Source organism: Notoacmeibacter sp. MSK16QG-6, assembly GCF_024158145.1.
Taxonomy (GTDB): Bacteria; Pseudomonadota; Alphaproteobacteria; order Rhizobiales; family Rhizobiaceae; genus Notoacmeibacter.
The window spans coordinates 115,344-171,004 of sequence record NZ_JAMYXM010000002.1 but is presented as its reverse complement, the minus strand read 5'-3'; the positions used below and the strand labels follow the sequence as shown (position 1 = coordinate 171,004).

Annotated in this window: 57 protein-coding genes, 1 tRNA gene and 1 pseudogene (2 of these 59 cut by a window edge); 24 read left to right on the top strand and 35 right to left on the bottom strand. The window is 59.1% G+C overall.

Features of this window, described 5'->3' with window-relative positions; translation table 11 throughout:
• Nucleotides 1–160: the 3' portion of a 30S ribosomal protein S4 gene (rpsD, locus tag NIM86_RS08560; RefSeq protein ID WP_253381095.1), read on the top strand. The gene continues 458 nt to the left of window position 1, outside the view; the window shows 160 of its 618 coding nt (coding positions 459–618); its start codon lies off the left edge, out of view; it ends in the stop codon at nt 158–160.
• A 98-nt stretch (nt 161–258) separates the two neighbouring features.
• Nucleotides 259–1,125, top strand: coding sequence for a tRNA 2-thiocytidine(32) synthetase TtcA (gene ttcA / locus NIM86_RS08555; protein ID WP_253381093.1), 867 nt, complete (start codon nt 259–261; stop codon nt 1,123–1,125).
• Nucleotides 1,126–1,128: 3 nt separating this feature from the next.
• On the opposite strand, the gene NIM86_RS08550 is transcribed toward ttcA, so the two are convergent.
• The 5 genes from NIM86_RS08550 to NIM86_RS08530 all read right to left on the bottom strand — a co-directional run bounded on the left by NIM86_RS08550 (nt 1,129) and on the right by NIM86_RS08530 (nt 7,045).
• The gene (locus tag NIM86_RS08550; RefSeq protein WP_253381091.1) at nt 1,129–2,412 is read right to left on the bottom strand and encodes a multidrug effflux MFS transporter; all 1,284 of its coding nucleotides are present in this window, start codon (nt 2,410–2,412) and stop codon (nt 1,129–1,131) included.
• A 114-nt stretch (nt 2,413–2,526) separates the two neighbouring features.
• Entirely contained in the window at nt 2,527–2,862 is a 336-nt protein-coding gene (gene grxD / locus NIM86_RS08545; protein ID WP_253381088.1) for a Grx4 family monothiol glutaredoxin, read from the bottom strand.
• Between the two features lie 97 nt (nt 2,863–2,959).
• On the bottom strand, nt 2,960–3,202 hold the full coding sequence (locus NIM86_RS08540; RefSeq protein WP_253381086.1) for a BolA family protein: 243 nt from the start codon (nt 3,200–3,202) through the stop codon (nt 2,960–2,962).
• Nucleotides 3,203–3,274: 72 nt separating this feature from the next.
• A complete protein-coding gene (purL, locus tag NIM86_RS08535; RefSeq protein WP_253381084.1) occupies nt 3,275–5,515 on the bottom strand; it encodes a phosphoribosylformylglycinamidine synthase subunit PurL in 2,241 nt (746 codons plus the stop codon).
• Between the two features lie 99 nt (nt 5,516–5,614).
• The gene (locus NIM86_RS08530) at nt 5,615–7,045 is read right to left on the bottom strand and encodes a PLP-dependent aminotransferase family protein (protein ID WP_253381082.1); all 1,431 of its coding nucleotides are present in this window, start codon (nt 7,043–7,045) and stop codon (nt 5,615–5,617) included.
• Between the two features lie 129 nt (nt 7,046–7,174).
• Between NIM86_RS08530 and NIM86_RS08525 the strand changes: the two genes are divergently transcribed.
• Nucleotides 7,175–7,432: a DUF1127 domain-containing protein gene (locus tag NIM86_RS08525; protein ID WP_253381080.1), complete on the top strand. Its 258-nt coding sequence runs from the start codon at nt 7,175–7,177 to the stop codon at nt 7,430–7,432.
• A gap of 38 nt (nt 7,433–7,470) precedes the next feature.
• Here NIM86_RS08525 and NIM86_RS08520 read toward each other — a convergent pair whose 3' ends face one another.
• From NIM86_RS08520 to purC, 4 genes are read right to left on the bottom strand one after another with little or no spacing between them, the layout of a single operon-like run.
• On the bottom strand, nt 7,471–7,845 hold the full coding sequence (locus NIM86_RS08520) for a hypothetical protein (protein ID WP_253381078.1): 375 nt from the start codon (nt 7,843–7,845) through the stop codon (nt 7,471–7,473).
• 29 nt (nt 7,846–7,874) lie between these two features.
• On the bottom strand, nt 7,875–8,549 hold the full coding sequence (gene purQ, locus NIM86_RS08515; protein ID WP_253381076.1) for a phosphoribosylformylglycinamidine synthase subunit PurQ: 675 nt from the start codon (nt 8,547–8,549) through the stop codon (nt 7,875–7,877).
• 6 nt (nt 8,550–8,555) lie between these two features.
• Nucleotides 8,556–8,795: a phosphoribosylformylglycinamidine synthase subunit PurS gene (purS, locus tag NIM86_RS08510; protein WP_253381074.1), complete on the bottom strand. Its 240-nt coding sequence runs from the start codon at nt 8,793–8,795 to the stop codon at nt 8,556–8,558.
• Nucleotides 8,796–8,855: 60 nt separating this feature from the next.
• A complete protein-coding gene (gene purC / locus NIM86_RS08505) occupies nt 8,856–9,653 on the bottom strand; it encodes a phosphoribosylaminoimidazolesuccinocarboxamide synthase (RefSeq protein ID WP_253381072.1) in 798 nt (265 codons plus the stop codon).
• A gap of 244 nt (nt 9,654–9,897) precedes the next feature.
• On the opposite strand from purC, the gene NIM86_RS08500 reads away from it, so the two are divergent.
• Both NIM86_RS08500 and NIM86_RS17215 read left to right on the top strand, forming a co-directional pair.
• On the top strand, nt 9,898–10,209 hold the full coding sequence (locus tag NIM86_RS08500; protein WP_253381969.1) for a DUF1476 domain-containing protein: 312 nt from the start codon (nt 9,898–9,900) through the stop codon (nt 10,207–10,209).
• An 88-nt stretch (nt 10,210–10,297) separates the two neighbouring features.
• Nucleotides 10,298–11,191, top strand: a complete 894-nt coding sequence (locus NIM86_RS17215) for an intradiol ring-cleavage dioxygenase (protein WP_305884456.1) — start codon at nt 10,298–10,300, stop codon at nt 11,189–11,191.
• A gap of 64 nt (nt 11,192–11,255) precedes the next feature.
• Here NIM86_RS17215 and NIM86_RS08490 read toward each other — a convergent pair whose 3' ends face one another.
• Nucleotides 11,256–11,801, bottom strand: coding sequence for an alpha/beta hydrolase (locus tag NIM86_RS08490; RefSeq protein ID WP_253381070.1), 546 nt, complete (start codon nt 11,799–11,801; stop codon nt 11,256–11,258).
• Nucleotides 11,802–11,955: 154 nt separating this feature from the next.
• On the opposite strand from NIM86_RS08490, the gene NIM86_RS08485 reads away from it, so the two are divergent.
• The gene (locus NIM86_RS08485; RefSeq protein ID WP_253381068.1) at nt 11,956–12,846 is read left to right on the top strand and encodes an EamA family transporter; all 891 of its coding nucleotides are present in this window, start codon (nt 11,956–11,958) and stop codon (nt 12,844–12,846) included.
• A gap of 4 nt (nt 12,847–12,850) precedes the next feature.
• Here NIM86_RS08485 and purB read toward each other — a convergent pair whose 3' ends face one another.
• From purB to NIM86_RS08460, 5 genes are all read right to left on the bottom strand, one after another.
• The gene (gene purB / locus NIM86_RS08480) at nt 12,851–14,179 is read right to left on the bottom strand and encodes an adenylosuccinate lyase (RefSeq protein WP_253381066.1); all 1,329 of its coding nucleotides are present in this window, start codon (nt 14,177–14,179) and stop codon (nt 12,851–12,853) included.
• Nucleotides 14,180–14,227: 48 nt separating this feature from the next.
• A complete protein-coding gene (locus tag NIM86_RS08475; protein WP_253381065.1) occupies nt 14,228–14,731 on the bottom strand; it encodes a hypothetical protein in 504 nt (167 codons plus the stop codon).
• Entirely contained in the window at nt 14,728–15,411 is a 684-nt protein-coding gene (rpe, locus tag NIM86_RS08470; protein WP_253381063.1) for a ribulose-phosphate 3-epimerase, read from the bottom strand. Before rpe ends, NIM86_RS08475 begins: the two co-directional genes overlap by 4 nt.
• Before the next feature lie 72 nt (nt 15,412–15,483).
• Nucleotides 15,484–15,834 (bottom strand): VOC family protein, encoded by a 351-nt coding sequence (locus NIM86_RS08465; protein WP_253381060.1) that lies wholly within the window; start codon nt 15,832–15,834, stop codon nt 15,484–15,486.
• A gap of 10 nt (nt 15,835–15,844) precedes the next feature.
• Nucleotides 15,845–16,840 carry a P1 family peptidase gene (locus tag NIM86_RS08460; RefSeq protein ID WP_253381967.1) on the bottom strand — a complete coding sequence of 332 codons (996 nt, stop codon included), beginning with the start codon at nt 16,838–16,840 and terminating at the stop codon, nt 15,845–15,847.
• Nucleotides 16,841–17,019: 179 nt separating this feature from the next.
• On the opposite strand from NIM86_RS08460, the gene NIM86_RS08455 reads away from it, so the two are divergent.
• From NIM86_RS08455 to NIM86_RS08420, 8 genes are all read left to right on the top strand, one after another.
• Complete coding sequence (locus tag NIM86_RS08455) at nt 17,020–17,562, top strand: flavin reductase (protein WP_253381058.1); 543 nt, start codon at nt 17,020–17,022, stop codon at nt 17,560–17,562.
• A complete protein-coding gene (locus tag NIM86_RS08450; protein ID WP_253381056.1) occupies nt 17,559–18,473 on the top strand; it encodes a MoxR family ATPase in 915 nt (304 codons plus the stop codon). The genes NIM86_RS08455 and NIM86_RS08450 overlap by 4 nt, the downstream gene beginning before the upstream one ends.
• A gap of 94 nt (nt 18,474–18,567) precedes the next feature.
• Entirely contained in the window at nt 18,568–19,893 is a 1,326-nt protein-coding gene (locus tag NIM86_RS08445; RefSeq protein ID WP_253381965.1) for a VWA domain-containing protein, read from the top strand.
• On the top strand, nt 19,874–20,197 hold the full coding sequence (locus NIM86_RS08440; protein WP_253381054.1) for an XdhC family protein: 324 nt from the start codon (nt 19,874–19,876) through the stop codon (nt 20,195–20,197). Before NIM86_RS08445 ends, NIM86_RS08440 begins: the two co-directional genes overlap by 20 nt.
• Before the next feature lie 5 nt (nt 20,198–20,202).
• Nucleotides 20,203–20,898: an XdhC family protein gene (locus NIM86_RS08435; protein ID WP_253381053.1), complete on the top strand. Its 696-nt coding sequence runs from the start codon at nt 20,203–20,205 to the stop codon at nt 20,896–20,898.
• On the top strand, nt 20,898–22,502 hold the full coding sequence (locus tag NIM86_RS08430; RefSeq protein ID WP_253381051.1) for an NTP transferase domain-containing protein: 1,605 nt from the start codon (nt 20,898–20,900) through the stop codon (nt 22,500–22,502). The genes NIM86_RS08435 and NIM86_RS08430 overlap by 1 nt, the downstream gene beginning before the upstream one ends.
• 224 nt (nt 22,503–22,726) lie before the next feature.
• Nucleotides 22,727–23,437: an alpha/beta hydrolase gene (locus tag NIM86_RS08425; RefSeq protein WP_253381049.1), complete on the top strand. Its 711-nt coding sequence runs from the start codon at nt 22,727–22,729 to the stop codon at nt 23,435–23,437.
• Between the two features lie 13 nt (nt 23,438–23,450).
• On the top strand, nt 23,451–23,870 hold the full coding sequence (locus NIM86_RS08420; RefSeq protein ID WP_253381047.1) for a DUF1330 domain-containing protein: 420 nt from the start codon (nt 23,451–23,453) through the stop codon (nt 23,868–23,870).
• A gap of 57 nt (nt 23,871–23,927) precedes the next feature.
• On the opposite strand, the gene NIM86_RS08415 is transcribed toward NIM86_RS08420, so the two are convergent.
• The 5 genes from NIM86_RS08415 to NIM86_RS08395 form a co-directional block, all read right to left on the bottom strand.
• Nucleotides 23,928–24,065, bottom strand: coding sequence for a DUF3563 family protein (locus tag NIM86_RS08415; protein WP_253381045.1), 138 nt, complete (start codon nt 24,063–24,065; stop codon nt 23,928–23,930).
• A 128-nt stretch (nt 24,066–24,193) separates the two neighbouring features.
• Nucleotides 24,194–25,291 (bottom strand): histidine kinase dimerization/phosphoacceptor domain -containing protein, encoded by a 1,098-nt coding sequence (locus tag NIM86_RS08410; protein WP_253381043.1) that lies wholly within the window; start codon nt 25,289–25,291, stop codon nt 24,194–24,196.
• 86 nt (nt 25,292–25,377) lie between these two features.
• A complete protein-coding gene (locus tag NIM86_RS08405) occupies nt 25,378–26,340 on the bottom strand; it encodes a pirin family protein (protein ID WP_253381041.1) in 963 nt (320 codons plus the stop codon).
• A gap of 36 nt (nt 26,341–26,376) precedes the next feature.
• Nucleotides 26,377–26,670: a GNAT family N-acetyltransferase gene (locus NIM86_RS08400; protein ID WP_253381039.1), complete on the bottom strand. Its 294-nt coding sequence runs from the start codon at nt 26,668–26,670 to the stop codon at nt 26,377–26,379.
• A 52-nt stretch (nt 26,671–26,722) separates the two neighbouring features.
• Nucleotides 26,723–27,169, bottom strand: a complete 447-nt coding sequence (locus NIM86_RS08395; RefSeq protein WP_253381037.1) for a CAP domain-containing protein — start codon at nt 27,167–27,169, stop codon at nt 26,723–26,725.
• A 136-nt stretch (nt 27,170–27,305) separates the two neighbouring features.
• On the opposite strand from NIM86_RS08395, the gene NIM86_RS08390 reads away from it, so the two are divergent.
• Nucleotides 27,306–27,662 (top strand): copper resistance CopC family protein, encoded by a 357-nt coding sequence (locus NIM86_RS08390; RefSeq protein ID WP_253381035.1) that lies wholly within the window; start codon nt 27,306–27,308, stop codon nt 27,660–27,662.
• 2 nt (nt 27,663–27,664) lie between these two features.
• Nucleotides 27,665–28,579, top strand: a complete 915-nt coding sequence (locus tag NIM86_RS08385; RefSeq protein ID WP_253381034.1) for a copper resistance D family protein — start codon at nt 27,665–27,667, stop codon at nt 28,577–28,579.
• 491 nt (nt 28,580–29,070) lie between these two features.
• On the opposite strand, the gene NIM86_RS08380 is transcribed toward NIM86_RS08385, so the two are convergent.
• The 7 genes from NIM86_RS08380 to NIM86_RS08350 form a co-directional block, all read right to left on the bottom strand.
• Nucleotides 29,071–29,745, bottom strand: coding sequence for a hypothetical protein (locus NIM86_RS08380; RefSeq protein ID WP_253381031.1), 675 nt, complete (start codon nt 29,743–29,745; stop codon nt 29,071–29,073).
• Between the two features lie 451 nt (nt 29,746–30,196).
• Entirely contained in the window at nt 30,197–34,048 is a 3,852-nt protein-coding gene (locus NIM86_RS08375; RefSeq protein ID WP_253381029.1) for a vitamin B12-dependent ribonucleotide reductase, read from the bottom strand.
• A 513-nt stretch (nt 34,049–34,561) separates the two neighbouring features.
• Complete coding sequence (locus NIM86_RS08370; RefSeq protein ID WP_253381027.1) at nt 34,562–36,094, bottom strand: inorganic phosphate transporter; 1,533 nt, start codon at nt 36,092–36,094, stop codon at nt 34,562–34,564.
• An 83-nt stretch (nt 36,095–36,177) separates the two neighbouring features.
• Complete coding sequence (locus tag NIM86_RS08365) at nt 36,178–36,657, bottom strand: NUDIX hydrolase (RefSeq protein ID WP_253381025.1); 480 nt, start codon at nt 36,655–36,657, stop codon at nt 36,178–36,180.
• A gap of 4 nt (nt 36,658–36,661) precedes the next feature.
• A complete protein-coding gene (gene gpt / locus NIM86_RS08360; protein WP_253381023.1) occupies nt 36,662–37,165 on the bottom strand; it encodes a xanthine phosphoribosyltransferase in 504 nt (167 codons plus the stop codon).
• A 103-nt stretch (nt 37,166–37,268) separates the two neighbouring features.
• Nucleotides 37,269–38,018 carry a molybdopterin-binding protein gene (locus NIM86_RS08355; RefSeq protein ID WP_253381021.1) on the bottom strand — a complete coding sequence of 250 codons (750 nt, stop codon included), beginning with the start codon at nt 38,016–38,018 and terminating at the stop codon, nt 37,269–37,271.
• A gap of 59 nt (nt 38,019–38,077) precedes the next feature.
• A tRNA-Leu gene (locus tag NIM86_RS08350) sits at nt 38,078–38,162 on the bottom strand.
• A gap of 138 nt (nt 38,163–38,300) precedes the next feature.
• Between NIM86_RS08350 and NIM86_RS08345 the strand changes: the two genes are divergently transcribed.
• Complete coding sequence (locus tag NIM86_RS08345; protein ID WP_253381019.1) at nt 38,301–39,275, top strand: YihY/virulence factor BrkB family protein; 975 nt, start codon at nt 38,301–38,303, stop codon at nt 39,273–39,275.
• A 13-nt stretch (nt 39,276–39,288) separates the two neighbouring features.
• Here the strand turns inward: NIM86_RS08345 and NIM86_RS08340 are convergent, their stop codons facing one another.
• Entirely contained in the window at nt 39,289–40,743 is a 1,455-nt protein-coding gene (locus NIM86_RS08340) for a TrkH family potassium uptake protein (RefSeq protein WP_253381017.1), read from the bottom strand.
• Nucleotides 40,744–40,898: 155 nt separating this feature from the next.
• Nucleotides 40,899–42,356, bottom strand: coding sequence for a TrkH family potassium uptake protein (locus tag NIM86_RS08335; RefSeq protein WP_253381016.1), 1,458 nt, complete (start codon nt 42,354–42,356; stop codon nt 40,899–40,901).
• Between the two features lie 172 nt (nt 42,357–42,528).
• On the opposite strand from NIM86_RS08335, the gene ilvA reads away from it, so the two are divergent.
• Together ilvA and NIM86_RS08325 are read left to right on the top strand one after the other, a co-directional pair.
• Entirely contained in the window at nt 42,529–43,776 is a 1,248-nt protein-coding gene (gene ilvA / locus NIM86_RS08330) for a threonine ammonia-lyase IlvA (protein ID WP_253381963.1), read from the top strand.
• Between the two features lie 70 nt (nt 43,777–43,846).
• Nucleotides 43,847–45,025, top strand: coding sequence for an MFS transporter (locus NIM86_RS08325; RefSeq protein ID WP_253381014.1), 1,179 nt, complete (start codon nt 43,847–43,849; stop codon nt 45,023–45,025).
• 120 nt (nt 45,026–45,145) lie between these two features.
• Here the strand turns inward: NIM86_RS08325 and NIM86_RS08320 are convergent, their stop codons facing one another.
• Nucleotides 45,146–45,970 carry an SDR family NAD(P)-dependent oxidoreductase gene (locus NIM86_RS08320; RefSeq protein ID WP_253381012.1) on the bottom strand — a complete coding sequence of 275 codons (825 nt, stop codon included), beginning with the start codon at nt 45,968–45,970 and terminating at the stop codon, nt 45,146–45,148.
• A 236-nt stretch (nt 45,971–46,206) separates the two neighbouring features.
• On the opposite strand from NIM86_RS08320, the gene NIM86_RS08315 reads away from it, so the two are divergent.
• From NIM86_RS08315 to NIM86_RS08295, 5 genes and pseudogenes are all read left to right on the top strand, one after another.
• Nucleotides 46,207–47,244 (top strand): cysteine synthase A, encoded by a 1,038-nt coding sequence (locus NIM86_RS08315; RefSeq protein ID WP_253381961.1) that lies wholly within the window; start codon nt 46,207–46,209, stop codon nt 47,242–47,244.
• Nucleotides 47,245–47,302: 58 nt separating this feature from the next.
• A pseudogene (locus NIM86_RS08310) lies at nt 47,303–47,452 on the top strand (alanyl-tRNA editing protein); the annotation flags it as partial.
• 23 nt (nt 47,453–47,475) lie between these two features.
• Complete coding sequence (locus NIM86_RS08305) at nt 47,476–47,949, top strand: GFA family protein (protein ID WP_253381010.1); 474 nt, start codon at nt 47,476–47,478, stop codon at nt 47,947–47,949.
• Nucleotides 47,949–48,818 (top strand): 3-mercaptopyruvate sulfurtransferase, encoded by an 870-nt coding sequence (gene sseA, locus NIM86_RS08300; protein WP_253381008.1) that lies wholly within the window; start codon nt 47,949–47,951, stop codon nt 48,816–48,818. The genes NIM86_RS08305 and sseA overlap by 1 nt, the downstream gene beginning before the upstream one ends.
• 113 nt (nt 48,819–48,931) lie before the next feature.
• The gene (locus NIM86_RS08295) at nt 48,932–49,405 is read left to right on the top strand and encodes a GNAT family N-acetyltransferase (RefSeq protein WP_253381006.1); all 474 of its coding nucleotides are present in this window, start codon (nt 48,932–48,934) and stop codon (nt 49,403–49,405) included.
• On the opposite strand, the gene NIM86_RS08290 is transcribed toward NIM86_RS08295, so the two are convergent.
• The 5 genes from NIM86_RS08290 to NIM86_RS08270 all read right to left on the bottom strand — a co-directional run.
• Nucleotides 49,402–50,646: a cyclopropane-fatty-acyl-phospholipid synthase family protein gene (locus tag NIM86_RS08290; RefSeq protein ID WP_253381004.1), complete on the bottom strand. Its 1,245-nt coding sequence runs from the start codon at nt 50,644–50,646 to the stop codon at nt 49,402–49,404. The two genes, NIM86_RS08295 and NIM86_RS08290, sit on opposite strands and share 4 nt — an antisense overlap.
• Nucleotides 50,643–51,527 (bottom strand): DUF1365 family protein, encoded by an 885-nt coding sequence (locus NIM86_RS08285; RefSeq protein WP_253381002.1) that lies wholly within the window; start codon nt 51,525–51,527, stop codon nt 50,643–50,645. The genes NIM86_RS08290 and NIM86_RS08285 overlap by 4 nt, the downstream gene beginning before the upstream one ends.
• Nucleotides 51,524–52,927, bottom strand: coding sequence for an NAD(P)/FAD-dependent oxidoreductase (locus NIM86_RS08280; protein ID WP_253381000.1), 1,404 nt, complete (start codon nt 52,925–52,927; stop codon nt 51,524–51,526). Before NIM86_RS08280 ends, NIM86_RS08285 begins: the two co-directional genes overlap by 4 nt.
• Entirely contained in the window at nt 52,927–54,384 is a 1,458-nt protein-coding gene (locus NIM86_RS08275) for an FAD-binding domain-containing protein (protein ID WP_253380998.1), read from the bottom strand. Before NIM86_RS08275 ends, NIM86_RS08280 begins: the two co-directional genes overlap by 1 nt.
• Nucleotides 54,385–54,515: 131 nt before the next feature.
• Nucleotides 54,516–55,661, bottom strand: the 3' portion of a protein-coding gene (locus NIM86_RS08270) for a mannitol dehydrogenase family protein (RefSeq protein WP_253380996.1). The gene runs 321 nt beyond the window's last position; only the last 1,146 of its 1,467 coding nucleotides appear in the window; the start codon falls outside the window, past its right edge; its stop codon occupies nt 54,516–54,518.

Genomic DNA, 55,661 nt, shown 5'->3' with positions numbered 1-55,661 from the left:
TCTGGAGGCTATTCAACTCGCCGAGCGCGATGTGCCGGACTATGTCGAGGCCGATCACAACAAGATGACCGCGACCTTCGTGCGCGTGCCAAGCCTGAACGACGTGCCCTACGCCGTCGTGATGGAACCGAATCTGGTCGTCGAGTTCTATTCGCGCTAAGCGCGGAACCCCTACTGAATTTTGGTGAAGGGCTGCCATTTGGCGGCCCTTTTCGCTATGGGCAGATCGTAGTCAGTTCGGTGATCGGCAGGAGAAGAATGGCAAGTGACAGGGAAATGGAAGGCGACGGCGTCCATCCGATGTTTCGTCAAGCGCCGAAATCCGTCGAGTTCAACAAGCTCCGCAAGCGACTGATCCGGCAGGTCCGCCAGGCTCTCGACGATTACGGTATGGTGCGGCCGGGCGAACGCTGGCTGGTGGCCTTGTCGGGTGGCAAGGATTCGTACGGTCTCCTGGCGATCCTTCTGGATCTGAAGTGGCGTGGTCTTCTGCCTGTCGAACTCCTCGCCTGCAATCTGGATCAGGGTCAGCCGAACTTTCCCAAGCACATTTTGCCCGAATGGCTGGAGGCCAACGGCATCGCGCACCGGATCGAATATCAGGACACCTATTCCATCGTCACGGACAAACTGCCGGACAATGCTACCTATTGTTCGCTCTGTTCGCGGTTGCGGCGCGGCCATCTTTATCGCGTTGCCAGGGAAGAGGGATGCTCGGCGCTTGTCCTCGGCCATCACCGGGAAGACATCCTTGAAACATTCTTGATGAATCTTTTTCATGGCGGACGACTCGCGGCCATGCCGCCGAAATTGCTGAACGACGAGGGAGACGTGGAAGTGCTTCGTCCGCTAGCGTTCTGCGCGGAGGCCGATATGGCGAAGCTGGCGTCGGCGCTCTCGTTTCCGATCATACCCTGCGATCTTTGCGGATCTCAGGATGGGCTGCAACGCAATGCCATGAAGGCGATGCTGGACGATATCGAGCAACGTATGCCGGGTCGCAAAGGCACCATGATCCGGGCGCTTGCCAATATCCGCCCCAGCCAGATGCTGGATCGAACCCTCTTCGATTTTGCGGGTCTGATGGCTGCTGCGCCACTCGCAGCGGCCGATGCAGCGGAGTAGGTTTTAGCGCCCGCTACTATCGAACAGCCGCCCTCTTTCGCCGATCATGACGATTACGAGCGTCGAAATAGAAACAGCGGCAAAACCCGCTGCGACCGGCAGCAGATCGCCATTCCACAACTGACCGACAATCGTCCCGACGATGCCGCCGACGACCGTCTGGCTGAAGCCAAGAATGGATGATGCCGAACCGGCGACCTGTCCAACCTCTTCCATAGCCAGAGAATTGAAGTTTGCGCCCATGAGGCTGAAGCTGACCATGATCAGCGTCGAGAGTATCATGAAGAGCCAGAGCGGGACGGAAGCGATTGCAGCGAAGAGGACAAAAGCGAGCGCGGCGGCGATCTGCAGGCAAAGAGCCGAATGCGAGATCACTTTCTGTCCGAGCTTCTGCACCAGTCGCGAATTCGCGTAGGCCGTGGCCGCCATGAAACTGGCGACGATGGCGAAAGCAATCGGGAACCAACTGCCGAGGCCGTAATATTCGTCAAGAATGGGTTGGGCGACATTGATATATGCAAACAGAACCGAAAACGCTCCGGCGGCGGCAAACGCATACCAGAAAGCCGAATGAGTCGTCAGCACGATGCGGAAAGCATCCAAAACGCCTTTGGCTGTAAGAGGGCGGCGATTGTCGATTGGCAATGTCTCGGGCATCCGAAACCATGTCCACAGGCCGGATACGAGCGCAATCAGAGCCATTGCCGCGAAAATCCATTCCCAATCGGCGAAAATGACGATGATTTCGCCTGCCATCGGGGCGATAACCGGAACGATCATGAAAACCATAAGAACGAGGCTCATGGTTGAGGCCATTGCACGGCCGGAATGGGTGTCACGAATGACTGAAAGGGCGATGATGCGTGTCGCGGCCGCGCCTATACCCTGAACCACACGAGCGGCCAGTAGCCACTCATAAGTCGGCGCGAGAGCGCCTGCGGCGGCGCATAGAATATAGGCGACGATGCCGACAACCATTGGCATCTTTCGCCCGAACCGATCCGATATCGGCCCGAAGATGGGCTGGGCTGCGCCAAAGCCGATCAGATAAGCCAGGATGGTGAACTGCGTATCAGTCGCGTTCTGCAACTGGAAACTGTCGGCAATCGGCCGAAAGGCCGGCAAAATAATATCGATCGCCAAGGCATTCAGGGCCATGAGCAACGCAAGAATGGAGACAAATTCCGGTCGGCCAATGCCGCTCGGCAGAGTCGATAAATCGCTTTGCTTTGGCGGCTTCGGCAATTCGCCTGGCTCGTCATCGAGATTGCCGAACGGTTGATCCATCAGAGAATCCTGGCCATCAATGCCATTGAGTGCGATGCCGGTGGGAAACGGCAAAAGGCGCCGGATCGCCGACGCCTGATCGCAGGTTCACATCAATTTCGTTTTAGGGCCGTGTCAGGCTGCGCCTTTTACGGAAATATTCTTCTCGGCCAAGTGGCTTTGCAGTTCGCCAGCCTGAAACATGTCACGGATGATATCGCATCCACCGACGAACTCGCCCTTCACATAAAGCTGCGGGATGGTCGGCCAAGACGAAAAGTCCTTGATGCCCTGGCGCAGTTCGTCCGAGGACAATACGTTGATGCCTTTATATTCAACGCCGAGATAGTCGAGTATCTGGACGACCTGGCCGGAAAATCCGCATTGCGGAAAGCCTGGCGTGCCCTTCATGAACAGCACGACGTCGTTGTTTTTGACTTCACTGTCGATCCAGTCGTTGATCTCGGCCATTATCGGCTCCTTTTTTAGCAGCATCGCCGCTTGAAAACATTGCTGTTGAGATAGTCCTTCGCGCCGCCCGACTCAAGCCATGGCCGACGTCTGAGCGTCAGCCATCGGTCTGGGGAACGCTGGTTTGCAAGGCAAGGGCGTGCAACTCTCCGCCCATCTTTCCCTTGAGAGCCTGATAGACCATCTGATGCTGGGCCACGCGAGACTTGCCGCGAAAGGCCTCGGAAACGACCTCCGCCGCATAGTGATCGCCATCGCCCGCAAGATCCCTAATCGTAACCTCGGCGTCCGGCAAAGCTTCCTCGATCAGGCGTTGTATGTCCCCAGCGTTCATTGGCATCGGATTCGTCTTTCCTCTCGTCAGGGGCCAAGCAGATCATGCCGGCGGGTCGTTTGCAAATCGGCTTGCTCGTCACTCGGCTGCGGCCGGGCGGTCCATGGCAGCGGGGCCAGCCATATAATCCGGAAACCAGTTTTCGTGGGCCGCTTTCATATGCTCGACATCGAGATCGATCAGCTCGGTCACGCGGAATGCCGCGCCGCCTGCGCTTCCAAGCCGCCGTACCGGTACGCTGGCTGCAGATGCCGTTCCCGCAAAATCGTCAGCATTGTCAGCCGATACAGCGACAACATAGCGCGCCTGGTCCTCGCCAAACAGCCGTGCGTGAGGCAGGTCTTCACCAATATCTTCGATCGTCAGCCCGCAAGATGCTCCCATAGCCATTTCTGCAAGGGCAACCACAAGACCGCCAGAAGAAATATCGTGGCAGGCGGAGAGCGTGCCGGATCGGATCGCTTCGCGGACGAACAGACCGTGCTTCTTTTCTTTATCCAGATCGACGGGCGGCGGGGGACCGTCCACCTTACCGCCCACATCGCGCAGAAAGGCCGATTGGCCGAGATGGCTGCCGTCTTCGCCAATCAGAAAGAGAACGTTGCCATCCTTCATCGTGTCGATGCGGGCCATGACATTCCAGTCTGGCAAAAGGCCAACACCAGCTATGGTTGGCGTCGGCAGGATCGCGACACCATTGGTCTCGTTGTAGAGGCTCACATTGCCGGAGACGATAGGGAAACTCAAAGCTTTGCAGGCTTCGCCGATGCCTTTGATTGCGCCGACAAGCTGGCCCATGATCTCCGGCTTTTCGGGATTGCCGAAATTGAGATTGTCGGTCGAGGCGAGGGGCTCAGCCCCGGTCGCATTGATGTTTCGCCAGCATTCCGCCACCGCCTGCTTGCCGCCTTCGTAAGGATTGGCCTCGACATAGCGGGGCGTCACGTCGGACGAGAATGCGAGGGCCTTGGTGTCGTGACCTTCAACGCGGACCACGCCGGCATCGCCCCCGGGGCGCACCAGTGTATTGCCCTGGATCATGGTGTCGTACTGTTCCCACACCCAGCGACGCGAGCAGCCATTGGCGCTGCCGATCAATGTCATCAGGGCTTTGCCGTAATCCTGCGGCGGAGCGATCTGCCTGGCATCGAGCGGCGGAATGTCTGGCGTCGCGACATGGGGACGGTCATATTCAGGGGCTTCGTCGCCCAGTTCCTTGATCGGCAAATTTGCAACTTCGGAGCCGGCCATGAGGATACGGAATCGCAGATCGTCGGTCGTCTTGCCGACAATTGCGAAGTCGAGACCCCATTTTTTGAAAATCGCAGCCGCCTCGTCCTCTTTTTCGGGACGCAGCACCATAAGCATCCGCTCCTGGCTTTCCGACAGCATCATTTCGTAGGCGCTCATTGCGTCTTCGCGTACGGGTACGTCGTCCAGATTAAGTTCGATGCCGAGATTGCCCTTGGCGCCCATTTCGACCGCAGAACAGGTGAGGCCGGCCGCTCCCATATCCTGAATAGCGATGACCGCGCCGGTCTGCATCAGTTCCAAACATGCTTCAAGCAGGCATTTCTCCGTAAAGGGATCGCCGACTTGAACGGTCGGCCGCTTCTCCTCAATCGATTCATCGAATTCCGCCGAAGCCATGGTCGCGCCGCCAACACCATCACGGCCTGTCTTCGCGCCGAGATAAACGACTGGCAGACCGACCCCCTTTGCTTCGGACAGGAAAATTGCATCGGCTTTCGCCAGACCCGCGGCAAATGCGTTGACGAGAATGTTCCCATTGTAGCGGGCGTCGAATTCCACCTCGCCGCCGACAGTCGGTACGCCGAAGGAATTGCCGTAGCCGCCAACACCCGCCACAACGCCAGAGATCAGGTGTCGGGTTTTTGGATGATCGTGAGCGCCGAAGCGTAGCGCGTTCATCGCCGCGATCGGACGTGCGCCCATGGTAAAAACGTCGCGTAAAATACCGCCCACGCCCGTCGCAGCGCCCTGGTAGGGCTCGATGTATGAAGGGTGGTTGTGGCTCTCCATCTTGAAGACCACGACATCGCCATCGCCAATATCGACGACACCGGCATTTTCTCCTGGCCCCTGAATGACGCGCGGGCCGGTGGTCGGCAGCGTGCGCAGCCACTTCTTCGACGATTTATAGGAACAATGCTCGTTCCACATGGCCGAGAAGATGCCGAGTTCGGTCAGGGTCGGTTCGCGGCCGATCAGATCCAGAATACGCTGGTATTCGTCGGTCTTCAGCCCATGGGATGCAACAAGTGCGGGCGTGATCGACGTTTCGTTCGAGGTCGTCATAAACGGGTTTCTCCGGCGGGCCAGATGAGAGGCCTCTGCTACATCGCCAGACGCGGAGGAACAAGCCGCTAGAGCGCAAAGAGGTGACGCCAGCTTCGTCTATGCAAAGGTTTCGTAGGCCGCCGCTCCGTGCAGGAGCAGCCCGGCGAGCAATGACAGACCATGTTCCACATTCTCGCGCGTCGGAACGGCTGACGTTCCAATCCTGACCCGATGCAACTGCGTTTCGGAGCGGACGGGTTTGTATTCGTCTTCGCCGTCGATCCTCAATCCATGCGCTTCGGCTGCTCGCACAAAGCTGGCCGAACTCCATTGTTCCGGCAATTTCAGCCAGACAAACGGCAGATGAGGATTCGAGGCGAATTCGAACCCATCGAAATACTTGCAGATCAGTTGATGTCGCGCTGCCAGTTCGTGGCGCACCTGTTCCCGTATTTCGTCGGCGGCCCCCGATAAAACCAATTCAGCGCTCAATTGCGCGAGCAGAAACGATTTGGGGCCAGCCAAAACCTTGTGAGCCGAGGCAGCACGAGGCGCCTGTCCCGGCGGACAGGTCATCCAGCCGCCGCGCAGACCAGCGCCAACGCTCTTCGACAGGCTCGATAGATGAAAGGTACGCTCCGGGGCGAGGGCAGCCAGCGGCGTCAAGTGGTCCGTCAAAAGCGAACCGTACACATTGTCTTCGATAATCCAGACATTGTGCCGGCGGGCAATATCGACAATGTCGCGTCGGCGGTCTTCGCTCATTCTCGCGTGCGTCGGATTTTGCGCCGCCGGCATCAGGAACACTGCGCGTGGGTGCTGGCGTGCGCAGAGACGCTCGAATTCGTCCGGCCGCAGACCCTCCTCGTCGCACTCCCCGACAATCGGAATCCGTCCGATCAGCCCGATAGCCTGGGCCGCGCATTTGTAAGTCGGTGTCTCCATGACGATCCGCTCACCAGGCGCGGCAACAGTCGCCATAGCAGCAAGAATTGCGGGGTCCGCGCCGTGTGTGGCGAAGGTCGAGAAGGGGTCAGGCTCCCAGTCGCCAACGGCCAGCCACTTTGCTCCTGCTTCGGACCAGGAGCGAGGCAATCGTCGAACATAGTCGATCGAGCGGTGCTCATCCTTGGCCATGACACGTTCCAGGACCGGCCTGATAAGACCCATCTGTCCGACGTTGGGCGCCGAGGTCGACGAAAAGATCAATGGGCCTTTTTGCGAAGCCTCATCGGTGAAACCACGTCCGAGCATCGAGAAGATCGGCTCATGGTTGGACTTCAGGTCGTTGTCGTCCCCTCCGTTTCCATTTCTGACGAAGGTTCCGCGTCCGACCTCTCCTGTCAGCAGACCGCGCTCCCGCGCGGTCTGATAGGCGCGAGTTACCGTGCCGAGGGTGACGCCGAGATCGAAGGCCAGATTGCGCTGAGGTGGGAGCTTGGAGCCGGGTGGCAGTTCATCGGAGACGATCGCTTCTTCAATCGCGTCGGCAAGACGCAGATAAATGGGTTGACGACTATCTTTCAGTTCCGGAACCCAGTCTGTCATCGATACAATCCAGCCATTTATCAATGCAATTATCGTGTTTCAGGGACAATTCCAAATATTGTAACCCAAGTCAATCACTGTATTGTCTGCATCGTGATACATGACACGAACGAGGTAAGGAATTGAACGATGGCAATCATGACAATCTTGAGGGGTTCATCTGATCAGGGCGCAATGCCGGTCCAACGGGCGACGTCGCGTTTCGACCCGCGCTGGCTCCATCCATATGCGCTCATTGCCATCTACACGACATATGCCGCGAAACGCCGTAGCCGCCGGGCGCTCAGCCGCCTCAGCAACGACCAGCTGTTGGACATCGGCGTGACCCGCGATCAGGCCATGCGAGAGGCCGAAAGGGTACTCTGGCGAGGCGACTGGTATCAGTGATCGAAACGGGCGAGCAGCTCCAGGCTCGTCCGCGTTCTTCAGCAGGACGCGTCGCCATTGCCCCAGCGTACGATATCTCGATTGATCCTGCCGGCGAGGGCCGTGTTTTGAATCGGGCCATAGGCGTCGATCTGAGAGCCGGACAGTTCGATCACTAGTTCGGGGAGGCCTGCGGTTCTTCCGGCGCGTAGCATGAGGATGCGTGGCTTGCCGGTGCGCGTGTCCAGTTCTGGCACAATACGGTATGGCCTAAACGCCTCATCGCCGCTTTTCATCCAGCAACGCTGGGCCGTATCGTTTATGCGCTGAAGTGTCGGTATGGATGAGCCGGACACAGACGGCGCATTCGTGGCCGTACAGCCGGAAATAAGCGCCGTCAGAATGGTTGTGGTAAAGGTCGCCGGCCGATTCATAGATAGAGACCTACCATCTCTCTTATGATTCAGGCGAGCGCGATATTGAGGGCGCTTTCGAATATGCCACGGCCGTGATCGCCGCCATGAGCGGGTTCGATAAGGTTTTCCGGGTGCGGCATCATGCCAAGAATATTGCCTGTCGAGTTGACGATGCCGGCGATATTGTCGACCGAGCCGTTGGGGTTGGTGCCGTTGGCATAGCGGAACACCACGCGATCCTCACCCTTCAGCCTCGCCAGCGTCTCTTCATCCGCGAAATAATTGCCATCATGGTGAGCGACCGGGCAACGGATGACTTGGCCCTGCTCATAGCCGCTTGAGAAGGCCGTTTTTGCGTTGGCGACTTCGAGTTCGACTTCCCTGCAGACGAAATTGAGATTGGCGTTGCGCATCAGCGCGCCGGGTAGCAGGCCTGTCTCCAGAAGAATTTGAAAGCCGTTGCAGACACCCATGATACGCGTGCCGGTTTTCGCACGCTCGGCAACGGCCTGCATGACGGGCATCCGCGCGGCAATTGCACCGCAGCGCAGATAGTCGCCATAGGAAAAACCACCAGGAATAACGATCAGCTCAATATCGGACGGGATATTCGTCTCAGTCTGCCAGATCGTCGTCGGCGCGCGGCCCGACACCTTGGTCAACGCCGCGATCATATCGCGGTCGCGGTTCAGGCCCGGCAGAAGAATGACAGCGGTTTTCATCGGCTCTCAACGAATCTCGATCGCGTAATTCTCGATAACCGTGTTGGCCAGCAGCGCCTCGCACATCGCCTGAAGGTCCGTCTCGGCCTTTGCCTTATCGTCATGAGCCAGCTCGACATCAAAGATCTTGCCTTGGCGCACGCCACCGACATTCTCGAAGCCGAGCGTGCCAAGCGCGCCTTCTATGGCCTTTCCCTGCGGGTCCAGAACCCCGTTTTTCAGGGTGACGGTGATACGGGCCTTCATATTTCAACGATCTCCATCGATGCCGAGAGGCAAGATATTACGGCGCCAGTCCAGCGCCGATCAGTGAAGCGATCCGTCCGGATTGCCGTCATTAGACGACACCAGAACCGGACCTTTGCCGCGATTGCCGTTTTCCTCGGTCAGAATGCCGAGGCGCTTGGCGACCTCGCGATAGGCTTCCAACAGGCCACCCATATCGCGGCGGAAGCGATCCTTGTCCATCTTCTCCTGAGTCGTGACATCCCATAGGCGGCAGCTATCGGGCGATATCTCGTCGGCAAGGACAATCCGCATCATGTCGTTTTCCCAAAGCCGGCCCATTTCGATCTTGAAGTCGACGAGTTGGATGCCGACTCCCAGAAACATGCCGGAGAGAAAGTCGTTGATGCGGATGGCAAGCGCCATGATGTCATCGAGTTCCTGCGGGCTGGCCCAGCCAAAGGCCGTAATGTGTTCTTCGGAGACCAGCGGATCGTCCAGCGCGTCGCTTTTGTAGTAGAACTCGATGATCGAGCGGGGCAGCATAGTGCCTTCATCGATGCCGAGCCTTTTGGCCAGCGAACCGGCGGCGACGTTCCGCACAACCACTTCGAGCGGCACGATTTCGACCTCGCGAATCAACTGTTCGCGCATGTTAAGCCGCTTGATGAAGTGAGTCGGCACGCCGATGCGGTTTAGGTGCGTGAAGATATACTCGCTGATGCGGTTGTTCAGCACGCCCTTGCCGTCGATCACCTCATGCTTCTTTGCATTGAAGGCCGTTGCGTCGTCCTTGAAGAACTGGACAAGCGTGCCCGGCTCCGGGCCTTCATAAAGGATCTTGGCCTTGCCCTCGTAGATACGCCGGCGACGGTTCATGAAATCTGGCCTTTGTCACGTGACCCGCTTTTTTTTGCGTTCTCGGCACTGCGCGGGGTTTTCGCGCTCCCTGTAGCGCAATCTTCGAGGCGGCTCAATCTATCTTGCACCATTGGCCGGGACTTCACTTGGGGAAAGACGACCATCTTTTGTGCCGGCAAGCCTTTTCTGCGATTATCGGCACGGCTATCTAGACAGGATGAAGGCCGAATTTGGCGGCCGCTACGATATGAAGGATGTGCAGATGGTCAGCATGAACGACCGCGAAAAGGGTTACGAAGCCAAGTTCGCTCACGACGAGGAGTTGCGGTTCAAGGCGACTGTCCGCCGCAACAGGCTGCTCGGTTACTGGGTTGCAGATCAAACTGGTAAAGAAGGCGACGAACGTGAAGCCTATGCCAAGGAAGTCATCGCGTCCGATTTTGAGGAAGCTGGCGATGAGGACGTTTTCCGCAAGCTTCGGGCCGATTTGCCGGACAGTGTTTCCGACATGGAAATTCGCGCCAAAATGCAGGAATTGATCGCGCAGGCCGTGATGGATGTCGAGAAGAGCTGAAGCGAGCCTTGCCGACCTATCCACATTGTAACAGGACTATTGGCGGGTGCGCTCCTATCTGTGCTGACGATCACAATGGAGCGAACATATGGATAAATCAGAAAACTCGCCTTCCAACCTGTCGAGGCGCGACGCATTGCGTCTTGTTGCGATTACGGCTGGCGGCGCTGTGGCGGGATCGTCGCTGACCACCGCTGCTGCTGCCGCGGAAAATGGAAGCGCGGTCTCGCTGCTCGAAGGCGCTTCGGTCTGTCAACTGACGCCGGAAGTTACCGAGGGACCATTTTACGTCGACCCTGAGTTGGTCCGTAGCGATATTACTGAAGATCAGCATGGTGTGCCGCTCGATCTCAAGATGCAGGTCGTCGATGCGACCTGTAAGCCGATTGCCAATGCGCGCGTCGATGTGTGGCATGCCTCGGCGGAGGGCATCTATTCAGGCATCTCCGGTGGAGGCCAGTCTGTCGATACGAGCGGGCAGACGTTCTGCCGCGGCACGCAGATGGCCGATGAAAATGGTATCGTCCATTTCACCACCGTCTATCCCGGCTGGTATCGCGGCCGTACGACCCATATCCACTTCAAGGTTTATCTTGATGAGGCGAACGTACTGACCGGACAAATATTCTTTCCGGACGCCTTGTCGCAATTCATCTATGACAATGTCGCGCCGTACGATCAGCGCGACACCGAGCGCGATACATACAATAGCGCCGACTCCATCGCGCAGCAGGCCACGCGGGCGTCTCACGCCCTGCTGAAAGAGATGGACGAATCCTATCTGGCGCTGCTGGTCGTCGGTGTCGATCCTAACGCTGAGTCATCCGATCCGGGCATGAGCGGCCAGCCTGGAGGACCGCCTCCCGGCGCCAACGGCGAACGCCCCGCTGGTCCGCCTCCGGGCGGTGATGGGCAGCCAGGCGCAGGCGGCCAGAGCGAACCGGTTGAGAAGTCGACAATCGTGCCTGGCGCAGGCAACTGAAGCCTTGGCCAATTTTTCAATCACCGGCGGCTGACCGATAGGCCAGCCGCCGGGCGTTTTCGGACTAGTCGGGCAGGCGTGACAGGAAACGTGCGAAAGTCAGCAGCCCTTCCGGCCACGGACCATGCCCGCTTTCCTCATTGATACGGCCGATATCGCCGCCATCGATCAGCAGCGAGCCCCAGGCGCCTGCCAGATCTTCAATCGTCTCGAAGGGGCAATTCGGGTCCGTGCGGCTAGCGACTACGATTGAAGGAAACGGAAAGGGATCACGCCGATAGGGGCCGAAGGATTCGGTATCGTCTTTGCGTGCTTCATCCAACGCCGGAGGGGCGACCAGAAACGCGCCCTTGACGCGATCTGTCAATTTCGGCGCTGAAAGAGCGGCGGTCGCTGCACCCAGCCCATGTCCCACAAGTACAATAGGCCCGTCATGGGCTTCGACCGCGCTCTCCAATTTGCCAAACCAATCATCGGCTTTCGGAGCGTCCGGGTCGACATCGACAATGTGCCCCGTCGACAGTTTCGCTTGCCAGCGGCTTAGCCAATGACCGTCGTCGGTCCTGCCTTGATCGGGTAGAAAAAGAATGGTCGCGTTCTTTGCTTTCATGTGGGCCAGATAGGCCTCGAAATTTCACGGCGCAACCGCGCCGCAGGATCGAGACGACTGCAATTTGCGTCACGGTGACGTTTGTCGGGGTTGCGGGTGCGACATTCGGCGGCGAAGAGACGGGTACCTGAAACGCCAATCGGGCCATTCACCCATGCCTATCGGCCACATCCTGCTGGCGATCAGCGTCGCTGCAATTTACGGCTTCGCTTTCGTCGCCATCCGCATTGGCGTTGATGAGATACCGCCCTTGCTGCTCACCGGTTATCGTTATCTCTTCGCCGCCGTGCCACTGATCTTTTTCGTACCGATTCCCAAGATCGCATGGCGCTGGCCGATTGCCTTCGGGTTGGCGCAAGGCGCTGTCATGTTCGGCTTGCTATTCATGTCCATCGCTTTTGGCCTGCCGCCGGGATTGGCGTCGGTGGTTGTTCAAATGCAGGTTTTCTTCACAATCGTCTTTGCCGCCATCTTCATGAAAGAGCGCGTTCTGCCTTCGCAGGCGCTGGGGGCGGTAATAGCGCTTTTCGGCATTGTCGCCATCGGGGTAGGGCGAGCAAATGTCGCGCCCATTTTGCCCTTTGTCCTTTGTCTTGCCTCGGCTGCCGCCTGGGGCGTTGCCAATATGATCGCCAAGATTATGCCCAAGACCGAGCCACTGCCTTTCGTGGCCTGGTCGTCACTGGCTGCACCGCTTCCGCTCTTTGCCGCATCCATGTTGTTGGAGGGTACGTGGTTCGGAATCGCCGATCAGATGCCGAGCCTGCCCGTTAGCGGTTCGATCGCCTTTCTCGCCTGGCCGACCACGGTTTATGCCTTTACGGCCTGGGTCTTCCTTCTGCGCGCCCACTCCGCCGCCAGGGTCACGCCTTTCGCGTTGCTTATTCCCGTTTTCGGCCTGTCGGGCGCTGCAATCGCCTTCGGCGAAGAGCTGCAGCCGCTTTCAGTCATCGGCATCGCACTGATCTTCGCAGGGCTGGCGGTGAATGTGTTCGGCGAGATAACGGGACGGCGGCTTCGAATGATTTGGGGCCGTCCCGGCTGACCTATCAGCTTTCGCCGAACACCCGCTGGAAGATCGTATCGGCATGTTTCGTGTGGTAGCCGAGGTCGAAACGCGAGCGGATCGCGGTCTCCGACAAATGATCGCGCACCTCTTCATCGCCCAGCAACTGGTCGAGAAAGTCGACGCTGGCGGCGCCGGATTGCTGATAGCTGTCCCACACCTTCATCGCGTTGCGCTGAACAAGACGATAGGCATCCTCGCGCGATACGCCCGCTTGCGTCAGCGCCAGCAGAATGCGCTGGCTGTGCACCAGGCCGCCCAACCGGTTCATATTGCCTTCCATCCGCTCCGGATAGACGACGAGATTCTGCACCACATTGGTCAGCCGGGCGAGCGCGAAATCCAGGGTAATCGTGGCGTCTGGCCCGATCATGCGTTCTACCGAAGAGTGGGAGATGTCCCGCTCGTGCCATAGCGCCACGTTCTCCATGGCTGGCATAGCGTAGGCTCGCACCATGCGGGCCAATCCGGTCAGATTTTCCGTCAGGACCGGATTGCGCTTGTGCGGCATGGCCGACGAACCTTTCTGGCCCTTGGAGAAGAATTCTTCCGCTTCCAACACCTCGGTGCGCTGCAAGTGACGAATTTCCGTCGCAAGCCTCTCGATAGACGATGCAACGACGCCGAGCGTCGCGAAATACATGGCATGACGGTCGCGTGGGATAACCTGGGTCGACACAGGTTCTGGCTTCAAACCCATCTTGTCAGCAACGTGTTCTTCGACCTGCGGGTCGATATTGGCAAAGGTTCCGACGGCGCCTGAAATCGCAACCGTAGCAACCTCCTCGCGCGCATTGACGAGCCGCGTCCGGCAACGGTCGAACTCCGCATAGGCTTGGGCGAGTTTGACGCCGAAGGTTGTCGGTTCGGCGTGAATTCCGTGAGACCGGCCGATGGTGACGGTCTCCTTGTGCTCGAATGCACGCTTCTTCAGGGCGGCCAGCAGGGCGTCCATGCCGGTCAACAGCAAGTCCGTCGCTCGAACGAGTTGAACGTTGAAGCAGGTGTCGAGAACGTCGGACGAGGTCATGCCTTGGTGAACGAAGCGGGAGTTCTCGCCGACGAACTCGGCAAGATGGGTCAGAAAGGCAATAACATCGTGTTTGGTTTCGCGTTCGATCTCGTCGATGCGCTCCACATCGAAGGTCGCCGCGCCACCCTTTTCCCAGATCGTCCTGGCAGCGTCCTTTGGAATGACGCCGATTTCCGCCAGTGCGTCGCAGGCGTGCGCCTCGATCTCGAACCAGATGCGAAACTTCGTTTCCTGAGACCAGATGGCAACCATGTCGGGTCGCGAATAGCGCGGAATCATCGGGAAAACCTTTTCTGACACTGTCGGATTGGAATGCTGTCGTGGTCGTTATCGTATCGGCTCACGCGCTTCAATGTGTGGATGACGCGCAGCGATGCTCGCAAAGAGCGCTGCAGCCGGCAGCGCGAGGACTATCAGATGGCGTGCGCCCAGAACGGCATACTGGTAAATCGCGGATGCGGAGGTGAAAATCGCCTGATAGAGGCCGATGCGGCTGGTCAGTGGTTCATGCCATTGACTGAAATAGACCCAGAACTGGATCGCGAAAAGGCCGGCGCTGACGCCCACGGTGAGGCCTATGAGCAGAGTAAAGGACAGAACGAAGCGAGCCGAAAGACGTTCGAATCGTCTGATTAAAAGCCGGTCCAGCGAAAACCAGATCAACGCCGCAATCCAACCGGCGGCGGCATGGAGAAGAATGACGTCGTTCGCCGTCGATAGCGCTTCGGCCTCTCTCAGAAATACCGTCAGGGCCGAACTTGTTGCGCAGATCAGGGGCCAGGTCGTCAGAACCAGCAGAAAACGCCGTATCGGGAAACGAAGCCTTGTCACGCGCCCGATCTGGCGCGGGCCGCGCTTTGTATGGCCGAAATGTTCGCGGCGTAATCGTCTTTGCCGTTGCCCTTGAAGATTGCCGAACCCGCGACGAAGGCATTTGCGCCGGCATCGGCAAGTGCGCCGACCGTTTCGGGCGAGACGCCGCCATCCACTTCGATGTCAATCGGACGATCGCCAATCATCGCCTTGATTCGGCGGACCTTCTCGATCTGGCTTTCGATAAATTTCTGTCCGCCGAAGCCCGGGTTGACGCTCATGACAAGGATGAGATCGATCATGTCCAGGCAATATTCGATGACGTTTTCCGGTGTGCCGGGATTGAGCGAAACTCCGGCTTTCTTGCCGAGATTGCGAACGGTCTGCAACGAACGGTGCAGGTGCGGGCCGGCTTCGGCGTGAACGGTGATGATGTCGCAGCCGGCGTCGGCGAAGGCTGCCAGATAAGGATCGGCAGGCGCGATCATCAGATGGCAATCGAAGGTGGCGTCGGTCCAGCGGCGTAGCGACTTCACGACCGGCGGGCCAAAAGTGATGTTGGGTACGAAATGGCCATCCATCACATCGAGATGCACCCAGTCCGCGCCTGCTGCGACAGCGTCTCTCACCTCCTCGCCGATCCGCGAGAAATCCGCGGACAGTATGGAAGGCGCGATGATGAGGGGGCGGTTTGTCATGATGCGCAAGCTCGATTTCAGACGGGTTGCGTCTCGCTAGCAGAGGCATTCCGCCGTCACAAGCAATGCGGTTCAGTGTTGGAGAATATTCACCAGCGTTCCAAACGGATCGCGGACGTAGAAGCGACGTACGCCCCACGGCTCCTTCACCGGCCCGTACTCGATCTGGATGCCGTTGGCGCGAACGCGCTCCAGCACCTCGCCCAGATCGTCGACCTCGATCGAGATTGCCGGAACGGGTGTTCCGCTGCCGCCTTCAGTCATTACGCTTATCTGTGGTTGCGCTGTCTCGCGTTCAGATCGGAAGGTGCGGATAAAGCCCATATCCATAGGCAGCTCAAGACCCAGTACGTCACCGTAGAAGCGATCCGCTTCAGCAGGATCGCCGGCGAAAATATTGGGGACGATACGCAGGACTGTCACCCCAGGCCTCCTAAAGGTTACGCCAGGCGGGTTTCGGATCGCCTGGAAGCGGTTTCGCTTCATAAATGCCTCTGGCGATGGCGCGCGCCATGGTGGACGCCGCCGACGCGCAGAGATCGATCATCGTTTCAATGCCGACTGGCGTCGAGCCGGGCTCGGCGGTTGAAAGCGCAAAAACGAGGTCGCCATCCATGGGAAGATGCGCAGGCCAGAGCGCCCGCGTAAAGCCGTCGTGAGCGGCCATGGCAAGACGTTTGCACTGTGCCTTTGTGAGGGCGGCGTCGGTGGCGATCACCGCGATTGTCGTATTGGTGTTTGGAAGAACAGGCCGATGCTTCAGGCGCAACGTCATTGCATCTTCCGGCATCAGGGCCGGCCAGCCGAGATAGCCGAGTTCACCACGTTGCTCGAACGGAGCGGCCCAAAAATGGCGTGTCGAGCCGATCAATGGGTTGCCTAGCGCGTTGACCGCGACGAGAGCGCCGATTGTGCCGATACCGTCGAGGACGCTGGAGGCCGAGCCGATCCCGCCGCGGACAGTCGCAGTCATTGCGCCAGTTCCGGCCCCGAGGGAGCCGAGCCTAATGTCGGTGGATGCTTGTCTCAGCGCCTGGCGACCAAGTGCGCGATAGTCGGGCCGGGAATCATTACCTCCCGCCATCAGATCAAAAAGGATAGCCGAGGGCACGATCGGTATGTGGTGCGGGCCAACCGCAAAACCTTCGCCAGCTTCTGCGAGCGCGGCCATCACGCCGTCGGCTGCGGCCAGACCAAAGGCGGAGCCGCCTGACAACGCCAGTGCGTGAACGCGTTCGACTGTGTTTTCAGGGGCAAGAAGATCGGTCTCGCGCGTGCCTGGCGCGCCGCCCGCGACATGGACGGCCGCGGTCGCGGGGTGCACCGGCCAGATAACGCTGACACCGCTTTTCGCCGCTTCATCGGTGGCGTGACCCACGCGAATGGACGAGACGTCGGCGATTGTATTGCGAGCCCCGGCTTTCATCAGTGCCTCCAATTTTCAGTATCCGTCGCCCCACATAGAAACCGTGTTCGCATTCAATGTGTCGGCAGACAAGAACGGCATTAGCGGCATTGCGTGTTGGATGCCTACACCTATATGCCGTTGCAGGCCTCCAGAGCCGAAGCCGCAGACGGCAATGTCCAGTTCCAGCAAAAAGGTGCCAATTGCTCGTAAGCCGCGATGTCGATCCGCAATCCTATCGCGATGCAATGGCGCGTTTTGCCGGAGCCGTCCATATCGTCACCACGGATGGCGATGCTGGCCGGCGCGGGGTGACCATCATAGCGGGATGTTCGGTCTCGGATGATCCGCCCACCGTTCTGGTCTGTTTAAACAGACATAATCCCAGCAATGAGCTTTTCGTCCAGAACGGTCGCTTTGCGCTTAACACGCTGCCGGACGGCAAAACGGATATTGCCGACGCTTTTGCGGGTTTCACGGGTGAAGAGCAGGAGGATCGATTCGCGCGTGCCGAATGGACGGTGTTGCAGAGCGGGTCGCCTGTACTGACAGAGGCTGCCTCCGTCTTCGACTGTGAAATCGAACATGTTCACGACCATGCGACCCATCGGGTACTTTTTGGCAGAGTGACAGCTCTGGCAATCGGTCCTAGCCTTACCCCCTTGATCTATTACGATCGTAATTACCGCCAGCTTGCACCGGAGGAAGAGCAGAGCATGGCGGTGCCGGGGAGAGAAACCGCATGAGCGAACTTCCATGTTCGATTGACGAAACGCAGGCTCTGCTGTCCAGTCAGGATTATGTGGCCGACCGATCCCTTGCCACCGTTCTTTACTTGTCTCTGAAGATGGGGCGGCCTCTCTTTCTGGAAGGCGAGGCTGGTGTCGGCAAGACGGAGATCGCGAAGGTTCTGGCCAAAAGCCTGGGGCGGAAGCTCATCCGCTTGCAATGCTATGAAGGTCTCGATGTTGCGTCCGCCGTCTATGAATGGAACCACGCTGCACAGATGATCGCCATTCGCGCCGCAGAGGCGAGCGGGACGGCCAATGAAGACAGGCTGGAGGAGAATGTCTTCTCCGAGCGCTACCTTATTCGCCGGCCTGTACTGGAAGCGCTCGAGTCGCAGGACGGCGGCGCTCCGGTCTTTCTGATCGACGAACTCGACCGAACCGACGAGGCTTTTGAGGCCTTCCTCCTCGAAATCCTGTCCGACTTTCAGGTCACCGTGCCGGAGCTTGGAACAATCAAGGCAAAAGAGCCGCCCCTCGTCATCATCACGACCAACCGAACGCGCGAAATTCATGACGCCCTAAAACGTCGCTGCCTCTATCACTGGGTCGATTATCCCAGCGCTGAACGCGAACTGGAAATCGTGTCACGGCGCGTTCCGAACGCCTCCGAAGAGCTCTCCGCCGAGGTCGTGGCGTTCGTTCAGCGCCTCCGTGAAATGGATCTCTTCAAGGTGCCAGGCGTTGCTGAAACCATCGACTGGGCGACGGCCCTGATCGAACTCGACAAGATGGCTATCGATCCTGAAACCGTGTCCGACACGCTTGGCGTTCTGCTGAAATATCAGGATGACATCCAGCGGCTTTCGGAAGGCGCCGCAGCGGAAATTCTGACCGATGTCAAACGCGACCTAGCGGCGGCGGAATAGAGGGATGACCGCCTCCGACAAGCCAGCTTTTGGCGATGCGGCAGGTCTGGTCGATGTGCGTTCAAATGACGCCGAAAAAGCTCGTGCTCAAGGCATGAACACGTTCGGACCTTCGCTTGAACGGGCACTTGATGGCAGCCCGGATAAAAGCAGATTGGCGGACAATATCGTTCATTTTGGCCGTACCTTGAGAAAGGCAGGCATGAAGGTCGGGCCGGCGACAGTGGTGACGGCAATCGAAGCCGTGATGGCCGCCGGTATCGGCAGCCGCGATGATTTCTATTGGACACTCCATTCTGTCTTCGTCAAACGGCGCGAGGATCGCGCAACTTTCGACGAGGCCTTCCGACTTTATTGGCGGTCGCGCGAACTCATGGAAAAAATGATCGCAATGTTCTCGCCGACCATGGAGAGGGAGCAGGAAAGGCAAAAACCCAAGCCGGCGGAACAACGGGTCAACGACGCCCTTTTCGAAAAGCATCATCATGCTCGCCCGGTTCGCGAAAAGCCGGAAATCGAGGTCGATGCCCGCCATACCGTTTCCGGTAACGAAATCTTGCGTCAGAAAGATTTCGCGCAGATGACCGCCGCCGAACTGGCGGAGGCGCGTGATCTCATCGCCGACCTCCAACTTTCCATGGATGAACTACCGGCTCGTCGGTTCCGTCCGGATATGCGTGGTCGCCGTTTCGATGGGCGGGCAACGCTCAGACATGCGATGCGTAGTGGCGGCGACATCATTCTGCCGCGCTACAAAAAGCGCCGGCGCGTTCATCCACCGCTTGTCGCCCTTTGCGATATTTCCGGTTCGATGAGCCAATACAGCCGCGTCGTGCTGTATTTTCTTCACGCCCTTGCTCACCGGCGCAAAGTGCATTCGTTTGTTTTCGGCACGAGGCTGACCAATCTTAGCCGGCAGTTGCGACATAAAGATCCGGATGAAGCATTGGCCGATGTCGCCGCAAGCGTTCAGGACTGGTCGGGCGGCACGCGGATCGGCGAGACGCTGCACAATTTCAATCGCGACTGGTCGCGGCGGGTTCTGGGGCAGGGCGCAAGCGTTTTATTGATTACGGACGGTCTGGAGCGCGAAGGCAGCGAATTATTGGCGCGTGAGATGGAGCGGCTTCAAAAGAGTTGCAAGCGGCTGATTTGGCTCAACCCACTTCTACGTTTCGATGGCTTTGAAGCGCGGGCCGCCGGAGTACGGGCCATGCTGCCTTTCGTGGACGAGTTTCGTCCGGTGCACAATATGGACAGTTTGGCCGGTCTGTGTGCCGCTCTTTCGACGGGCATGAAGGCGGACGATACCGATCCAAGGCGGTGGATCGACAATGGTCGGCCTGTTGTGGCAAATCGTTATTCCTTCGTGGGTCGGGAGATAGAAGATGGTTCAGGACATGAGCGCCCGGTCGCATGATCCTCTGCAAGCTGCTGAAGACTGGCTGGCCGACGGCCGAAAGGTCGCTTTGGCGACCGTCATCGAGACATGGGGCTCGGCGCCCCGTCCGACCGGAAGCCACTTGGCGATCAGCGAAGACGGCGATTTCGAAGGTTCTGTGTCGGGCGGCTGCGTGGAAGGCGCCGTCGTCGCCGAGGCGATCGACGTGATCGAAACAGATCGCCCTCGCGTGTTGGAGTTCGGCGTCGCGGACGAGACCGCCTGGCGCGTTGGCCTAAGTTGTGGCGGCCGTATCCGTGTTTTAGTCGAGCCGCTGGGCTGAGAGCGATGAAGAAGAGCATCCTCGAACAGCTCAATGAAGCGCGGGCCAGCCGGCGCGGCGCTGTCACCGTTGCAAGCGAAGAGGAGGGCGTCCGCCAGTTGTTGCTGGAAGGCGAAATGCCCGACGATGCGCTTGGTCAGGCTGCAAGCAAGGTTTTGCGGGCGGGCAAGGCCGGAACGGCGGATGTCGACGGCGAAGCGCTGTTTCTCAATGCTTATGTGCCGCCGGTCCGTTTCGTCGTGATTGGCGCAGTGCACATAAGCCAGGCGCTGGCGCCGATGGCGCGGGCAGCGGGTTACGATCTCGAAATCATCGATCCGCGTGGAGCTTTTGCGACACCGGACAGATTTCCCGATGTGACACTACACGCGGACTGGCCACAGGATGTGCTTTCCTCCAGACCGTTAGATGCCTATACCGCGCTCGCTGCCATCACCCACGATCCAAAGATCGACGATCCGGCATTGATTGCCGCTCTTGAGGCAAACTGTTTCTATATCGGTGCGCTTGGCAGCCGCAAAACGCATGGGCGGCGGATCGAGCGGTTGACGGATGCAGGTTTTGGCCAAGCTGCCATTGGGCGCATCGATGCGCCCATCGGGTTGGATATCGGCGCAGCCAATCCTCAGGAGATTGCGGTTGCCGTATTGGCGCAGATGATTGCCGCTTTTCGAAAGCGTGGAATGGAAAGCTTGGTCTGATGCGATTTGGACCAATTCCGGTCGCGGATGCGGAGGGAGCGACGCTCGCGCATTCACTTCAGCTAGGCGGCAGGCGCCTGTCGAAAGGCACCTTGCTGGGCCGGGAAATCATCGCGCAGATGATCCGTGAGAAATTTACAGAGGTCATTGCCGCCCAACCCGATGCTGACGACCTGACGGAAAACGATGCGGCCGATCGTCTTGCGAAGCGTCTGATCGCACTGGGCATTTATGCGGGCGAGGCGGGAACCGGACGTGTCAATCTTCATGCCGGGCGACCGGGGCTTCTCTCAATCGATATTGCAGCGCTCAACGCCCTCAACGCCATCGATCCCGCTGTGACGATTGCAACTTTGCCGGATGGCGCGATGGTGCGAACTGGCCAGATGCTTGCAACGGTGAAAATCATTCCGTTTTTCGTCTCGCAAAACACCGTCGATGAGTGCATTGCCGCGCTAGGCGGCAAGAGACCTGCGCTCGAACTCGTAGCCTTTCAGCCGAAACGTGTCGGTCTTATCCAAACCACAGTTGGCGGTACAGCGGACAAGATGCTTTCCAAGACGGCAGAGGTGACGGCGGCACGTCTGGCGCGGGCCGGAAGCCATATTGCACGGGAGATGCGGGTCGCACACCGCGATGACGCGTTGTCGGACGCCCTTGTCAGGATGGCTGACAATCATGATCTTTTGATCGTTTTCGGTGCGAGCGCCGTCTGTGATTTCGACGATGTCATTCCGGCGGCGATACACAGGGCCGAGGGATCGGTCGAACGGGTCGGGATGCCCGTCGATCCCGGCAACCTGCTTGTCCTGGGCACCATTCGCGGCAAGCCGGTCATCGGCGCGCCGGGTTGCGCGAGAAGTCCGAAGGAGAACGGATTCGACTGGGTTCTGGATCGCATTCTCGTTGACAATCCGCCGTCGTCTGAGGAGATCGCGGCGATGGGCGTGGGCGGTTTGCTGCAGGAGATCGAGACCCGTCCCCGCCCACGCGAGAACAACCCCGAACCCGTTCCCGTCTCGGCAATCGTTCTGGCCGCAGGCGCTTCGAAGCGCATGGGCGAGCGCAACAAACTGCTCGCCTCATTCGACGGCGAGACGTCTGTCCATCGCGTGGCGCGTGAGGCGCTGAGAAGCGTCGTCGACGGCGTCATTGTCGTCACGGGCCACGATGTAGAGAAGATCGGGGATACGCTCGCAGACCTCTCCGTTGCGTTCAGACATAATCCAGATTTTGCTGAAGGCATGGCTGGGTCTCTCCGAGCCGGTCTTGAGTCTGTCCCCTCCGGACACGGCGCTGTCATTCTTCTCGGCGATATGCCGCATGTGACCGCTGATCACATCGACAGGATAATCCAAGAATTTCAAAAACATGGCGGACGAGCTGTTACCCGCGGAAGTAGCCGTGGAAAGGCTGGCAATCCGGTAATTTTGCCCGCCGGTATCGTCAGCGAAGCCATGCATCTCACGGGTGACACTGGCGCGAGACATCTGATCGAAGCCAGTGGGGCACCAACGGTCTTGGTTGAGATCGGCAACGCCGCCTTGATCGATATCGATACGCCAGAAGCGTTGGCTGCCGCTGGCGGTTCGTTCGAGCAATGATCCTCTGCTTGGGCTTGTCCTGCCGGCGTCTTCCCGCGATGCTACCGCTTATGCGGTCGGTACGTTTGCTCAGAGTATCCTGGCTCATTGCCCTTTTTTATCTTGCTCCAACATCAATGGGGTTGGCGCAGGGGGGGCTCTCGCCGTTCAAGGACGAGCTTTTTACGAACCGAGTTGTCGCAGAGCGCGATGATGGCGCTTATAGAGTTATCGACTACCAGGAGATGCGGGACATAAATGGTCGCGATGCCGTCCCCGAGCGGCGCGCGAAGCGCCGTTATCTGGATATGTCGGTGCGGCGTAAGGAAACTTCTCTCGCTCTGCAGACAGGGGCTGGAAATATTCCGTTCATCGCGACCGGCAAACTACGCGGCGCATCCGTGATAACGATCTTTCTGCATGGGCAGGGCGGCGACGAGAAGCTCGGCAGTCGCGATTTGATTTTCGGCGGCAATTTCAACCGTATCCGCAATTTGATGGCCCGGAACGGAGGGCTTTATGTAACGCCGACCTTTCGTGATTTCGGTGAAACGGGGGCGGACCAGGTTGCTTCGCTCATCGATGAACTGCTCAAGCAGTCGCCGCGAGCGGAGGTTATTGTCGCCTGCGGTTCGATGGGCGGCTACATTTGCCACCGCCTCGCTCACGGCAAAGCCACCGTCAAACAACTCACTGGCCTGATATATCTGGCCGCGCCGGCCGATAAAAACTTCACTTCCAGCGCCGCCTATCGTGCGCGCCTTCCCGTCTTTATCGGTCATGGCAGCCGCGATCCGGTGTTCGCCATCGGTGATGCGGACCGATTTTACGGGATGCTCCGGGCCGGGTCGGATGGCTACCCGGTGAGGATGGACCGCTATGAAAGCGGCAATCATGGAACGCCGATCCGCATGATCGACTGGCGTCGTACGATTAATTGGATACTCGCGCAGTGAGCGCCGAAACTCGATGACGGACCATTATGTCGATCCCGACAAAGAGACCTTCGCAGCATTTCGCGCTATGGAGCGGGAAGGGCCGCTTCACATGCTCAATCTCGTCCGCCTTCGGGATTTTGCGGTTTACGACGACGGAAGAAAGATGAGTGGCGCCGATGCCTATGCGGCCTATGGTCGGGAAAGCGGCCCAGTCTTTCAGCGGCTTGGCGGACGTATAGTCTGGCGCGGTGCTTTCGAGTTCATGCTGATCGGCCCGAAGCAGGAACATTGGGACCATTGTTTCATCGCGGAATATCCCAGCCTTGAGGCTTTCGTCGAGATGGTTCGCGATCCCGCCTATCGTCAAGCGGTAAAACATCGCCAGGCAGCGGTGCTGACGTCGCGCCTTATTCGAACGTCTCCGCAAAATGGCGGAAACAGTTTCGGCTAAGAGCATGAAAAAACCCGCCGATCTCGGCGGGTTCTCAGTCTTTCGATATCATCACGATCAGAAGTTCGGGATGCGGCCTGCGGCCCGATCCAGTTCGCGCATGCGGCGCTCCAGATCGACCAGATCGGTCGCCTTGGCCAGATAGTCTTCGTCACGTTCGCGGCGGCTGCGGAATTTGAAAAAACGGCTACCCATTGGTCTGTTTCCCTCGGTTTATCTCAATTGCGTTGACGCTAATATGCGAGAGAGGGCGGGAATTTTGAAGCGCTTTTGCTGCGGAGCAGCATTGCATTAATGCATGGCTTATCAACAAGGTATGTGAATCAATTCAGGCCGGCCAATGTATTCGTATCCGAGAATAGGGCGTCATCGCCAGCGCCCTCTGGAAAGATAAGCATTGCCCGGGTTCCATTGTCGCGCTGCAAGGACAATTCACCGCCGAGCTGCAGCGCAAAAGCCCGCGCAATCTGCATGCCGAGCGAACGTGATTTAGCCAATTCGAAATCGTCGGCTATGCCGTGGCCATCATCGCTGATGCCAAGCGCGATCCGTCCATCGGGGGCGCGGCCGACATGGATATCGATATGGCCTCGATCGCGTTTGTTGAATCCATGCTCTACGGAGTTAGCCACCAGTTCCGCTGCGATCAGACCGACGGGTACAGACTGCTCACTGGTCAGAATCACGTTTTGAGCCGAAGCGTCGGCCGTCACATCGTAAGTGATGCCGGGCGGTCCGCCTGCCGCCTCGATCACGTCCGGCACCATGCCATTCAAAAACTCTCGCAGCGGAATGCGTTGACCGTGCGGATTGTGAAGTGCGCGCTGGATCTTGCTGACGAGTTGCAGGCGGCGAATGGCTTCATCGACGATCTTCATGGCGTCCGGATCGTTGATCTGGCGCTTTTGCATCTGCATCATCGAGGCGACGACCTGCAGATTGTTTGAGACGCGATGCTGCAATTCGCTGAACATGAATTCGCGGCTTCTGGCCAGTTCAGCGCTGCGCTGGCGCTCCTCCGCCAACCGGTGGAGAGCCCGGCTCATCACATGCAGTATGGCGATGTCGGTGCCCACGATGAAGATGTAGAAGCCGAGCGCGAGGGCCGAGTTACCGTTCAAGGCAAAGCTGCCATAGGGCGCGATGAAGAAATACCAGGCCGCGAGCCCACCCGCGACGGCGTTGGCGATGCCAGGCCAAAGGCCGGCGACGAAGGTTGTGATGATGACCGCTGGGAAGAAGGTCAGATAAGGAAAGCCGATCGGCAGATCGAGATTGAGCGCATAGCGCACGCCGAACGCAACAAGAAAGGCGACGGCGGAGAAAACCCAGCCGCTGACGCCATCGATTTCCATTGCAACGAGCCGACTTTCGCGCGGCGTCAGCCCGCTTTCGTGCCCCTGTCCCATCGTTATCGCCACAGCGATTCCCCGCCTTGTCCCCGATCAGCGTTTCCCAGCGTTGACAGCCAATTGAGGCCGGTTAAGGGCGGCGGTTGCGCTAACCCTCAAGGATAGATGACGCCGCCGGTGGCGCGGCGCGGCTTGCTGGCGTTCTCCGGCAGCGGGATGAAGTCGTCCTCATCGCCCGGCACGGTGCCGAACCGGCCCTGCCGCCACTCTTCCTTCGCCTGCTCGATCCGGTTGGCGCGTGAGGAAACGAAGTTCCACCATATGTAGCGCGGACCGCCCATCGACGCGCCGCCGAACAGCATGAAACGGGCGTCTGAGGTGGCCGTGACTTTGATGGAATCGCCGGGTCGCAGGACCAGAAGCTGGTTCGGCCCGAAACTCTGGCCGGCAATCTCGATGGCGCCAACAATCGTGTAGAGCGCGCGCTCTTCGTATGTCGGATCGATTGGCACGGACTGGCCGTTCTGTATCTGAACATCGGCATACAGCGTTTCCGATGCGGTTCGAAGCGGCGATGATGCGCCCATCCACTGGCCGGCAATTAGCCGCGCTTCCACTCCATGATCGGTGACAATAGGCAGATCGGCCGCGCCGTGATGGATAAAGTCCGGATCGCGCTCTTCGGCGTCCTCCGGCAGCGCCACCCAGGTCTGTATGCCGAACAGCTTCTGGCCGGTCTGCCGGCGCTTTTCGCTCGTTCGCTCCGAATGGACGATGCCGCGCCCAGCCATCATCCAGTTCACGGCGCCCGGATTGATGGCGATGTCCGTGCCGAGAGAATCGCGGTGGCGGATTTCGCCCTCGAACAGATAGGTGACAGTGGCCAGATTGATATGCGGATGCGGGCGCACATCGATGCCCTGATCGGTCAGAAACTCCGCCGGTCCCATCTGATCGAAGAAGATGAACGGGCCGACCATCTGCCGTTTGGTCGAGGGCAGGGCGCGCCGCACCTCCATTTCGCCGAGATCGACGGCGCGGGGCACGATCAGCGTCTCGATGGCGTCGACACTGTCGGCATCGCCGGGGACGGGATCTGGGCAGGGCGAAAAGGACATGGCGCGTTCCTCCTGGTCGTCCGGTTTGTTCCCGATCTAGTGCTTCAGCACGTCCTGCCAATCGGGATGCCGCGCGATCTGCGCCTTGGCGAACGGGCAGAGTGGAATGATGGTGCGCCCCTCGGCGCGCGCATCCTCGACCCCGCGCTTGACCAGAGCCTCACCGACGCCCCTGCCGCGCAGCGCATCCGGCACACCGGTATGGTCGATGATGATGGAGATGTCGCCGAGGCGGGAATAGGTCATCTCGGCCTCAAGGCCGTCTACCAGTGCGACGTAGCGGCCTTTCGTTTCGCCTTCCTCGCGGGAGATTTCGATGGTGTCGGTCATGCGCTTCACCCTCTTTCGCCGCCGGCTGCGTCTTCCACCGAGGATGGCACGACTAGCCGGCGAGAACCATTGCCCAATAGCGCTTGCCGCTGGCGCTTTTGGCCGACGCAATGCCATAGGCGCGCATCTTGGCGTTCAGCATGTTGCGGCGGTGGGGCGGCGACTGAATCCATGAAGCGACCGCCCCGCCAAGGTCGCGCTGTCCGGCGGCGATGTTCTCGGCGAAATACTGGCCGTCATAGAAGCGGCGGACGCGCCCGGCGAAGGCACCGCCGGCGGCGTGGCTCATCGTCTCTTTCGCAGCCATCGCGTCGGCCTGTTGCTGCGCAGCGCGGGCTAGCCCGGTATCGCGGCGAAGCGCTGGCAGCCCCTTGTCGGCCCGGAGGCGATTGACCGCCTGATCGCCCGATGCCTCCAGCAGAGCGGGATCGAAACCGGACGTACAGGCAGCCAGCGCAAGCAGGGGTGCAGCGAACAGGGCGCGGCGGGTCAGGCTCATCGAATCATTCTCCCTCAAATGTTTTGCCGATCTGCGCGAGCCATGAGGCCGGACAATGGCGATCGCCTTGAAGGGGACGAAACAGCGTTTACCTACTAGATGGTGCATCCGAGTATCGAAATGGGAGTCAATGCCAATGAAGAAAATGCTTCGCGCGACGCTCGCCCTTGTGATCTTCACGATGCCGGCTCTGGCGCATTCGCCGCTCAAGCAGAGCGTGCCGGCGGACGGAGCGGTGCTGGAAGCGGCGCCCGAAACGCTGGACCTGACGTTCGGTGCGCCCGCACGGCTGGTGAAGGTGGTTCTGATCCACAAGACCGGCGACATGACCGATGAAACGAAGGTCGCCATCCCGACGCGCTCGCCCGTGACCGATATTCAGCTCGAGCCGGAATTCGATGGGCCGGGCCAATACAGCGTGCAATGGCGCGCGCTGGGCGATGACGGGCATGTCATCAAAGGGGATTTCTCCTTCGAAGTGACCGGAAACTAGGTTTGGACGCCGAGACGGCCGGCTGGTCCGCAACGCTGGCGTCGGTGCTGATGCCATGGGCGCTGGCCGCCGCCGCGACGAAATTCACGCTCTATGTTTCGGCCTTTCTCGCCTGCGGGCTGCTGCTCTTTCGCCTCGCTTTGCCCGAGGCCGGCGACCGGCTGTTCGCCAGCCTGAAGCCGGTTACCCTTATGGCGATTGTCGTGGCCGCCGCCGCCACGCTCCTGCGGGTCGGCATACAGGCCGGGCGCCTGCTCGATGACGGGCTATCCGGCATGGTCGATCCCGACATGATCGCGCTCAGCGTGGAGGGTCCGCTGGGCCAGTCCAGCGCGATCCGGCTTATCGGTCTGGCCCTGCTTCTCGTGGCCGTTCTGGTGCCGCGCCTGCGCGTGCTCGCATCTCTTCTCGGCGCAATCCTCGTCGCCTTTTCCTTCGCCTTGGTGGGCCACGCCACACGCGATCCGCAATGGGCGCTGGCGGCGCTTCTGACCGTCCACCTGCTCGGCATTTTCTATTGGTGGGGCGCGATCCTGCCGCTCCATCGCCTGAGCGGGCCGGTTTACGACAATGTGCAGGCGGCGGCCATTGCCGAACGGTTCGGGCGGCAGGCGAGCCTCATCGTGCCGCTTTTGATCGCGGCGGGCCTCGCCCTCGGATGGTTCCTGCTCGGCGGGCCGGCGCAGCTTTTCGAAAGCGTCTACGGGCGGATGCTGCTGATCAAGATTGGCCTTGTCGGCCTTGTCCTGGTGATGGCGGCGCTGAACAAGCTACGCTTCGTGCCCGGTCTGATGGCGTCTCGGCCCGGTGCGGCGGCACGGTTCCGCCGGTCGCTGCTGGTGGAGGGCGTGCTCTTTCTGGCCGTCTTTGCGGCAACGGCGGTGCTGACCACGTCCTTCACCGTGCCGGAGATGTGAGCGGGGCGGTAATGACGCGCATGCGCCATCGCCGCCACGCCCGGCTTGATGAGCCGTCTGGCTGTTGAGAGACGATGCAGGCAGACGGGCGACCGGGGGACGCGCTCAATCTATCTATGTGTTTCGCGACCTGATCCGGTCGCCCGTGGCGTATTTGACCCTGAAATGCCTTTAGGACGATGGGGCCTTCGCACTGAACGCGAGGGTGCAGCGCTGGCATCCACCGCCGGACGCCACCCCCCTTGCGGGCCAAGGTGACGAACATGCACAGAGACGCGGCCAAAGGGGTTTCCCTGCCCACCGGGCGAAGGACCGGCTCCTTCCACCCGCGCCGCGCGACGCCTCACCCCCGCCGATCTCCGGTTCGCGACCCGCGCCTGCTGGAAGGTGACGGCGGGGATGATAAGGCAACGCGGGTGAGGGTGGATAGGTTTACGGGAGTGAGAACGTGCCTCGATTGCAGCTGGAGGCTGCGGTCGCGCCCTGAGCTTCTAACCTGTTAATTCAATTTCGGCCCTTATCCGTTCATAATTTTCTATCAAACGCCGATACCGTTTTACGAGTTGCTCTCGTTCGTTACCGTAAAATCCAACATCAGCGATGGATATCGAATTTCCTCGAATCAAATCTAGAATTCGAATCTTAGATTTTTCGACTTCGATCCCAGAGTTTGCTAATATCCATAGTCCTAGCCGTGCCTCATTTTGTTTTAGTGCTGGCCATTCCGAAAAGTAAGGGTAGTATGCTCGCTCAGTATTGTTGTCAGCTTTGAGGTACATCATGTTTCTTACAGTGATGATGCCGCCAAGTTCTGTTATTGCCATGTTGGCGTGAACGGTTGATACTTCTGAGATTAGGGCCTTGTTTGTCCATCGCCGCTTAGTATTCCAAAAATCCAAGAAGCCATTCGCCAGCTCAGGATAGAGTCTTTTCCTGCGGGAACTAGCGGCTATGCGCTTAGCGACCATGATTGGTAGATAATCGTCTCCATTAACGTGACGCTTTGCATCGTGCCAAAAGGGAACATGGAAGTCGCCACCAGATCCCGGATTTGCTTCTCGCCTCATGTCCTCTCGAATGAACTTTTTTAGAAGGCGATCCCTCTTTTCGTCGGCGGAGCCCATCAGGCGGAGAAGTTTTCCAAGTTGAATTTTTTGCACCGACATCTCAACGCCCTCCTGATCCGATGATTGAAATCTGCAGAACGTTGGTGACTAATTCTCTGGAGGCGATATGTCTGTGGATCAAATTTTCCGTGATAAACTTCGCGATTTTACCATCTTCCTCTAGCGTACGAATCTGGCTATGAACGGGGTTGAAACCGCCTGTTGATACGTTGTGTATGAGCACTGGATACTCCTTGTAAGCTCAAGATTTGAGCCGGAGCAACTCGACGAAGTTCGGAAAAAGCATACTCTCTGTGGTGCAAGCGGTGAGAGGGCTTTGGCTCTTTCGCCCCACGTAGCTCCGGCTAACGTGGTAGCCAGCACCGCCCTTAGGGGCGGTGCTGGTGTTTCTAATTTCGAATCAGATCGTATCCTTGTATTTCAATCTTACTCAACGGAAAAATGCCCTATCCCCAGCTTAGGGAATAGGGCGGCAGTTCCATTTTAGCGATCAGCTACAGCCGCTCGTTGACCCGCAGGTATCACACTTCTCGCAGGTGCCGTTGCGGACCATCGTGAAGTTCTGGCATTCGGGGCAGCTATTGCCGGTGTAGCCCATGGAGAGGGCTTTGACGCGGCGGTCGGCTTCCAGCTTCTTGGCTTCGGCGCGGGCCGCTTCAGCGGAGGAGGCGTTGTCGGCGGTGAAGAGGCCGGTGACGCCTTCCTCTTCATGGTCGAGGGCGATGTCTTCCTCGAAATCCTTCTGCCGCTCCTCATAGTCGCGTTTGAAGGCCGCCGGCTCTTCGTTGAGCGCGAGCGCCACCGCCGCGCCGCCCTTGGCCGCAGCCACGGCGTGGCCGCCACTGGCGGTCGCCGCCGCATTGCCGGATTTGGCGCTGGCCGTGTTGGTGTTGGCCCCGGTGGGCGCCTTGCCGCTGGCAAAGCCCGCTGGCGTGGCGGTTCCGGCATCGGCCCCGTCGCGGCCGGGCACCAGCTTCAGCGTGTGGCCGCGCGTCCAGCCCTTGCTGACCGGCACGGTCTTGCCTTCCTTGATGCCCTTGCCGAGCGCTGTGGTCTCGAAATTCGACTGGTCGACATGGGCCAGTTCGTTCTGGCCGAGATAGGAAACGGCCAGTTCCCGGAAGACATAGTCGAGGATCGAGGTGGCGCTCTTGATGGCGTCATTGCCGATGACCGGGCCGGCGGGATCGAACTTGGTGAAGGTGAAGGCCTCCACATATTCTTCCAGCGGCACGCCATATTGCAGGCCGAGCGAGATGGCGATGGCGAAGTTGTTCATCATGGCGCGGAAGGCGGCGCCTTCCTTGTGCATGTCGATGAAGATCTCGCCGAGGCGGCCATCATCGAATTCGCCGGTGCGCAGATAGACCTTGTGCCCGCCAATGACGGCCTTCTGCGTGTAGCCCTTTCTGCGATTGGGCAGCTTGTCGCGGAGGCTGCGCACCTGCACTTCGCGCTCGATAATCTTTTCGACGATCTTCTCGGCCACTTCCGCCGTGCGGGCGGCAGCTGGCGCTTCGAGCAGTTCCTCCAGCGCGTCCTCGTCTTCATCGTCCTCGACGAGCGAAGCGTTGAGCGGCTGGCTGAGTTTTGAGCCATCGCGGTAGAGGGCGTTCGCCTTCAGCGCCAGCTTCCAGGACAGCATGTAGGCCGCCTTGCAATCGTCCACCGTCGCCTCGTTCGGCATATTGATGGTCTTGGAAATCGCGCCGGAGATGAAGGGCTGCGCCGCGGCCATCATGCGGATGTGGCTGTCGACCGAGAGGTAGCGCTTGCCGATCTTGCCGCAGGCATTGGCGCAGTCGAAGACCGGCAGGTGCTCATCCTTCAGGTGCGGCGCGCCTTCCAGCGTCATCGCGCCGCAGACATGGATGTTGGCAGCCTCGATCTCCTTCTTGGAGAAGCCGAGATGGGGCAGGAGTTCGAAGCTCATATCCTCGAGCTGTTCGTCGGTGACGCCGAGTTCGTCACGCAGGAAGTCCTCACCGAGGGTCCATTTGTTGAAGACGAACTTGATGTCGAAGGCGTTCTTCATCGCCTCGTTCAGCATGGCTATCTTGTCATCCGGCAGGCCCTTGGCGGCAAGCGAACCCGGATTGATGGCGGGCGCCTGGTTCATATTGCCATGGCCGACGGCGTAAGCTTCGATCTCGGCGATCTGGCTTTCGCTGTAGCCGAGCGTGCGGAGCGCTTCCGGCACGGCGCGGTTGATGATCTTGAAATAGCCGCCGCCGGCCAGCTTCTTGAACTTCACCAGCGCGAAATCCGGTTCGATGCCGGTGGTGTCGCAGTCCATGACGAGGCCGATCGTGCCAGTCGGCGCGACGACGGTGGCCTGCGCGTTGCGGTAGCCATGCTCCTGGCCCTTTTCGAGAGCGCGGTTCCAGGCGGCTTTGGCGCGGGCGGTCAGATCCTCGTCATCGAGATTGCCGTGGTCGAGCGGCACCGGATTGACCGCGAGATGCTCGAAACCGTCCGTCTGGCCGTGTGCGGCGCGGCGGTGGTTCCGGATGACGCGCAGCATGGCGTCGGCATTGTCCTCATAGCCGGGGAATGCGCCGAGTTCGGACGCCATTTCGGCTGAGGTCTCGTAAGCAACGCCGGTCATGATGGCGGACAGCGCCCCGCAGATCGCACGGCCCTCGTCGCTGTCATAGGGAATGCCGGCGGTCATGAGCACGCCGCCAATGTTCGCGAAGCCGAGGCCGAGCGTGCGGTAGCGGTAGGAGAGTTCGGCGATCTGCCGGCTCGGGAACTGCGCCATCATGACTGAGATTTCGAGCACAACCGTCCACAGGCGGACGGCATGTTCGTAATCGTCAAGCTTCATGCGGCGGGTTTCGCGGTCGTAGAACTGCAACAGGTTCAGCGATGCGAGATTGCAGGCCGTGTCGTCCAGGAACATGTATTCGCTGCAGGGGTTTGACGCATTGATGCGGCCGCCCTCAGGGCAGGTATGCCAGTCGTTCATGGTGGTGTTGAAGTGCAGGCCCGGATCGGCCGAGGCCCATGCGGCATGGCCGATCTTGTCCCACAGATCGCGGGCCTTGACGGTCTTCATCGTCTCGCCGGTCTTGCGCGAGGTCAGATGCCAATCGAGATCGGCCTCGACGGCGCGCAGGAAGTCGTCCTTCAGCGAGACGGAATTGTTGGAGTTCTGGCCGGCGACGGTGAGATAGGCTTCGCTGTCCCAGTCGGTGTCGTAGGTCTTGAACTCGATATCTGTGTAGCCCTGGCGCGCGAACTGGATGACGCGCTGGATATAGTTCTCGGGCACCTGATCGCGCTTGGCGGCCTTGACGGTGCGCTTCAGTTCCGGGTTCTTCTTCGGATCGAAGCAGTCGCCATCCGGTCCTTCGCAATGGACGCAGGCGCGGATGATCGCCGCCAGATGCTTCTTGACGATCTTGGAGCCGGTGACGAGGGCGGCGACCTTCTGCTCCTCGTTCACCTTCCAGTCGATGTAGCTCTCGACGTCCGGGTGATCGATGTCGACGACGACCATCTTGGCGGCGCGGCGGGTGGTGCCGCCGGACTTGATGGCGCCGGCGGCACGGTCGCCGATCTTCAGGAAGCTCATCAGGCCGGAGGACTTGCCGCCGCCGGAGAGCTTTTCGCCTTCACCGCGAAGCTGCGAAAAGTTGGAGCCGGTGCCGGAGCCGTATTTGAACAGACGCGCTTCGCGGACCCACAGATCCATGATGCCGCCATCATTGACCAGATCGTCGGCGACGGACTGGATAAAGCAGGCGTGGGGCTGCGGGTGTTCATAGGCCGACTGGCTCTGCTCAAGCTGGCCGGTGAACGGATCGACGTAGAAATGGCCCTGGCCGGGACCGTCAATGCCATAGGCCCAGTGGAGGCCGGTGTTGAACCATTGTGGGCTGTTCGGCGCGACGCGCTGAGTGGCGAGCATATAGGCCAGTTCGTCGCGGAAAGCGGCAGCGTCTTCCTCGCCATCGAAATAGCCGCCTTTCCAGCCCCAATAGGTCCAGGTGCCGGCGAGACGGTCGAAGACCTGCCGGGAATCGCTTTCGCCGACATAGCGCTCGTCTTCGGGCAGTCCGGCGAGGGCGTCCTCATCGGCGACCGAGCGCCACAGGAAGGAGGGAACATCGTTCTCCTCAATCTTCTTCAGGCGCGCCGGCACGCCGGCCTTACGGAAATATTTCTGTGCGATGATGTCGGCCGCCACCTGGCTGAATTGGGCTGGCACGTCGATGTTCTCGGCGCGGAACACGACGGAGCCATCGGGGTTGCGGATCTCACTGGTCGCCTTGCGGAAGGCGATGGATTCGTAGGCGGACTGCCCTGCCTCGGTGAAACGTCGTGTGATCTGCATTCTAATCCCCTCGTATGGAGGCCCGTTCGAGGCCCTATATATAGTGTGAGACTTGGTCGATTTCGCGTCCGGCGCTCATCTGATCAAGCCTTGTTTCTGTCCGCATTCATGCCCAGCAGCGCCAGACGGCATTGCCGTTCTGGGCTTCTGTTCGGGTCGGCACGCTCTCTGTGTAATCGTCTTATTGTTTGACCGCTTCACCCCTACATGTCGCGGTTCGTTACTTAGTAAACTACCATATATTGCGTTAAGCAATGGTAAAAAATCACAATCCCCAATGCCCCGGAAACGCTGCGAAAAGCGGGCCATAGGCCTTTGGAGCTTCCGCTAAATCCTAAAAGGAGGCGAGTCGGGCGGGAGAATCAATAGGCAAGACCGCTAGTGATCCAAATTGGTGCATCCTACCAAATCTTGTGTGCGTGGTTTGGGGATAGTGTGGACGACGCAGAAAGGGTCTTGCATGGGCGCGAAAGCGAAGTTCTCGCGACATTTGGTAGGCTAATTGCCCGCCGGTCAGACGAAGGGGCGAATGAGATGGAAGATCAGCGCCGACAAGACGGCGGTTGCCGGCACCGTGATAATCCAGGCAGCCGCGATCGTCGTTACATGTGCGCGGCGAACGAGGCGTCGCTGGCGGGTGACTTCCGGGGAGGGCTGGCTATCTGTATCGTCTGATTCCAACGCCTCATCGGTTGAATTCTCGTTTATCGCCCCGCCTTGGCTGCGCTGCATGGCGAGATAACGTCGCCGGCGAGAAGATCGCGCGGTCCACAACTCCCGAAAGAAGCCGACGCCGAACACCGCGCCCACCGCGATATGGGTCGAAGAAACCGGCAGGCCGAACCAGGACGCGAAAATGACAGTGATGGCGGCGGAGAGCGCCACGCAATAGGCCCGCATCGGATTAAGCTTGGTGATCTGGCTGCCGACGAGGCGAATCAGCTTCGGCCCGAACAGCAGTAGGCCAAGCGAAATGCCGGCAGCGCCGATCAGCATGACCCACAAGGGAATGCCGACTTTCGCCGACACAGTGTCGGCGCTGGTCGCGCTGACAATCGCGGCAAGAGGGCCGACTGCATTGGCCACATCGTTAGCGCCATGCGCGAAGGAGAGGAGGGCCGCAGAAATGATCAGCGGAATGCGGAACAGCTTGCGGATCGACTGGTTGCGGTTTTCCATCCCCTCCGACTGCGAACGGATCAGCGGATGGAAGATCGCCCAGCTCAGCGCAAAGCTCGTCGCCCCGATCATCCAGATGGTCGCGCCATCGACCTTAATGATCTTTTTCAGGCCTTTCATCGTCAGATAGGCAGCAAAGGCCCCGAACATCACGGCGATGAAGATCGGCACCCAGCGTCGCGCCGCCGCGATCTTGTCCTTCCGATAGATGACCAGCGATTTGACCAGGTAAAGAAAGAAGGCTGCGATAACGCCGCCCAGCAGCGGTGAAATCACCCAGCTCGCCGCGATAGCACCCATGATGCCCCAGTCGACCGTCGCGAAACCGGCTGCCGCGATGCCCCCGCCCATGACACCGCCCACAATGGAGTGCGTGGTCGATGCGGGCGCGTTAATGGCGGTGGCCAGATTGACCCATAGACCGGCTGCGACAAGCGCCGCCATCATCGCGGCGATGAACGTGTGAGTCTCGGCAAGGCCGGCGGGATCGACGATCCCTTTGGAGATGGTGCTGACAACGTCGCCGCCGGCGATCAGCGCACCTGCGCTTTCGCAGATAGCGGCGATAATCAGTGCACCGCCCATCGTCATCGCCTTGGCGCCCACGGCTGGGCCGACATTATTGGCGACGTCATTGGCGCCAATATTCATCGCCATATAAGCGCCGATTGCCGCCGCGGCGACGATGGTGATCATGGCCGGTGAACCGGAAAGTCCAATAGAGACGAAGGCGATGACCAGCACCATGAAGAGGAAGGCGATCCCCACACCGACCATCGGCCGGTTCAGGGCGCTGGTCGCAGCTTCGATCTCGCCGACGCGAGAGAGATCCTTGTCGAGCGTTTCCTTACGGAATGTGTCGGCCATCTGCTCGCCTCCCTAGTGCCTAGCCTCTGAGGCCTACGGCAGGTTGCGATGGGATGACAACAGGCAGCGGCCTATAGGCCTTCTCAATCCAAGAGTTTCTCTGGCGCGGATAGAAAAAGCGCAGCGAGTTGAGATTCGTCGACGGCCTCGGACGCCTCATTTGGAGACATCCACATCGAATCACGCGCTCCTGCCTCTGGAAATTCGTCTTCCATTGCTTCGACCGAAAGTGCATGGACAACAATGCGAAGGCGCATGGTGGCGCCATTGCCGAGGTATTTGCGCCCGTCATAGACGCCGATCGGTTCCTTGCCGACCTGGCCGACCACACCGGACTCTTCGAAGGCTTCGCGTTGCGCGGCCTCGGCCGTGCTTTCTCCCTTTTCGATGCCGCCTTTGGGCAAGATCCAGCGTTTCGTACGATTGCTCGTGATCAGCAGAAACTGAAATTCGCCGTCGACAAGGCGGTAAGGCAATGCTGCCGCCTGTAATCTCGGCGGGGGAGCGCCTAGAAGCGTGGCGACATGCCCCAGCGCACTGTCGAGAAAACGGCGAAATCTCATTGCCTTAATCGAAGTCTGCGCCTGCTATGGGCTGCGCATAGGTAACGTCCAGATCCCAGGGGAAATAGATCCATGTGTCCTGGCTGACTTCGGTGATGTAGGTGTCGACGAGAGGTCGCCCTGCGGGCTTGGCATAGACGGTGGCGAAGTGAGCCTTGGGGAGCATTTCGCGAACGAACGATGCCGTCCGGCCCGTATCGGTCAACTCGTCCACAATAAGCACATCGCGCCCCCCATCTTCCTTGATGGCGTCGTCGATCTCCTTGAGAAGCCGGAGTTGGCTCTGCTCAGTCCCGATCTCGCCGGTGTACGACACAACGCAAACGGTCTCGATCGTGCGGATATTCAATTCACGCGAAACGATAGCCGCCGGCACCAGGCCGCCGCGGGTGATGCAGACAAGCGCACGGAACGGCTGCTCACGCGACGACAGGCGCCACGCAAGAGCGCGGGCGTCACGATGGAACTGATCCCACGATACGGGAAAGGCTTTGTCTGGAAGTGTCATGAAAGGCAGGTCTCCTTACAGGCGCCGGCCAAATTATTTCGCGAAGGCGAGAGCGGCAAGTGTTTCAACGGCGCTATCGCCGGTAAAGTGAAAAGTCACCCCCTCATTCGACTCCGGCGAGGTTTTCCAGCATCGAGCGCACATCGGCCATAGCCGCGTCGACATTTCCCTGATCGCGCCCGCGAATGACGATTTCAGCGACGTAGCGTTTGCCGTCATGACGTGGGTAGGAGCCGATGGAGACCTCTGGATGGTTCTCGGCAACACCGGCGAGCGCATCGCCGAAGGTGCCTTCGCCGAAATCGGCTGCGATCGTCTTGATCGTCAGAGGCTGCGCGGTTTTCAGCGTAGGCAGCACGGCATCGAGCATGGCTTCGAAAACCGACGGGACGCCCGCCATGACGTGGACGTTGTCGACAATGAAGCCCGGCGCGGCGGAAACACGGTTTTCTATGAGCCCAGCGCCCTCCGGCATGCGTGTCATCCGGCGACGCGCCGGGGTAAAAGGCAGTTCCCGTCTAGCATAATAGGCTTCCAAAATATCGATGGCGCGCGGATCTTCGATCAGCGGTCTTTCGAACGCCCTTGCGATGGCATCGGCTGTTATGTCGTCATGGGTCGGCCCAATACCGCCGCTTGTAAAAATGTAGGTATGAAGCCTGCGTAGATGGTCGACGGCTTCGACAATTTTCGATGTTTCATCGGGCACCACCCGAATTTCACGTAGCGCGATTCCAACCGCATCGAGCCGTTCGGCCAGGTGGCCGGCATTACGATCCTTCGTTCGACCGGAGAGAATCTCGTCGCCGATGACGATCATTGCGGCTGTGGGCTGTGAGGGCTGATCTGTCATAAGTGTCCGCGTCGATGCAGGATGAGGTGGATGCCGTGCAGCTCCGCTGCCCGCAACGATGGTGCCCCCTGCCGGACTCGAACCGGCACGACCGAGGTCGAGGGATTTTAAGTCCCTTGCGTCTACCAATTCCGCCAAGGGGGCGCCCGTTTGCGGCGCGGACGGTATATCGCCATTGGCCGCTTCGCAACTGCTCCGCTGAGGCTTTGACTGCTTCCATCCATTTGATAGCGGTCCGGATTTCAGATTATAAACAGAGGAGTATCGAGGGGCGGGATGACAATGAACAAAGTGCTGAAGCATGAGCGCGGCAGGGGACGTCGCGCTGAATCGGTGGCGGACATTCCGTGGAAGGGATGGAAAGATATTTTCGTCCGTACCTATCAATCGATAAGCTCGGATCGTGTCCTGCTGGTCGCCGGGGGAGGCACGTTTTACGTGCTGCTGGCTCTCGTACCGTCGCTGTCCGTGCTGATCAGCACATATGGGCTGCTTTTCGATCCCGCCTCCCTTTCCGATCATCTTACACTGATGTCGCGCTTCATGCCTTCCGCAGCAATCGATCTGATTCACGATCAGTTGCAGCGACTGACCACCCAGGATGACGCCACGCTGTCCTTCGCCTTTCTGTTATCGCTCGGCCTTGCGATATGGAGCGCCAATTCCGGGATGAAGGGGCTCTTCGAGGCGATGAATGTCGCCTATGACGAAACGGAAAAACGCGGGTTCTTTCGGCTTAATGCGATTGCGCTTCTCTTCACGCTCGGCGCGGTTATCGGGATCGTCTGCATGATCGGTGTCGTGGTCGTGACGCCCATCGTGCTCGAATTCCTTCATCTCGGCGGGTTCGACCCGCTGATCCGTATTGCCGGTTTCTTTTTTCTGGCCGTGATGGTCACGCTGGGTCTGATGCTTCTCTATCGATACGGCCCGAGCCGCAAAAACGCCGAATGGCAGTGGCTGCCGGTCGGCGCAGTGGCTGCGGTTGTTCTCGTCATGGCCGTTTCGGTGGCGTTTTCCTTCTATGTTTCCAACTTTGCCGATTACAACGCGACTTATGGCTCCCTCGGCGCGGTGATCGGGTTCATGACTCTGATATGGCTGACGCTCACCATCATCATGCTGGGGGCCGAGCTCAATGCGGAGATCGAGCATCAGACGGCAACCGACACGACAGTGCCGCCTGAAAAACCCATGGGCGAACGTGGCGCATTCGTTGCCGATCACCTCGGTGAATCGACTGCCAGCCAGTCCTGATGCGGAAGACGGCCTAGCGACGCCAGAAAATCGGCATCAGTAGCATGAGAACCGTCGCAATCTCCAGTCGGCCGAGAAACATGCCGACCATCAGGATGGACAGGGAAATATCATTCAGCGATTGGAAGTTGCCCGCCGGTCCAATCAGCGTGCCGAGGCCGGGGCCGACATTTGAGATGGCCGTGAGAGCGCCCGTCAGGGATGTCATGATATCAAGGCCGCTTGCCGCCAGGGCCACGGAAAGCAAGACCCATATGCAGACGTAAGAGGCGACGAATAGGGCCACGCTCTTTTCCATATCGCCGGTCACCACCCGCTCGCCGTAGCGGATCGGCGACACAATTCTCTGAAAGAGCAATTGCTTCAAATTGTTGGTGAAAGCCTGCCAGAGAATGACAAAGCGGTAGGTCTTGATGCCACCGGCGGTGGAGCCGGAGCACCCACCCAGCCACATGGCTGTGAATGCCAAAAGAAGTCCCAACGGGCCCCATCCGCTATAATCCTCGGTCGCATAACCCGTTGTCGTCACGATGGAGACAAAGGTGAAGGCGCTGTGGGTAAACGCGTCGAAGGGTTCATACTGGTCGGTCACGATCAGCCAGATGCTGCAGACGCTTATCAGACCAAGCAGGATGAGAAGATAGGTTTCGATCTGCGGATCGTGGAAGGCGTCGGTCTGTCGGCGGAAGGCGACGACCGCCAGGATCGTGAACGGCAGACCTGCCAAAGCCATGAATATCGTGGCGGTCCAGATCAGCCACGGGCTGCTAAAAAAGCCGAAGGATGCGTCGTGGGTGGAGAAGCCGCCGGTCGCCATCGTGGTCAATGCGTGATTGACCGCGTCGAACGGGCTCATCCCGCCAATCAGGTAACAGAAACCACAGAGAAATGTGAGGCCGAGATAGACGCTGACCAGCGCGATGGAAAAGGTTGAGAAGCGGGCGAATGGCCTATCCTCGATGTCCGAACTCTCGATCCGGAAATAGGAAAACCCGCCGAGACGTAGGTAAGGCAGGATGAAGAGGCCAAGAGCGATCACGCCGATGCCGCCGATCCACTGAAGCAGCGAGCGCCAAAGCAATAAACCGGGCGGCAACTCATCGAGGCCGGAAATCACGGTCGAGCCAGTGGTCGTTACTGCGGACACGCTTTCGAACAGCGCGTGGATGAAATCGATTGGAAGAGACGAGAAATAGAGAGGCATTGCGCCGGCGACGCTCAAGGTCAGCCAGAGAATGTTGACCACGAGAAAAGCCAGCCGAACGGAGGGGCGAGGGGCCGGCCCACGCGTGGAGAGAATCACGGCCAGAGCGATTCCCGCCACGATGAATGAGGTCATCGCGAAAACCCGCCAGTCCGGATTACCGACATAGAGGTCGGCTGCGCCGGGGCAGAGCATGGCAATCGCCAGATAGAGCGCGAAATGCGCTGCGATATGCAGCGCGGTCCGAAAAAGTTCGAGGTTCAATTCAGCATTCGTCCCATTGCGGCGGAGACGATCAGGACTGTGGAACCCCGAACAGGTGTCTCCAAAGCGTTTTTAGTGCGTCGTTACGCAGCTGAACAGGGACCAAACCGGTTTGCGGGCTCTTATTTTTGGGCTGGACAATCAGGCCGTACGCCTTATCGGCGCCAGAAGAGCGGGGTGAAGAGAACAAGAACCGTCAGGATCTCTAGGCGGCCGAGCAGCATGCCAAAGATCAGAACCAGAAGCGCGCCGTCGCCGAGAGGCTGGAAATTGCCCGCAGGCCCGATAATCGGTCCGAACGCAGGCCCAACATTCATGAGAGCCGTGAGGGAGCCGGAGAGAGCTGTTACCAGGTCGAGGCCCATTGCCGCGAGCGCCACGGCCAGCACGATCCATAGGACCAGCGATGTCGATACGAAAAGCAGCACCGCCGCTTGCATTTCCGTCGTGACCAGCCTGCCTCCATAGCGGATTGGCGTGACGATCTTCGGGAAAAGCAGACGTTGAAGGCCGGTCCGCAGAAGCTGCCACAAGATCAAGAATCGGTAGGGCTTGGTGCCGCCCGAGGTGGAACCGGAGCAACCGCCCAGCCAGGTCGCAGCGAAGAACGTTACCACTGCGAACGGGCCCCACGATGTGTAATCGTCGCTCGCATAACCGGTGGTCGTGATGATCGAAACGACATTGAAAGCAGCATGGGTGAGGGCGCGGAAGAACGACCAATCCTGGTAAAGGACCAGCCAGATCGTCATCGCCATCGCCGCGCCGGCGATGAGGCAGAGAAAGAGCGTGATCTGCGGATCGCGCGCCGCTTCGGTCTGTCCTCGAAAAGCAAACAGGACGAGGACCGTGAAGGGCAGGCCGCCGATAATCATGAATACGATCGCTGTCCACAACAGGACCGGATCGGCGGAGAAATGTCCGAAACTGGCGTCGTGGGTCGAAAAGCCAGCCGTCGCCAGCGTCGTCATGGAATGGTTGATGGCATCGAAAACGCTCATGCCGCCCATGACATAGAAGAGCGCGCAAAGCGCCGTCAGCGCCGTGTAGATCAGAAGAATCGAGACCGAGAAGGTAGAGAAGCGTGCGAAAGGCCGGTCCTCGATGTCCGAACTCTCGATGCGAAAAAAGCTGAACCCGCCGATATTGAGATAGGGCAGGATGAAAACGCCAAGCGCGATCACCCCTACGCCGCCCATCCATTGAAGGATCGAGCGCCAAAGCAGAAGGCCGGGCGGCAGATCGTCCAATCCGTCCAGTACGGTAGAGCCGGTTGTCGTGGCGCCTGAGACGCCCTCAAAAAGGGCTTCGATGAAAGTGATGTCGAGCGAGGACATATAAAGCGGCAGCGCGCCGACGAGGCTTAAGGTCAGCCAAAGCGCGTTGACCACCAGAAATGCGAGCCGCGAACTGGGAGGCGGCGGCGGGGCTTGGGTAGCAAAAATCGTGGCGAGAGCGAGCCCGGCGACACAAAAGGCGGAGATGGCGAAAATCTGCCAGTCCGGATTGCCGACATAGAGGTCGACCGCGGCCGGAATCAGCATCAGCATAGACAGATAGAGGGCGAAATAGGCGGCGATGAACAGCGTGGCGCGGACAATCGAGGTGGTCACGTTGGCACACTTCTCCCAAGGTGTCTTGCGACAGGCCTTTCAGGCTGCCATGACGAAGTCAGATCATCCGAGCTCTTAGAAAGCCTATAGAATACGATCACCGTTTTGTAGCCGATTAACCGTGGAGAAGCCCATTTTGCAACAACAGTCCGCTTTTGGCTCCCATGATCCGCTGAGCGCTTCGCGTGAGGCGCAGCATGCCCTGCGCGAATTGTTCGAGCCCACGCCCCTGCAGCAGAATGCGTATCTTTCAGAGCGCTACGGCGCCGATATCTGGCTGAAGCGCGAGGACCTTTCGCCAGTACGCTCCTACAAGCTGCGTGGCGCATTCAATTTCATGCGGAAATCGGTTCTGCAGCACGCAGGCGGCTTTGTCTGCGCGTCCGCCGGAAATCACGCGCAGGGATTCGCCTATGCCTGTCGCCATTTCGGCCGGAAGGGCACCGTCTTCATGCCCGTCACGACGCCGTCCCAGAAGATCGGCAAGACGAGGACCTTCGGCGGCGAATTCGTCCAGATCGAACTTATCGGCGATATTTTCGACCAGTGTTATAGCGCTGCGAAGAACTTCGCGGCGCATAACGATTCCTTGATGGTTCCGCCATTCGACCATCCCGATATCATCGAAGGACAAGGTTCGGTGATGACGGAGGTTCTCGATCAATTGCCCGAGGGCCGATCCTTTAATCGTCTCGTTCTGCCGGTCGGCGGTGGCGGGCTGGCGACAGGTGTTCTTGCGGTTGCCAAATCGGCGGGGATCGATCCGAAGGTCACCCTCTGCGAGCCTGCCGGAGCGGCCAGCCTGAAGGCAAGCCTCGAATCCGGGGTGCGCGTGAAATTGCCAAGGATCGACGGTTTTGTGGATGGTGCGGCCGTCGCGGAAATCGGCGAATTGCCATTCGCGGCTTTGCGTCACATCGACCCGGCCGAGGTTCTCGCCATACCTGAGAACAGGCTTTGCGGAACCATTATCGAAATGCTCAATATTGAGGGCGTGGTGCTTGAGCCAGCGGGCGCGCTGGCCATCGACGCGCTTGGCGATCTGGCGGGAGAAGACGGGAAAGGTCTTGTCGGTCAGACCGTGCTCTGCGTCACATCCGGGGGTAATTTCGACTTCGAACGTCTGCCGGAGGTCAAGGAGCGGGCGCTTCGTTTTGAAGGGCTGAAGAAATATTTCATTTTCCGTTTTCCGCAGCGGCCAGGCGCATTACGCGATTTTCTTCATCTTCTCGGTCCGAAAGATGACATTGTCCGCTTCGAATACCTGAAAAAGAGCGCACGCAATTTCGGATCTGTGGTCATTGGGATCGAGACCGACAATGCGTCGAACTTTCCAGCTTTGATCGAACGTTTCGACGAAGCCGGCTGGGAGTGGCAGGACATTACCGACAACGATTTGCTGGCCAATCTCCTGATTTGATTGTTCCGGCGACAGGCTAATCGTTGCCTGTTGTGTCTTACGCAGTCAGTTTGCCCGCCTTGGAGGTGGGATGGTCGATCTTATCGTTTTGGGCGCGGCCTATGTGCTGTCGCAATTTTACCGGTCCTTTTTGGCCGTTCTTGTGCCGGCACTGAAAAGTGATCTCGGCGCGAGCGACAGTGTGCTGTCTGTCGCGGCAGGCGCATTTTTCGTGGTGTTTGCCCTGTCGCAATTCGGCGTAGGTGTCGCGCTTGACAGATATGGCCCCAAACGGACGGCTTCGACCATTCTGCTTTTTGCAGGCGGCGGTGGCGCCATGCTCTTCGCGCTGGCGACCGAACCGTTCATGATCGTCATTGCCATGGGGCTTCTCGGTCTGGGTTGTTCGCCTGTGCTGATGGCGACGACGTTTCTATTCGCCCGACGATTCGATCCCGCCCGGCTGGCGCTTCTGATGAGCGTCTTCATCGGCATAGGCTCTGCCGGCAATGTCGTCGGAACGACGCCGCTCGCTCTTGCCGCCGAAGCCTATGGTTGGCGATATGTCGTCGGCGGACTGGGGATCGTCACTATCGCGACGGCCGGTCTGACTTTTCTTCTCGTTCGAGATCCGCCTCGACTGTCAGGCTCGGCCTCTTCGGACGGTATCGCCGGCACACTACGCCTTTTGAAGATCAGGGCGCTTTGGCCGGTGCTGCTGATGTCTGCCGTTGTCTACAGTCCCGCAGCCAATATTCGGGGCCTTTGGACCGGCCCCTATCTTGCAGAAGGCTTTGGGGCCGATGCTATCCTGATCGGCAATGTCACACTGGCCATGGCTATCGCCATGGTGATCGGCTCCGTCGCGTATGGACCGATGGACACACTATTTCGCACACGCAAATGGGTCGTGCTCGGTGGGAATCTGCCCGTCCTTGCGGCGCTGGCCTTCCTTGGGCTTTGGGTGGATATTTCGATAATGAGCGCGGCGATGTTGTTTTTCACGATCGGTCTGTTCGGCGCCGCATATGGTGTCGTCATGGCGCATGGACGCGCCTTCGTGCCAGAGGAGCTCACGGGCCGTGGCGTGACGCTGATCAATTTCTTTTCGATTGGCGGCGCCGGCCTACTTCAGTGGTTGAGCGGCGGCATCGCTGCAACAGTCCCATCCGATAGCCGCTACGAAGCCGTCTTCGTTTTTTACGCGATCGTTTTGGCGAGTGGGCTCTTTCTATATCTGTTCGCTCGGGACGCGCGCCCCCGCAGCTGAGTCAAATATCACGTTCGCTTGATAAGAAAGCGATTCCGCATCTGCCCGTAAATCGCTGGCGGAGAATCGAAAAGACCGCGTGCAATGTCAGGGTTATCTCCCTGTCGGCCATGAAGAGTATCAACCTTCGACGGCTTCGGTTTTGCCCGGCCCTTCATCACGATCCTGCCTGGCAAAGAAATGTTTCGGGGCGGGCAGTTTCCTATCTTTCCAGCCCATTATCCGGCGCATGACGGGGAAATAGACGCCATACGGAAAGAAATTGACGACCTTGAGAATCGTGGCGAGCGATTTGGGAAAGGTGACTTCGAAACTGCCATTTTCCAGGCCGTCCACCATCGCTTCGGCCGCTTCTTCCACTTTCATCAGGAATGGCATTTTGAAGTTGTTCTGCTCAGTCAGCGGGGTATCGATAAAGCCGGGATTGACGATCTGCACCCGGATATTGAGCTTGTCGAGATCGAATTTCAGTGCAGCAGCCATGTTGTTGAGCGCCGCCTTTGATGCGCCATAGGCGGATGCCATGGGCAGGCCGCCATAGGCCGAGACCGAGCCGACGATAGCGATCTGCCCCTTATTGCGATCCCGCATATGAAGAATGGCGGGAACCAAGCCGTGAAGAACGCCGAAGACGTTCACTTCATAAGTCTTCTTCATGTTCTCAAGGCTTGGGTCGCTGCCGACGACCGGCCAGTAATTGCCGGCAACGAAGACGGCCAAAGCGATGGGACCGTATTCTGAGACGACGCGCCGCATCAGATCATTCACGGCGTTTTCGTCGGTGACATCGCAGGTTTGCGGTATGATACGGCCAGCCAGGCCTTCCGCTTCATCGGCCAGACTTTGCAGTTTATCGGCGCTGCGGGCGACGCTTACGACAGTCCAGCCCTTGCGCGCCAAGACGAGGGCGGCCGCGCGGCCTATTCCGGATGAGGCTCCGGTCATGAAACATAGTCCGTCGTCCGGTCTGGCGCGATAAAGTGACATTGATGGGAACTCCGGCTGGCAGGCGTTTCGCATCAGAGAGATAGGGCTCTGCGCAATTGCGTGAACCGCCGGATGAAAAGACGTATTTTTGCGCCGATGGGCACTGCGGCGAAACGTCAGCGCTTGAACTCGCTTGATCGCAACCATACCCTCCGCCCACTATTCTTCAGACAAGAAAACCAATGGAAATTTCGATGGCCCGCTCCGTTCTCGACTGCATCGGCGAAACACCGCTTATCCGCCTCCACAAGGCGTCTGAGATGACCGGCTGTGAAATTCTCGGAAAGGCGGAATTTCTGAATCCGGGCCAGTCGGTCAAAGACCGGGCAGGGCTGTTCATCATTCGTGATGCCGAGGAAAAAGGTCTGATACAGCCCGGCGGTACGATTGTGGAAGGCACGGCAGGCAATACGGGTATCGGCCTGACGGTAGTTGCAAAAGCGCTCGGCTACCGGACAGTCATCGTGATCCCGGACACGCAGAGCCAGGAAAAGAAAGATGCGCTGCGGCTACTTGGCGCGGAATTGCTGGAAGTTCCGGCAGTGCCATACAAGAATCCGAACAATTACGTGAAGGTTTCGGGACGGCTGGCTGAAAAGCTGGCGCGCGAGTCAAACAAGGGCGCGGTCTGGGCCAACCAGTTCGACAATTTGGCCAATCGCGATGGCCATATTCGCACCACGGCGCAGGAAATATGGCGGCAGACGGATGGCAAGGTAGACGGTTTTGTCGCAGCCGTCGGTACGGGCGGAACGCTGGCCGGCACGGCCATCGGCTTGAAAGAGCATAACCCGCAGATCAAATCTGCGCTTGCCGATCCGGGCGGTGCGGCGCTCTACAGTTATTACACCGAGGGTGAACTGAAAAGTGAAGGCACATCGATCACAGAGGGGATCGGCCAGGGGCGCATTACCGCCAATCTGGACGGCTTCACGCCAGACTTCGCTTACCGGATACCGGACGAAGAAGCGCTACCTATCGTTTTCGATCTGGTTCAGGAAGAAGGGCTTTGCCTCGGTGGATCGTCGGGCATCAACATTGCGGGGGCTATCCGCCTCGCAAAGGACCTTGGTCCGGGACATACCATCGTGACCGTTCTATGCGACTATGGCACCCGCTATCAAAGCAAGCTTTTCAATCCGGAGTTCCTGCGTGAGAAGAACCTTCCCGTACCGGATTGGATGGAACAGGAACCCAAGATCGATATTCCGTTCGAGGCAGTCGATGGCTGAAACCACAGATCGCCTGTTTCTCGACAGTGCGTATCTTTCTACGGCCGAAGCCAAAGTCATCGGTCGTAATGCTGGCGGCCAACCCTGCGGCGGCAGTCAGGGGTCCGAAACGGTGGAAGTCAGACCGGTCCATAGTGGCAAGATCGAGAAGAAAGGCCGTGAAAACCGGCGTTTCCGTATCCGCTTCCGTGCCCTAGATCTTGCCTGACCGGCCATGAAGAAAGCGTTCGGATGAAACTTGAAGGTTCCTGCCATTGCGGCGCAGTGCGGTTTCGTTGCCAATCGTCTTCGCCGGTGCCCTACCAGCGCTGCTATTGCACGATCTGTCGAAAACAACAGGGCGGGGGCGGTTACGCGATCAATCTCGGCGCGGACGCTAATTCAATGGTTGTCGAAGGCGACGAGAACATCACCGTCTATCGTGCGACAATGGAGCATGGCACAAGCTCGGGCGAACGGAACTTTTGCAGCCGCTGCGGCTGCGCGCTCTGGCTGTTCGATCCATCATGGCCAGACCTGATTCACCCCTTCGCTTCCGCCATCGATACCGATTTACCCGAGCCGCCGACCATCACGTCTCTCATGCTGAATTATAAGGCGAACTGGGCGGAAGTGCATGATGGTCCGGGCGACAGGCATTTCGATGAATATCCCGACGAGTCGCTGGCCGAATGGCACGAGCGGCATGAATGGAAGGCGCCTTGATGACCGACTCACTACCAATGCCGATGGTTTCACCCGAGTGGGTCGAGGAACATCTGCGCGAGCCCGGCCTCTCGATCATCGACGCGTCCTGGTATCTGCCGGTGCAGGGGCGCGATGCCGAGCAGGAATACGAGCAAGCTCATATTCCTGGAGCTGTCTTTTTCGATCAGGATCTGGTGGTGGAGCCGGGGATTGACCTACCTCACGCCATGCCGTCGCCCGGTCATTTCGCTCAGCATCTTGGATCGATGGGCATTTCGGTTCATGACAATATCGTGGTGTATGACGGTCCGGGCTTTTTCTCCGCACCCCGCGTCTGGTGGATGCTTCGCGCCATGGGCGCCAAAACGGTTGCCATTCTGGCTGGCGGAATGGATGGCTGGAAAAATGCGGGCCGCGAAATAACGAGCGAGCCGACCAAGGTTGCGCCATGTCTGTTCGAAACGGAGTTCGACGAGAACGCCGTCGTGACGCTCGATGAGATGAAGACAATATCCGGATCGGGAGACGTGGTGGTGGTTGACGCCCGTCCGCACGGACGGTTTACCGGCGAGGAGCCGGAACCGCGCGAAGGTATGCGATCCGGCCACATTCCCGGATCACTGAATGTCCCATTCCTCGATCTCGCCGAGGACGGACGATTGAAGAATGCCCATGCGCTGAAGGCGCTGTTCGAAGATGTTGGAGTCCCTACGGATCGCCCACTCGTAACCAGTTGCGGATCGGGCGTGACGGCCGCGGCGCTGCTGCTCGCGCTGGAAGAAGCGGGCTATCGGAATATCCGGCTTTACGATGGCTCGTGGTCGGAATGGGGCGGCCGATCCGATACCGACGTCGAAACCGGTCCTGCGAGCAATTTGCAGAAGTGAGTGCAACCGCCGACAGGTCCGCTGGCGAATTGAGGGCCGTCTTCACCTGGCTCGAAAAGCGGCAGCCGCCCGGGCCGATGCCGCCAGCGCCGTTGACTGGCAGGTTGGCATTGATGCGCGCAACAGCCATACCGGTGGCCTACTATCGCTTCCTGCTCGATCAGGTCGGACACAATCATTACTGGGTCCAGCGAATGCGGCTGACCGATGCGGCGGTTCGCCAAATTCTTGATGCGGAAACGACGGATATTTCCGTTCTTTATCTGGACGGCGCGCCGGCTGGTTTTTTCGAGATCGACCGCAAGCGCGACGGCGTTGCTCATATCGTCCATTTCGGGCTGATCGAACACGCCCAAGGCCGGAACCTGTCGCCCTGGTTCTTCCATGCCGCGCTCAGCGCCGCATGGGAGGGGGCGACCGAGCGTGTCACGATTGGCACGACCTCACTCGATCATCCGGCTGCGCTGAGGCTTTACCAGCGCTTCGGGTTCGAGGTGACAGAGCGCTCCCAGGGCACCATCCGCCCACTGAGTGCTAAGGAGAGAGCGGAGAAACTGAATAGCGTTCACTCGCCAACACGTATCTAGACCGGTTTGCGCAGTATGATTTGCCGTACGTCGATGTTCTCTTCGCGAAAGCCGGCTTCGCAATAATACAGATAGAAAAGCCAGACCTTGCGAAACCGTTCGTCGAAACCGAGAGCCCGTATTTTCGGCCACACTTCTTCAAAACGCTCGCGCCAGAGGGCGAGTGTTCTGGCATAGTCCTGCGGAAAGCGGCGTTCGTTTTCGATGGTCAAACCAACCGTAGCAGCGAGATCGCGCAGATGGGTTGGCGTCGGCAGCATACCGCCTGGAAAAACGTAGCGCTGAATGAAATCGGGATAGCGCCTATAATCCTCAAATGCATGTTCGGCGATGGTGATGATCTGGAGGCCTGCCGTTCCGCCGGGCTTCAACGTTCGATTGAGCGTTTCGAAATACGTTGGCCACCAGCGTTCTCCAACAGCCTCGAACATTTCGATCGAAGCGATGTGGTCGTATTGGCCGATTTCGTGGCGATAGTCCCGAAACGCAATTTTCGCTTTGTCGGACAGTCCAGCGGTCGCCAGTCTTGCTTCGGCGTGGTCGTGTTGCTGCTGGCTTATGGTCAGGCCCGTGACATGGCAGCCTCGCCGGGCGGCGGTTTCGGCAAAGCCACCCCAACCGCATCCGATTTCCAGAATATGCTCGCCAGATTGCGCGCCCATATCGTCAAGCAGCGCGTTGTATTTCGCTGTTTGTGCTTGTTCCAGCGTCTCGCTGCCGGCCGACCAGAGCGCCGACGAATAGGTCATCGATGGATCGAGCCAGAGCCGGTAGAAGGAATTGCCTAGATCGTAGTGGGCCGCGATATTGCGCCGCGAACCCTTCGGCGTGTTGTCGTTAAGCCAGTGGCGGAATCTCTGGATGGCGTGGGAAAGCTTGCCGCTGGTGGTGGCGACCTCGCTCATGGTCTCGCTGTTGGCGACGAAAAGGCGCAGAAAGCAGACGACATCGGGGCTGTCCCAGTCGCCGTCGATCCAGCTTTCGGCAACACCGACGGTGCCGTCGACGAATGCCCGACGAGCAAGACGCCAATTGTAGAGGTGAAGCTCAGCATTCGGGCCAGGCTGCGCGCCTTCGATGAATATTTTGTGGCCGTCGGGGAGGGTGGCGCGTAGCGACCCGGCGCGCAGACGCGACAGGCTGGCAAGCGATTTTCGCGCCGTCAGCGGAATATCGCGGAGCGCCTTGGGCAGTTCCATACCGGGGCGCAGATGGATTTCGTGAATGGTCGTGTCGGTCATGCGGCATCGCGCTCCCTAAGTGGTCCGGTTGTCGATGGGGTATCGGTCTGAAAGGGCTCGGTAATCAGGGCGTGATCTTCCCGGCTCTGGTCGCCTGCGCCAAGAAATTTCACGCCTTTCATCCACAGTCGGAATGCTTCCCAATGAATGGCGGCATAGATTTTGAAGGGCAGAAACGGAATCGTGACGAGATAGCGTATCAGTGAAAGCGTCGTGACCTGCCGGGCGTGACCGCAGAACGTTGCGTCGAAGAGCGGTTCGCCATTCCGGGTTTCGTGAATACGCAGTTTGACTGTCTCGCCGGGCGGCATGACGCGGAACATATAGGTGAGATCCGGTCCGAGAAACGGTGAGACATGAAGGCGTTTGTCGGAGGTCTGGCGAATGCCGGCATCCGTCGCCTCGCCAGCAGCGACCGGTGCGAGATAGGCATGGCGGCCGCCAAATGTGTTCCGGACATCGTAGACGAGCATGATAGGCGCGTCGCTTTCATCGAGGGCGAACCAGACGCTGATCGGATTGAACACCCAGCCGAACATGCGGGGGTAACAGAGGAGGAGCCAACGTGAGGGTAGGGCGCCATCCGGACGTGTTTCCCGATACCAGTCATCGGCCTGGCGGCGAAGATGGGTAGCGCTGCCGCGCAAATGATCGCTCGAACGAAAGCTCAACAGTCCCGGCGATTCCACGCCCAGCAATGGAGACAAGCGATTTGCCTCGTCCAGCCGGTCGACGTCGATTAAAAGCGAATAAACGTTGTAGGTGAAGCGGTGTCCGACCGGCTGCAGCCGCTGGTGCATCACCGGACCGGCGTAAAGGGTCGCGGCGGCGTCAGGCGGCGAGCCGTTCGCCGTCATCGTGGAGGGTCGCCGGCGGCTCACTCCGCCGCCTCGCGCGGAACGGTCGTGGCCTGCGGATTGTCATCATTGCCGCCGGCCACCGCAAAGGGCTGCAACTGCGCAGGAAATGGCAGATCTGCGCCAAGCGCAGAGGCGACCCGGAGACCAGAGCGCAATCCATCCTCATGAAAACCGTAACCGGTCCACGCGCCCGCAAGCCAGATCCCTTCCTGACCCTGAATGGCGTCCAGCCGTTTTTGCGCGGCCATACCCCCCGCGTTGAATTGCGGATGATCATAGGTCCATTCGCCGTAGACTCTGGATGCGTCAGGCTCACGATCAGGGTTCAATGTCACGAACAATGGGATCGCCGGATCGATATTTTGCAGGCGATTCATCCAATAAGTAACCGTAACATCCTCTCTGCACTCATCATTAGAAGAACGGCGATAATTCCAGGCGGCCCAGGCGCGCCGACGCTTGGGCATGAAGGATGGATCAGAATGAAGGATCACGCGGTTCGGGCGATAGGCAATCGATGACAGAATAGCGCGTCGCGCCTCACTGCTGTCGGTTCCGAGCATTGCCAAAGACTGGTCGCTATGGCTCGCCAGAATTACGTGATCGAATTGCTTTTCGATGCGCGCGGTTTTGACGATTGGTCCATTGTCGGATGGTCTGACCGATAACACCTTCGCACCGAGTAACACTTTTCCTTCGCCAAGCAGCGGACCCAGCAGGCAGTCGAGATAATTGCGCGCACCGCCACTTACGGTCCGCCATTTCGGCCGATCCATCGTGTTCAGCCGGTGATTGTGGAAGAAGGATAAAAACGCATCGGCGGGAAAGTCCAGCATCTCATCGCGTGGCGTGGACCAGATCGCGGCGCTCATCGGGATCAGATAATTATCGCGAAATGCAGCGCTGAAGTCGTGGCGATCCAACCATCCGCCCAATGTCAGATTCGCCAGAGAAGATGAATTTCGGTCTGCGGCCGATAGTTCGTTGAACCGCTTCATCCCCCAAAGCATGCTCCAAAAGCGAGGACGGAGGACGTTGCGCTTCTGCGCGATGGCCTGACGCCAATCGTCCGAGCCGGCCCATTCCAGACGGCCATCATCGAGAGAGAGCGAAAAGCTCATTTCACTTTCTTCCGTCGCCACATCGAGGTGGTTCAAGAGTGCCGTGAAAAGGGGATAGGTCAGCGTGTTGAAGACGATAAATCCGGTATCGACAGAAACGGACCGGCCACCGATCCAGATATCGCGGGTGGCGGTATGCCCGCCCGGTCGATCGTCGGCCTCGAAAAGAGTGACGTCCGCCTTATCCCTCAGCGCCCATGCGCAGGACGCTCCGGATATTCCCGACCCGATGACCGCAATACGAGGCTTGCCGGAGACGCTATGACCGGCAGGCCGGAGAGCGGGATTTACAGAACTCATTACTCGCCTTTCATGGCCTTGAAAGCATCCAGCGCGCGCTCACGCGCAGCGCGATGGTCAACCATGGGACGAGGATAGTGGTCGCCGAGTTTCACACCCGCTTCAGAAAGAACGCTGTCGGGCGCTTCCCAGGGCGCATGAACATATTTGTCGGGCAGGGCCGCGATTTCCGGGACGAATCTTCTGACATACGCGCCGCCGGTATCGAACTTTCGCCCTTGGGTGACGGGAGCGAAGATGCGGAAGAATGGAGCGGCGTCCGCGCCCGAACCTGCGGTCCATTGCCAATTGAAGGCATTGTTGCCTGGGTCGGCATCGATCAGCGTATCCATGAACCACTCTTCGCCGCGTTTCCAGTGGATCATCAGATGCTTTGTCAGGAAGCTGGCGACGATCATGCGGACACGGTTATGCATCCACCCGGTCTGCCAGAGCTGGCGCATACCGGCATCGACAATGGGGTAGCCGGTCTCACCTTTCTGCCATGCAAGAAGCGCGGGGCTTTCGCGATCCGCGTTCCAAGGGAAGGCATCGAAGCGTTTGTCGATATTGTCCCACGCCATATCCGGTCTGTTGGCCAGCAGATGCCAGGCGAATTCGCGAAATACAATTTCGCGCTGGAATGTTGTGACGTCCCGCGCCGGTAATCGGGGAGCGGCGGCTTCGACGGCGCGCCAAACCTGCCGGGGACTGATTTCGCCGAAAGCGAGGTGGGGCGATAGCCTCGAGGTGCCAGACATTGCCGGGCGGTCGCGCCCTACCGCGTAATCTGCCAACGCATCGCTTACGAAATGTTCGAGCGCGGCTTGCGCACCTGCCTCACCCGGCTGCCAGAGCGGTTCAAAACCGGAAGCCCAGTTCGGGCTGTTCGGCAAAAAAGCGAAACTGGCAAGCTCTTCGCTATCCGGAGCCGCCGCAAAGCGAAGTGGCGTATCCTCCGTGACCGGCTCGATATCCTGGATGAGGGGGACAAGTTTTCGCGCAAATGGTGAGAACACGCTGTAATGGCGATCTGTCGATGTCCTGATCGCGGTCGGATCGTGGAGGAGAAATCCTTCGTGCCTTTCAAATGCAACATCGGCTGCGGCCAGCGCGTCGGCCAGTTCCTCGTCGGCCTCGTCTCCTCCCGGATCGTATCGCCGCGCCGCATGGACATGCTTGGCGCCGGTTTCCGCGACAAGTCCTTCGACGACGGAGACGAGGCGACCCGATCGCAGGATCAGTTCGCCCCCTTGTCTGGCAATCGCCGTGGACAGAGCGTCTAAGGAATGATGGAGCCACCATCGGCTCGCACCGCCTAATGGCCTGAAGGCCGGCCCACCCTCCGTTTCGTGAACGTAGACGCAGAGGATCGGAGCATCGCTGCGGCTGGCAGCAATAAGGGCCGGGTTGTCCCGAAGTCGCAGGTCGTTGCGAAAAAGAACGAGAACCGGAGTGTTTTGATCGGCTTCAGGCACGGCTTCCCCACGAATGACTGACATGGGAGGGTTGTATTGCCCAAAGCGAATGCTTCAATGGCTCGCTACAATCTGTGCGCGAATAAGTTGCGCCCGTTCGTCCTTCTCCGGCAGGATCACGGCTTTGCGTTTCAGCGTTCCAGATATTGCCTAAGAGTGACTTTAGTCCCGTTTTGCCACAGGCTCTCAAGCCAGTCGGCGAATATTTTGGCGAAGACCTTGTCCTTGCCGAGATCACCGTAGATGTCGGTCATGGCCAGCCATTTTGAAGGATCGTGTTTCGCAGCCTGGGCTACCTCTTTGAGGCGGTCCCAATTCGGGTCGTTCGGTTCGATCACCGCTCCGCTATCTGTTTCTCCGTAGCAGTAACGGCACCAAAGCGCGCTTTCCAGCGCAAGCCCAACCGGCGATTTTCCGCGTTCCAGATTGTCGACGATCGATGGAACAATGAATTTCGGCTGCCGGTTTGAGCCATCCAGGCACAGCCGGCGGATCGTGTCGCCGATCTTCGGGTTTGCGAAGCGCCTATGGGTCAGTTGGTGATAGTCGTTCAGATCGGTATCGGGGACCGGCGGAACCACAGGTATGATTTCGTCCTCTTCGACTTTCGTCAGAAAATCGCGAATGAGGTCGTTCTCCATCGCTTCGTGCACGAAATGGATGTCCATCAATCCGGCTGGATAAGCGATAATGGCATGACCGCCATTCAGGATGCGGATTTTCATCACCTCATAAGGCGTGACATCCTCCACGAATTGCACGCCCACCGTCTCGAGAGCCGGCCGTCCATTGACGAATTTGTCTTCCAGAACCCATTGGCTGAATTGTTCGCAGAAGACCGGCCATTCGTCTTCGATATCAAACATCTCACGAACCATCTGGCGTTCGCGCTCACCGGTCGCCGGAGTGATGCGGTCGACCATGGCATTTGGGAAGGCGACGTGGTTTTCGATCCAGTCTGCGAGTTCGCGATCAAACGACCCGGCCAGGCCGGTCACTGCCTCTCGGGCAATCCTGCCATTATGGGGTAAATTGTCACAACTCATCACCGTGAAGGGCTTCTGGCCGGCGTCTCGGCGGGCTTGAAGGGCTTTGACGATGACGCCAAAAACGGTCGACGGTTTGTCGGGACTTTTCGCATCGGCGACGATCGCCGGATGGGTCGCGTTAAAATGGCCGTCCGCGTTAAGAAAATAGCCGCCCTCCGTGATGGTCAGCGAGACGATCCGGATCGCAGGATCGGCCAGACGGTCCACAATGGCCTGCGGGTCTTCGGG

What these genes read in the sequence shown, in the direction of transcription:
- ttcA (WP_253381093.1), top strand. Translation starts at nt 259, where the DNA reads ATGGCAAGTGACAGGGAAATGGAAGGCGACGGCGTCCATCCGATGTTT.
- NIM86_RS08550 (WP_253381091.1), bottom strand. Translation starts at nt 2,412, where the DNA reads ATGGATCAACCGTTCGGCAATCTCGATGACGAGCCAGGCGAATTGCCG.
- grxD (WP_253381088.1), bottom strand. Translation starts at nt 2,862, where the DNA reads ATGGCCGAGATCAACGACTGGATCGACAGTGAAGTCAAAAACAACGAC.
- NIM86_RS08540 (WP_253381086.1), bottom strand. Translation starts at nt 3,202, where the DNA reads ATGCCAATGAACGCTGGGGACATACAACGCCTGATCGAGGAAGCTTTG.
- purL (WP_253381084.1), bottom strand. Translation starts at nt 5,515, where the DNA reads ATGACGACCTCGAACGAAACGTCGATCACGCCCGCACTTGTTGCATCC.
- NIM86_RS08530 (WP_253381082.1), bottom strand. Translation starts at nt 7,045, where the DNA reads ATGACAGACTGGGTTCCGGAACTGAAAGATAGTCGTCAACCCATTTAT.
- NIM86_RS08525 (WP_253381080.1), top strand. Translation starts at nt 7,175, where the DNA reads ATGGCAATCATGACAATCTTGAGGGGTTCATCTGATCAGGGCGCAATG.
- NIM86_RS08520 (WP_253381078.1), bottom strand. Translation starts at nt 7,845, where the DNA reads ATGAATCGGCCGGCGACCTTTACCACAACCATTCTGACGGCGCTTATT.
- purQ (WP_253381076.1), bottom strand. Translation starts at nt 8,549, where the DNA reads ATGAAAACCGCTGTCATTCTTCTGCCGGGCCTGAACCGCGACCGCGAT.
- purS (WP_253381074.1), bottom strand. Translation starts at nt 8,795, where the DNA reads ATGAAGGCCCGTATCACCGTCACCCTGAAAAACGGGGTTCTGGACCCG.
- purC (WP_253381072.1), bottom strand. Translation starts at nt 9,653, where the DNA reads ATGAACCGTCGCCGGCGTATCTACGAGGGCAAGGCCAAGATCCTTTAT.
- NIM86_RS08500 (WP_253381969.1), top strand. Translation starts at nt 9,898, where the DNA reads ATGGTCAGCATGAACGACCGCGAAAAGGGTTACGAAGCCAAGTTCGCT.
- NIM86_RS17215 (WP_305884456.1), top strand. Translation starts at nt 10,298, where the DNA reads ATGGATAAATCAGAAAACTCGCCTTCCAACCTGTCGAGGCGCGACGCA.
- NIM86_RS08490 (WP_253381070.1), bottom strand. Translation starts at nt 11,801, where the DNA reads ATGAAAGCAAAGAACGCGACCATTCTTTTTCTACCCGATCAAGGCAGG.
- NIM86_RS08485 (WP_253381068.1), top strand. Translation starts at nt 11,956, where the DNA reads ATGCCTATCGGCCACATCCTGCTGGCGATCAGCGTCGCTGCAATTTAC.
- purB (WP_253381066.1), bottom strand. Translation starts at nt 14,179, where the DNA reads ATGATTCCGCGCTATTCGCGACCCGACATGGTTGCCATCTGGTCTCAG.
- rpe (WP_253381063.1), bottom strand. Translation starts at nt 15,411, where the DNA reads ATGACAAACCGCCCCCTCATCATCGCGCCTTCCATACTGTCCGCGGAT.
- NIM86_RS08450 (WP_253381056.1), top strand. Translation starts at nt 17,559, where the DNA reads ATGAGCGAACTTCCATGTTCGATTGACGAAACGCAGGCTCTGCTGTCC.
- NIM86_RS08445 (WP_253381965.1), top strand. Translation starts at nt 18,568, where the DNA reads ATGAACACGTTCGGACCTTCGCTTGAACGGGCACTTGATGGCAGCCCG.
- NIM86_RS08440 (WP_253381054.1), top strand. Translation starts at nt 19,874, where the DNA reads ATGAGCGCCCGGTCGCATGATCCTCTGCAAGCTGCTGAAGACTGGCTG.
- NIM86_RS08435 (WP_253381053.1), top strand. Translation starts at nt 20,203, where the DNA reads ATGAAGAAGAGCATCCTCGAACAGCTCAATGAAGCGCGGGCCAGCCGG.
- NIM86_RS08430 (WP_253381051.1), top strand. Translation starts at nt 20,898, where the DNA reads ATGCGATTTGGACCAATTCCGGTCGCGGATGCGGAGGGAGCGACGCTC.
- NIM86_RS08425 (WP_253381049.1), top strand. Translation starts at nt 22,727, where the DNA reads ATGCGGGACATAAATGGTCGCGATGCCGTCCCCGAGCGGCGCGCGAAG.
- NIM86_RS08420 (WP_253381047.1), top strand. Translation starts at nt 23,451, where the DNA reads ATGACGGACCATTATGTCGATCCCGACAAAGAGACCTTCGCAGCATTT.
- NIM86_RS08415 (WP_253381045.1), bottom strand. Translation starts at nt 24,065, where the DNA reads ATGGGTAGCCGTTTTTTCAAATTCCGCAGCCGCCGCGAACGTGACGAA.
- NIM86_RS08405 (WP_253381041.1), bottom strand. Translation starts at nt 26,340, where the DNA reads ATGTCCTTTTCGCCCTGCCCAGATCCCGTCCCCGGCGATGCCGACAGT.
- NIM86_RS08400 (WP_253381039.1), bottom strand. Translation starts at nt 26,670, where the DNA reads ATGACCGACACCATCGAAATCTCCCGCGAGGAAGGCGAAACGAAAGGC.
- NIM86_RS08395 (WP_253381037.1), bottom strand. Translation starts at nt 27,169, where the DNA reads ATGAGCCTGACCCGCCGCGCCCTGTTCGCTGCACCCCTGCTTGCGCTG.
- NIM86_RS08390 (WP_253381035.1), top strand. Translation starts at nt 27,306, where the DNA reads ATGAAGAAAATGCTTCGCGCGACGCTCGCCCTTGTGATCTTCACGATG.
- NIM86_RS08380 (WP_253381031.1), bottom strand. Translation starts at nt 29,745, where the DNA reads ATGTCGGTGCAAAAAATTCAACTTGGAAAACTTCTCCGCCTGATGGGC.
- NIM86_RS08375 (WP_253381029.1), bottom strand. Translation starts at nt 34,048, where the DNA reads ATGCAGATCACACGACGTTTCACCGAGGCAGGGCAGTCCGCCTACGAA.
- NIM86_RS08370 (WP_253381027.1), bottom strand. Translation starts at nt 36,094, where the DNA reads ATGGCCGACACATTCCGTAAGGAAACGCTCGACAAGGATCTCTCTCGC.
- NIM86_RS08365 (WP_253381025.1), bottom strand. Translation starts at nt 36,657, where the DNA reads ATGAGATTTCGCCGTTTTCTCGACAGTGCGCTGGGGCATGTCGCCACG.
- gpt (WP_253381023.1), bottom strand. Translation starts at nt 37,165, where the DNA reads ATGACACTTCCAGACAAAGCCTTTCCCGTATCGTGGGATCAGTTCCAT.
- NIM86_RS08355 (WP_253381021.1), bottom strand. Translation starts at nt 38,018, where the DNA reads ATGACAGATCAGCCCTCACAGCCCACAGCCGCAATGATCGTCATCGGC.
- NIM86_RS08345 (WP_253381019.1), top strand. Translation starts at nt 38,301, where the DNA reads ATGAACAAAGTGCTGAAGCATGAGCGCGGCAGGGGACGTCGCGCTGAA.
- NIM86_RS08325 (WP_253381014.1), top strand. Translation starts at nt 43,847, where the DNA reads ATGGTCGATCTTATCGTTTTGGGCGCGGCCTATGTGCTGTCGCAATTT.
- NIM86_RS08320 (WP_253381012.1), bottom strand. Translation starts at nt 45,970, where the DNA reads ATGACCGGAGCCTCATCCGGAATAGGCCGCGCGGCCGCCCTCGTCTTG.
- NIM86_RS08315 (WP_253381961.1), top strand. Translation starts at nt 46,207, where the DNA reads ATGGCCCGCTCCGTTCTCGACTGCATCGGCGAAACACCGCTTATCCGC.
- NIM86_RS08305 (WP_253381010.1), top strand. Translation starts at nt 47,476, where the DNA reads ATGAAACTTGAAGGTTCCTGCCATTGCGGCGCAGTGCGGTTTCGTTGC.
- sseA (WP_253381008.1), top strand. Translation starts at nt 47,949, where the DNA reads ATGACCGACTCACTACCAATGCCGATGGTTTCACCCGAGTGGGTCGAG.
- NIM86_RS08295 (WP_253381006.1), top strand. Translation starts at nt 48,932, where the DNA reads ATGCGCGCAACAGCCATACCGGTGGCCTACTATCGCTTCCTGCTCGAT.
- NIM86_RS08290 (WP_253381004.1), bottom strand. Translation starts at nt 50,646, where the DNA reads ATGACCGACACGACCATTCACGAAATCCATCTGCGCCCCGGTATGGAA.
- NIM86_RS08280 (WP_253381000.1), bottom strand. Translation starts at nt 52,927, where the DNA reads ATGAGTTCTGTAAATCCCGCTCTCCGGCCTGCCGGTCATAGCGTCTCC.